The 57,671-nt window shown below is 63.6% G+C and carries 48 protein-coding genes and 2 pseudogenes (1 of these 50 running past the window's edge); 23 read left to right on the top strand and 27 right to left on the bottom strand.

The window, feature by feature from the left end:
• Window positions 1-814 precede the first annotated feature (814 nt).
• The 4 genes and pseudogenes from AAHM40_RS27210 to AAHM40_RS07585 all read left to right on the top strand — a co-directional run.
• Window positions 815-925, top strand: a pseudogene (locus AAHM40_RS27210) (hypothetical protein); the annotation flags it as partial.
• Between the two features lie 228 nt (window positions 926-1,153).
• Entirely contained in the window at window positions 1,154-1,858 is a 705-nt protein-coding gene (locus AAHM40_RS27215) for a methyl-accepting chemotaxis protein (RefSeq protein WP_446731546.1), read from the top strand.
• 243 nt (window positions 1,859-2,101) lie between these two features.
• Window positions 2,102-3,253, top strand: a complete 1,152-nt coding sequence (locus AAHM40_RS07580; RefSeq protein ID WP_342244100.1) for an efflux RND transporter periplasmic adaptor subunit — start codon at window positions 2,102-2,104, stop codon at window positions 3,251-3,253.
• 26 nt (window positions 3,254-3,279) lie between these two features.
• Window positions 3,280-6,333 (top strand): multidrug efflux RND transporter permease subunit, encoded by a 3,054-nt coding sequence (locus tag AAHM40_RS07585; protein WP_342244101.1) that lies wholly within the window; start codon window positions 3,280-3,282, stop codon window positions 6,331-6,333.
• Window positions 6,334-6,389: 56 nt separating this feature from the next.
• On the opposite strand, the gene AAHM40_RS07590 is transcribed toward AAHM40_RS07585, so the two are convergent.
• Window positions 6,390-6,614: a hypothetical protein gene (locus AAHM40_RS07590; protein ID WP_028628722.1), complete on the bottom strand. Its 225-nt coding sequence runs from the start codon at window positions 6,612-6,614 to the stop codon at window positions 6,390-6,392.
• Between the two features lie 217 nt (window positions 6,615-6,831).
• Here AAHM40_RS07590 and AAHM40_RS07595 point away from each other — a divergent pair, with 217 nt between their 5' ends.
• Window positions 6,832-6,987 (top strand): hypothetical protein, encoded by a 156-nt coding sequence (locus AAHM40_RS07595; protein WP_342244102.1) that lies wholly within the window; start codon window positions 6,832-6,834, stop codon window positions 6,985-6,987.
• Here AAHM40_RS07595 and AAHM40_RS07600 read toward each other — a convergent pair.
• The 6 genes from AAHM40_RS07600 to AAHM40_RS07625 all read right to left on the bottom strand — a co-directional run bounded on the left by AAHM40_RS07600 (window position 6,959) and on the right by AAHM40_RS07625 (window position 12,543).
• Window positions 6,959-8,248: a sensor histidine kinase gene (locus tag AAHM40_RS07600; RefSeq protein WP_342244103.1), complete on the bottom strand. Its 1,290-nt coding sequence runs from the start codon at window positions 8,246-8,248 to the stop codon at window positions 6,959-6,961. The genes AAHM40_RS07595 and AAHM40_RS07600 overlap by 29 nt on opposite strands.
• Window positions 8,238-8,921, bottom strand: coding sequence for a response regulator transcription factor (locus tag AAHM40_RS07605; protein WP_342244104.1), 684 nt, complete (start codon window positions 8,919-8,921; stop codon window positions 8,238-8,240). Before AAHM40_RS07605 ends, AAHM40_RS07600 begins: the two co-directional genes overlap by 11 nt.
• Before the next feature lie 192 nt (window positions 8,922-9,113).
• Window positions 9,114-10,754, bottom strand: a complete 1,641-nt coding sequence (groL, locus tag AAHM40_RS07610; RefSeq protein ID WP_342244105.1) for a chaperonin GroEL — start codon at window positions 10,752-10,754, stop codon at window positions 9,114-9,116.
• Between the two features lie 49 nt (window positions 10,755-10,803).
• Window positions 10,804-11,097, bottom strand: a complete 294-nt coding sequence (locus AAHM40_RS07615; protein ID WP_028628402.1) for a co-chaperone GroES — start codon at window positions 11,095-11,097, stop codon at window positions 10,804-10,806.
• 195 nt (window positions 11,098-11,292) lie between these two features.
• The gene (locus tag AAHM40_RS07620) at window positions 11,293-11,745 is read right to left on the bottom strand and encodes an FxsA family protein (protein ID WP_342244106.1); all 453 of its coding nucleotides are present in this window, start codon (window positions 11,743-11,745) and stop codon (window positions 11,293-11,295) included.
• A gap of 66 nt (window positions 11,746-11,811) precedes the next feature.
• Window positions 11,812-12,543, bottom strand: a complete 732-nt coding sequence (locus AAHM40_RS07625) for a HugZ family pyridoxamine 5'-phosphate oxidase (RefSeq protein ID WP_342244107.1) — start codon at window positions 12,541-12,543, stop codon at window positions 11,812-11,814.
• Between the two features lie 104 nt (window positions 12,544-12,647).
• On the opposite strand from AAHM40_RS07625, the gene AAHM40_RS07630 reads away from it, so the two are divergent.
• Window positions 12,648-13,406: an SDR family oxidoreductase gene (locus AAHM40_RS07630; protein ID WP_342244108.1), complete on the top strand. Its 759-nt coding sequence runs from the start codon at window positions 12,648-12,650 to the stop codon at window positions 13,404-13,406.
• Window positions 13,407-13,465: 59 nt separating this feature from the next.
• On the opposite strand, the gene lptG is transcribed toward AAHM40_RS07630, so the two are convergent.
• Together lptG and lptF are read right to left on the bottom strand one after the other, a co-directional pair.
• Window positions 13,466-14,527: an LPS export ABC transporter permease LptG gene (gene lptG, locus AAHM40_RS07635; RefSeq protein WP_342244109.1), complete on the bottom strand. Its 1,062-nt coding sequence runs from the start codon at window positions 14,525-14,527 to the stop codon at window positions 13,466-13,468.
• Window positions 14,520-15,641 (bottom strand): LPS export ABC transporter permease LptF, encoded by a 1,122-nt coding sequence (gene lptF, locus AAHM40_RS07640; RefSeq protein WP_342244110.1) that lies wholly within the window; start codon window positions 15,639-15,641, stop codon window positions 14,520-14,522. Before lptF ends, lptG begins: the two co-directional genes overlap by 8 nt.
• Before the next feature lie 142 nt (window positions 15,642-15,783).
• Here lptF and AAHM40_RS07645 point away from each other — a divergent pair, with 142 nt between their 5' ends.
• The 7 genes from AAHM40_RS07645 (at window position 15,784) to rlmF (ending at window position 24,470) form a co-directional block, all read left to right on the top strand.
• Window positions 15,784-17,271 (top strand): leucyl aminopeptidase, encoded by a 1,488-nt coding sequence (locus tag AAHM40_RS07645; RefSeq protein ID WP_342244111.1) that lies wholly within the window; start codon window positions 15,784-15,786, stop codon window positions 17,269-17,271.
• Window positions 17,268-17,684, top strand: coding sequence for a DNA polymerase III subunit chi (locus AAHM40_RS07650; RefSeq protein ID WP_342244112.1), 417 nt, complete (start codon window positions 17,268-17,270; stop codon window positions 17,682-17,684). Before AAHM40_RS07645 ends, AAHM40_RS07650 begins: the two co-directional genes overlap by 4 nt.
• Window positions 17,685-17,694: 10 nt before the next feature.
• Window positions 17,695-18,168, top strand: a complete 474-nt coding sequence (locus AAHM40_RS07655) for a DNA polymerase III subunit chi (protein WP_342244113.1) — start codon at window positions 17,695-17,697, stop codon at window positions 18,166-18,168.
• 120 nt (window positions 18,169-18,288) lie between these two features.
• Complete coding sequence (locus AAHM40_RS07660; RefSeq protein ID WP_342244114.1) at window positions 18,289-21,138, top strand: valine--tRNA ligase; 2,850 nt, start codon at window positions 18,289-18,291, stop codon at window positions 21,136-21,138.
• 63 nt (window positions 21,139-21,201) lie between these two features.
• The gene (locus tag AAHM40_RS07665) at window positions 21,202-21,498 is read left to right on the top strand and encodes a winged helix-turn-helix domain-containing protein (RefSeq protein ID WP_342244115.1); all 297 of its coding nucleotides are present in this window, start codon (window positions 21,202-21,204) and stop codon (window positions 21,496-21,498) included.
• 41 nt (window positions 21,499-21,539) lie between these two features.
• On the top strand, window positions 21,540-23,369 hold the full coding sequence (locus AAHM40_RS07670) for an SLC13 family permease (protein ID WP_342244116.1): 1,830 nt from the start codon (window positions 21,540-21,542) through the stop codon (window positions 23,367-23,369).
• A gap of 114 nt (window positions 23,370-23,483) precedes the next feature.
• Window positions 23,484-24,470, top strand: coding sequence for a 23S rRNA (adenine(1618)-N(6))-methyltransferase RlmF (gene rlmF, locus AAHM40_RS07675; protein ID WP_342244117.1), 987 nt, complete (start codon window positions 23,484-23,486; stop codon window positions 24,468-24,470).
• Window positions 24,471-24,757: 287 nt separating this feature from the next.
• Here the strand turns inward: rlmF and AAHM40_RS07680 are convergent, their stop codons facing one another.
• Window positions 24,758-28,186: an AAA family ATPase gene (locus AAHM40_RS07680; protein WP_342244118.1), complete on the bottom strand. Its 3,429-nt coding sequence runs from the start codon at window positions 28,184-28,186 to the stop codon at window positions 24,758-24,760.
• Window positions 28,183-29,403, bottom strand: coding sequence for an exonuclease subunit SbcD (gene sbcD, locus AAHM40_RS07685; RefSeq protein ID WP_342244119.1), 1,221 nt, complete (start codon window positions 29,401-29,403; stop codon window positions 28,183-28,185). Before sbcD ends, AAHM40_RS07680 begins: the two co-directional genes overlap by 4 nt.
• A gap of 111 nt (window positions 29,404-29,514) precedes the next feature.
• Between sbcD and AAHM40_RS07690 the strand changes: the two genes are divergently transcribed.
• Window positions 29,515-30,849, top strand: a complete 1,335-nt coding sequence (locus AAHM40_RS07690; RefSeq protein WP_342244120.1) for a TAXI family TRAP transporter solute-binding subunit — start codon at window positions 29,515-29,517, stop codon at window positions 30,847-30,849.
• A 62-nt stretch (window positions 30,850-30,911) separates the two neighbouring features.
• Complete coding sequence (gene yejK / locus AAHM40_RS07695) at window positions 30,912-31,919, top strand: nucleoid-associated protein YejK (protein ID WP_342244121.1); 1,008 nt, start codon at window positions 30,912-30,914, stop codon at window positions 31,917-31,919.
• Window positions 31,920-31,989: 70 nt separating this feature from the next.
• On the opposite strand, the gene AAHM40_RS07700 is transcribed toward yejK, so the two are convergent.
• From AAHM40_RS07700 to AAHM40_RS07710, 3 genes are all read right to left on the bottom strand, one after another.
• Window positions 31,990-32,925, bottom strand: coding sequence for a glutathione S-transferase family protein (locus tag AAHM40_RS07700; protein ID WP_342244122.1), 936 nt, complete (start codon window positions 32,923-32,925; stop codon window positions 31,990-31,992).
• An 85-nt stretch (window positions 32,926-33,010) separates the two neighbouring features.
• Window positions 33,011-33,298 carry a GIY-YIG nuclease family protein gene (locus AAHM40_RS07705; RefSeq protein ID WP_342244123.1) on the bottom strand — a complete coding sequence of 96 codons (288 nt, stop codon included), beginning with the start codon at window positions 33,296-33,298 and terminating at the stop codon, window positions 33,011-33,013.
• Between the two features lie 48 nt (window positions 33,299-33,346).
• Complete coding sequence (locus AAHM40_RS07710) at window positions 33,347-33,832, bottom strand: nuclear transport factor 2 family protein (RefSeq protein WP_342244124.1); 486 nt, start codon at window positions 33,830-33,832, stop codon at window positions 33,347-33,349.
• Between the two features lie 118 nt (window positions 33,833-33,950).
• Here AAHM40_RS07710 and AAHM40_RS07715 point away from each other — a divergent pair, with 118 nt between their 5' ends.
• On the top strand, window positions 33,951-34,910 hold the full coding sequence (locus AAHM40_RS07715) for a GlxA family transcriptional regulator (RefSeq protein WP_342244125.1): 960 nt from the start codon (window positions 33,951-33,953) through the stop codon (window positions 34,908-34,910).
• A 733-nt stretch (window positions 34,911-35,643) separates the two neighbouring features.
• On the opposite strand, the gene AAHM40_RS07720 is transcribed toward AAHM40_RS07715, so the two are convergent.
• From AAHM40_RS07720 to AAHM40_RS07740, 5 genes are all read right to left on the bottom strand, one after another.
• Window positions 35,644-36,276, bottom strand: a complete 633-nt coding sequence (locus tag AAHM40_RS07720; RefSeq protein WP_342244126.1) for a helix-turn-helix transcriptional regulator — start codon at window positions 36,274-36,276, stop codon at window positions 35,644-35,646.
• Between the two features lie 79 nt (window positions 36,277-36,355).
• Window positions 36,356-37,480 (bottom strand): NAD(P)/FAD-dependent oxidoreductase, encoded by a 1,125-nt coding sequence (locus tag AAHM40_RS07725; protein ID WP_342244127.1) that lies wholly within the window; start codon window positions 37,478-37,480, stop codon window positions 36,356-36,358.
• A gap of 10 nt (window positions 37,481-37,490) precedes the next feature.
• A complete protein-coding gene (locus AAHM40_RS07730; protein ID WP_342244128.1) occupies window positions 37,491-38,447 on the bottom strand; it encodes an ornithine cyclodeaminase family protein in 957 nt (318 codons plus the stop codon).
• 197 nt (window positions 38,448-38,644) lie between these two features.
• Window positions 38,645-39,649, bottom strand: a complete 1,005-nt coding sequence (locus tag AAHM40_RS07735) for a DUF481 domain-containing protein (RefSeq protein ID WP_342244129.1) — start codon at window positions 39,647-39,649, stop codon at window positions 38,645-38,647.
• 129 nt (window positions 39,650-39,778) lie between these two features.
• The gene (locus AAHM40_RS07740; protein WP_342244130.1) at window positions 39,779-40,777 is read right to left on the bottom strand and encodes a DUF481 domain-containing protein; all 999 of its coding nucleotides are present in this window, start codon (window positions 40,775-40,777) and stop codon (window positions 39,779-39,781) included.
• Between AAHM40_RS07740 and AAHM40_RS07745 the strand changes: the two genes are divergently transcribed.
• Window positions 40,776-41,162, top strand: coding sequence for an MGMT family protein (locus AAHM40_RS07745; protein WP_342244131.1), 387 nt, complete (start codon window positions 40,776-40,778; stop codon window positions 41,160-41,162). The genes AAHM40_RS07740 and AAHM40_RS07745 overlap by 2 nt on opposite strands.
• An 87-nt stretch (window positions 41,163-41,249) precedes the next feature.
• Window positions 41,250-42,989, top strand: a complete 1,740-nt coding sequence (locus AAHM40_RS07750; protein WP_342244132.1) for an AmpG family muropeptide MFS transporter — start codon at window positions 41,250-41,252, stop codon at window positions 42,987-42,989.
• 61 nt (window positions 42,990-43,050) lie between these two features.
• Here the strand turns inward: AAHM40_RS07750 and AAHM40_RS07755 are convergent, their stop codons facing one another.
• Both AAHM40_RS07755 and AAHM40_RS07760 read right to left on the bottom strand, forming a co-directional pair.
• Window positions 43,051-43,878 (bottom strand): mechanosensitive ion channel family protein, encoded by an 828-nt coding sequence (locus AAHM40_RS07755; RefSeq protein WP_028628431.1) that lies wholly within the window; start codon window positions 43,876-43,878, stop codon window positions 43,051-43,053.
• Between the two features lie 115 nt (window positions 43,879-43,993).
• On the bottom strand, window positions 43,994-44,473 hold the full coding sequence (locus AAHM40_RS07760) for a YajQ family cyclic di-GMP-binding protein (RefSeq protein WP_028628432.1): 480 nt from the start codon (window positions 44,471-44,473) through the stop codon (window positions 43,994-43,996).
• 222 nt (window positions 44,474-44,695) lie between these two features.
• Between AAHM40_RS07760 and AAHM40_RS07765 the strand changes: the two are divergent.
• From AAHM40_RS07765 to AAHM40_RS07780, 4 genes and pseudogenes are all read left to right on the top strand, one after another.
• A pseudogene (locus tag AAHM40_RS07765) lies at window positions 44,696-45,661 on the top strand (response regulator); the annotation flags it as partial.
• A complete protein-coding gene (locus AAHM40_RS07770) occupies window positions 45,658-46,569 on the top strand; it encodes a putative 2-dehydropantoate 2-reductase (protein ID WP_342244134.1) in 912 nt (303 codons plus the stop codon). The pseudogene AAHM40_RS07765 and the gene AAHM40_RS07770, both read left to right, overlap by 4 nt.
• 46 nt (window positions 46,570-46,615) lie before the next feature.
• Complete coding sequence (locus AAHM40_RS07775) at window positions 46,616-48,634, top strand: sensor histidine kinase (protein ID WP_342244135.1); 2,019 nt, start codon at window positions 46,616-46,618, stop codon at window positions 48,632-48,634.
• Between the two features lies 1 nt (window position 48,635).
• Window positions 48,636-49,211: a cob(I)yrinic acid a,c-diamide adenosyltransferase gene (locus tag AAHM40_RS07780; protein ID WP_342244136.1), complete on the top strand. Its 576-nt coding sequence runs from the start codon at window positions 48,636-48,638 to the stop codon at window positions 49,209-49,211.
• Between the two features lie 107 nt (window positions 49,212-49,318).
• On the opposite strand, the gene AAHM40_RS07785 is transcribed toward AAHM40_RS07780, so the two are convergent.
• The 4 genes from AAHM40_RS07785 to secA all read right to left on the bottom strand — a co-directional run bounded on the left by AAHM40_RS07785 (window position 49,319) and on the right by secA (window position 55,152).
• Window positions 49,319-50,263: a Nudix family hydrolase gene (locus AAHM40_RS07785; RefSeq protein WP_342244137.1), complete on the bottom strand. Its 945-nt coding sequence runs from the start codon at window positions 50,261-50,263 to the stop codon at window positions 49,319-49,321.
• Window positions 50,260-50,898, bottom strand: coding sequence for a glutathione S-transferase family protein (locus tag AAHM40_RS07790; RefSeq protein WP_342244138.1), 639 nt, complete (start codon window positions 50,896-50,898; stop codon window positions 50,260-50,262). Before AAHM40_RS07790 ends, AAHM40_RS07785 begins: the two co-directional genes overlap by 4 nt.
• 174 nt (window positions 50,899-51,072) lie before the next feature.
• The gene (gene argJ, locus AAHM40_RS07795; protein ID WP_342244139.1) at window positions 51,073-52,290 is read right to left on the bottom strand and encodes a bifunctional glutamate N-acetyltransferase/amino-acid acetyltransferase ArgJ; all 1,218 of its coding nucleotides are present in this window, start codon (window positions 52,288-52,290) and stop codon (window positions 51,073-51,075) included.
• Window positions 52,291-52,410: 120 nt separating this feature from the next.
• Window positions 52,411-55,152 (bottom strand): preprotein translocase subunit SecA, encoded by a 2,742-nt coding sequence (gene secA / locus AAHM40_RS07800; RefSeq protein ID WP_342244140.1) that lies wholly within the window; start codon window positions 55,150-55,152, stop codon window positions 52,411-52,413.
• Between the two features lie 283 nt (window positions 55,153-55,435).
• On the opposite strand from secA, the gene AAHM40_RS07805 reads away from it, so the two are divergent.
• On the top strand, window positions 55,436-55,897 hold the full coding sequence (locus AAHM40_RS07805) for a DUF721 domain-containing protein (RefSeq protein ID WP_137821327.1): 462 nt from the start codon (window positions 55,436-55,438) through the stop codon (window positions 55,895-55,897).
• A 73-nt stretch (window positions 55,898-55,970) separates the two neighbouring features.
• Here the strand turns inward: AAHM40_RS07805 and lpxC are convergent, their stop codons facing one another.
• Window positions 55,971-56,882 carry a UDP-3-O-acyl-N-acetylglucosamine deacetylase gene (gene lpxC, locus AAHM40_RS07810; protein ID WP_028628442.1) on the bottom strand — a complete coding sequence of 304 codons (912 nt, stop codon included), beginning with the start codon at window positions 56,880-56,882 and terminating at the stop codon, window positions 55,971-55,973.
• 112 nt (window positions 56,883-56,994) lie between these two features.
• A protein-coding gene (ftsZ, locus tag AAHM40_RS07815) for a cell division protein FtsZ (protein WP_028628443.1) crosses the window boundary here: on the bottom strand, window positions 56,995-57,671 show its 3' portion. 511 nt of this gene lie beyond the right edge of the window; 677 of the gene's 1,188 nt are visible here — the last part of the coding sequence; the start codon falls outside the window, past its right edge; the stop codon is at window positions 56,995-56,997.

Here is a 57,671-nt window from a genome sequence, read left to right on the forward strand (position 1 = left end):
TCTTCGCCCCTTGATCTCAGAGCGGAAACCCACGCCACGCCTGGTTTCCTGGCACTTTCGTACCCCACAAATTCCCTGATTGCGCCCTTCAGCGGCAACTCGCCGTGCCGACTAAGTGAATGCCTGCCCGACGTGCCCAAACGCGCCCTTCCGGCGATCGCACAACTGCAACATTCGTCTGGTAGAGAGCCCACATCTCCTTTCCTGTTCCAAGAGGCGCAATACCATGTCTCTGCAACGCTCCTTGCGTGGCCAGAACCTCACCCTGCTCGGCGGCAGCCTGCTGCTGCTCCTGCTGATCGCCCTGTCGTGTATCCACTTCCTCTCCGGCGGCATCCAGTCCTATCGCGGACTGGTGGACGGCACGCTGGAGGCTTCAAGCCTGGTGGATGAGGCCAACCTCGAGTTCAAGGTGCAGGTCCAGGAGTGGAAGAACGTGCTCCTGCGCGGCAAGGAGCAGGAGAGCCTGAACAAGTACTGGAGCCAGTTCGAAGGTCAGGAAGCCAAGGTCCAGGCTCTCCTGGGCAAGCTGCTGGACAAGGCCCAAGGCCTCGAGGACAGCGCCTTGAAGGCCAAGGTGGAGAGCCTGCGCAATGAACACCGCAACCTCGGTATCGCCTACCGCAAGGGCCGGGATGCCTTCATCGCCGCTGGCGCCGACCCGATAGCCGGGGACAACGCGGTCAAGGGGATCGACCGCGCCGCCAGCGAACAGATGAGCGCACTGGTGGCCGAATTGCATGCCCGCGGCACCCAGCAATCCGAAGCCATCAGCGCCAGCGCCGACAGCACCGTGAACCTGGGCATCGTGGTGATGCTGCTGTCGAGCCTGGGCATCGGACTGTTCAGCCTCTGGCTGATCAACCGCAACCTGATCGCCCCCATCAGCTCGCTGATCGAACACATCGCCCAACTCAGCCAGGGCAACTTCGGCCAGCGCGTGGATGCCAGCCGCCAGGATGAACTCGGCCGGCTGGCTGTCGCCGCCAACACCCTGCGCGACTTCCTCGCCGACACGTTCAATCGCCTCAAGCAGAGCACTACGCAACTGGACAACGCCAGCGGAGAGCTCAATGCCATCGCCAGCCTGATGGCCGAGGGCACCCGCGAGCAGTTCTCGCGCACCGACCAGGTCGCCACAGCCATGCACGAGATGTCCGCCACCGCCCAGGAAGTGGCACGCCATGCCGCCGAAGCGGCCGGCGCCGCGGACCAGGCCGACCATTCGGCGCAGCAGGGAGGCTCGGTAATGCAGGCGACCATCCACAGCATCACCGGCATGCGCAGCGAAATCGCCAACACCGCCGACGTCATCCGTCGCCTGGAAAGCGACAGTGGCCGCATCGGCAAGGTGCTGGAAGTGATTCGCGGCATCGCCGAACAGACCAACCTGCTGGCCCTCAATGCCGCCATCGAAGCCGCCCGCGCCGGCGACCAGGGCCGGGGATTCGCGGTGGTTGCGGATGAAGTACGCACCCTGGCCCAGCGCACTGCCGAATCCACTGCAGAGATCCACCAGATCATCGATACGGTTCAGACCGGCGCCCTCAACGCCGTGCGCGCCATCGAGAACGGCCAGAACCGCAGCGAGGAGAGCGTCGCCCAGGTCACCGAAGCCGGGGCGATGCTGCAACGCATCACCGATGCGGTGGAAGCCATCCGTGACATGAACCGGCAGATCGCTACCGCCGCGGAGGAGCAGACCTCGGTGGCCGAGGACATCTCGCGCAACCTCACCGAGATCACCGCCATCGCCACCACAAACCAGGAAAACGTGCAGCGCACCCAAGGTGCCAGCCAGCACCTGCATGGTCTTTCCGGCGACCTCAACCAGCTCACCGCGCGCTTGCGCGCCTGACCGACAGGCGGCACAGGGAGGTGCCGCCCCGGACTTGGCCCACAGATCAGAAACTGCTAGGTTTCCGCTAGAGGAAATGTCGTAAAACTTCGCGATCTCCGTCGATCATCTTTGCCAGAGATCGACTATTCCCCCGAAAGCAATGTTCTGCAATTTCTTGTCTTTGACTTGGTCTAAGTCTGGTACTAAGGTGCTTGCCTCGCCAATTCCCAGGCCACTTTTTCCCTGCCAAGGAACCGGAATATGTTGCTCCGCCGCATGCTCATCATGCTGGGCGTAGTTGCCCTCGTGGTCCTCGCCCTCGCCGCCTACAAAGGCTTCTCGATCTACCAGCAGGTCCAGCAGTTCTCTGCGCCTCAGCCCCCCATCAGCGTCTCGGCCGAGAACGCCGTCGAGCAGCCCTGGCAGAGCCGCCTGCCCGCCATCGGCTCTTTGAAGGCCTTCCAGGGCGTCGATCTCACAGTTGAGGCCAGCGGCACCGTCCAGGACGTACTCTTCCTCTCCGGCGAGAAGGTCAAGCTGGGCCAACCGCTGATCCAGATGGACAGCGACGTGGAGCGCGCCAGCCTGGCTACCGCCGAGGCCGAGTTGTCCCTGGCCCGCGTCGAGTTCGCACGCGGCCGCAGCCTGGTCAGCCGGCAGAACATCTCCAAGAGCGAGTTCGACCGCCTTTCCTCGGAACTCCAGGCCGCCACCGGAAAGGTCGCCCAGCTCAGGGCGCTGCTGGACAAGAAACGCATCATCGCGCCCTTCTCCGGCACCATCGGCATCCGCCAGGTTGATGTGGGCGACTTCCTCTCCTCCGGCACCACCATCGCCACCCTGCAGGACCTCAACACCCTCTTCGTCGACTTCTTCCTACCGGAACAGTCCGCACCATTGCTGAAGGTCGGCCAGAAGGTACGCATCAGCGTTGCCGCCTTCCCGGGCGAGTTCTTCGAAGGCGACATCGCCGCGCTCAACCCCAAGGTAGAGGAAACCACCCGCAACCTGCAGGTGCGCGCCATGTTGCAGAACCCCGACGGCAAGCTGCTGCCGGGCATGTTCGCCAACCTGGAAGTACTGCTGCCCGGCGACCAGGAGCGCGTGGTGGTGTCGGAAAGCGCCATCACCTACACCCTCTATGGCAACTCGGTGTACGTGATCGACGAGAAGAAGAATGCCGAGGGCCAGCCCGAGAAAGGTCAGGATGGCCAGCCTCAGTTGGTGGTGGAACGCCGCTTCGTCGAAACGGGCGAACACCGCGATGGCAAGGTCGTGGTCCTCAAGGGCCTCCAGGCTGGCGAGCAGGTGGTGACCTCCGGCCAGCTCAAGCTGGACAACGGTTCCCACGTCGCCATCGTCCCTGACCAGACTCTGGCCACCAAACCGGAAAATCAAGCCCGCGCCCAGTGACACGCACGCGCGCGAAGGAACGGAACATGGCTTTCACAGATCCTTTCATCCGTCGCCCGGTACTGGCGACCGTGGTCAGCCTGCTGATCGTGCTGCTGGGCTTCCAAGCCTTCAGCAAGCTGGTGATCCGCCAGTACCCGCAAATGGAGAACGCCCTGATCACGGTGACCACCGCCTACCCGGGCGCCAACGCCGAGACCATCCAGGGATACATCACCCAGCCGCTGCAGCAGAGCCTGGCCAGTGCCGAAGGCATCGACTACATGACGTCGTCGAGCCAGCAGAACATGTCGGTCATCCAGATCTACGCCCGCATCGGCGCCAACTCCGACCGCCTCTTCACCGAACTGCTGGCCAAGGCCAACGAGGTGAAGAACCAGCTGCCCCAGGACGCCGAAGACCCGGTGCTGTCCAAGGAAGCGGCTGACTCGACGGCGCTGATGTACATCAGTTTCTACAGCGACCAGCTGTCCAACCCGCAGATCACCGACTACCTCTCGCGGGTGATCCAGCCCAAGCTGGCCACCCTGCCCGGCATGGCCGAGGCGGAAATCCTGGGAAACCAGGTCTTCGCCATGCGCCTGTGGCTGGACCCGGTCCGGATGGCAGCCTACGGCATCACTGCCAACAACGTCAGCGACGCCGTGCGCAAGTACAACTTCCTCTCCGCCGCAGGCGAAGTGAAGGGCCAGTACGTGGTGACCAGCATCAACGCCACCACCGACCTCAAGTCACCGGAAGCCTTCGGCGCCATCCCAGTGAAAACGGTGGGTGACAGCCGCGTGCTGGTACGCGACATCGCACGGGTGGAGATGGGCGCGGAGAACTACGACTCCATCAGCTCGTTCGACGGCATTCCTTCGGTCTACATCGGCATCAAGGGCACTCCCAGCGCCAACCCGCTGGACGTGATCAAGCACGTGCGCGCCATCATGCCGGAGCTCGAGTCCCAGCTGCCGCCGAACCTCAAGGTGTCCATCGCCTACGACGCCACCCGTTTCATCCAGGCCTCCATCGACGAAGTGGTGAAAACTCTGGGCGAAGCGGTACTGATCGTGATCGTGGTCGTCTTCCTGTTCCTCGGTGCGTTCCGCTCGGTGCTGATCCCGGTGATCACCATCCCGCTGTCGATGATCGGCGTGCTCTTCTTCATGCAGTTGATGGGGTACTCCATTAACCTGCTGACCCTACTGGCCATGGTGCTTGCCATCGGCCTGGTGGTGGACGACGCCATCGTGGTGGTGGAGAACATCCACCGGCACATCGAGGAGGGCAAGACGCCGTTCGACGCTGCCATCGAGGGTGCCCGAGAGATCGCTGTGCCGGTGGTGTCCATGACCATCACCCTGGCGGCGGTGTATGCGCCCATTGGTTTCCTAGAAGGCCTGACCGGCGCATTGTTCCGAGAGTTCGCCCTGACCCTGGCGGGCGCAGTGATCATCTCCGGCATCGTCGCCCTGACCCTGTCGCCGATGATGTGCTCCAAGCTCTTGCGCCACGATGAGAATCCGTCAGGCCTGGCGCACAAGCTGGACATGATCTTCGACCGCCTCAAGCGGCGTTATCAGAGCGCCCTGCACGTCACCCTGAACACCCGCCCGGTGGTGGTGGTGTTCGCGGTGATCGTGCTGTGCCTGATCCCGGTCCTGCTGAAGTTCACTAAGAGCGAACTGGCTCCCGACGAAGACCAGGGCATCGTCTTCATCATGGCCAAGGCGCCACAACCGACCAACCTGGACTATCTGAATGCCTACACCGGCAAGTTCGTCGAGATTTTCAAGGCGTTCCCCGAGTACTACTCGTCGTTCCAGATCAACGGCTTCGATGGTGTGCAGTCGGGCATTGGCGGGTTCCTGCTGAAACCCTGGGATGACCGCGAGCGCACCCAGATGGAGCTGCTCCACGAGGTGCAGGCCAAGCTCAACCAGATCCCCGGCCTGCAGATCTTCGGTTTCAACTTGCCGTCGCTGCCAGGCACCGGAGAAGGCCTGCCGTTCCAGTTCGTGATCAACACCCCCAACGACTACGAGTCGCTGCTGCAGGTGACCGAACGCATCAAGGCGCGCGCAATGGAGTCGGGCAAGTTCGCCTTCCTCAACGTCGACCTGGCGTTCGACAAACCGGAAGTGGTGGTGGACATCGACCGCGCCAAGGCCGCGCAAATGGGTGTGTCCATGGAAGACCTGGGCTCGACCCTGGCCATCCTGCTGGGAGAAGGCGAGATCAATCGCTTCACCATCGACGGCCGAAGCTACAAGGTGATCGCCCAGGTGGAACGTGCCTACCGCGACAACCCGGGCTGGCTGAGCAACTACTACGTGAAGAGCGAAAGCGGCGCGATGGTGCCCCTGTCGACCTTGATCAGTGTGCATGACAGCGCCCGGCCGACCCGTCTGAAGCAGTTCCAGCAGCTCAACTCGGCAGTCATCGAAGGTTTCCCGCTGGTGAGCATGGGCGAAGCCATCGACACCGTGACGCAGATCGCCCGCGAAGAAGGGCCGCGCGGTTACGGCTTCGACTATGCCGGGGCCTCGCGCCAATACGTGCAGGAAGGCAGTGCGCTCTACGTCACCTTCGCACTGGCCCTGGCGATCATTTTCCTGGTGCTGGCCGCGCAGTTCGAGAGCTTCCGCGACCCGCTGGTCATCCTGGTGACGGTGCCGCTGTCCATCTGCGGTGCGTTGATCCCGCTGTTCCTCGGCGTATCCAGCATGAACATCTACACCCAGGTGGGCCTGGTGACCCTGATCGGTCTGATCAGCAAGCACGGCATCCTGATCGTGGAGTTCGCCAACCAGTTGCGCCGCGAGAAAGGCCTGACGGCCCGTGAAGCGGTGGAGGAAGCCGCCGCCATCCGCCTGCGCCCGGTACTGATGACGACAGCCGCCATGGTGTTCGGCATGGTGCCGCTGATCCTCGCCACCGGCGCCGGTGCGGTCAGCCGCTTCGACATCGGCCTGGTCATCGCCACCGGTATGTCCATCGGTACGCTGTTCACGCTGTTCGTCCTGCCTTGCGTCTACACACTACTGGCGAAAAAAGAACTGCAGCCGGAAGGCCAGCCGTCGACCAGTCACTGAGCCATGAGGCCATGAACAAAAAACCCCGCTTCGCGGGGTTTTTTATGAATCCTGCCTCACTCCTGACTACGCAGTCCCTGCGACAGACCGACCATGAACAGCAGTAGATTCTCGTCGGGTTGCACCTGCGCTTTCAGGCGCGCGTTAGGCGGCAATGGGCAGTAACCCAACCCGTTGACGCTAACCACTGAGGGTGTAGGTTCATGCCAGGCAGCCACCGCCAGGGAGGCCACCCCCAAGGCGCCGACGAGGAACAAAGCTCGCGTGACTTCTAACTTCATGATCGCAACCCCTTGATAGCGCTGCCAAACGCTGCTTCATTACCCTAGATCAGTATCTGCTCTTCCGCCTCATCCAGTGACGAACGGCGCCTAAACTGCCACATCTGGCGGGAAATCGCTTGTTTGATCGACAGTCGGCACCGGGTCCGGCGGGGCCATTTTTGGCCTGTCACCCTCCCCCGCCTCCCGGATGCAGGCAGCGGAGGTTAGCTGGCAAATGTTGCAGAACGAGGTCGCCGGCGCGCATCCGGAAGCAATGGAAAAACGCACGGCTGGTCGTAATGACGATACCCAGCTTGCCCCCGCCTTGGTCAGAAAATGGTCAAATCCCGGTGAAAAAAGCGTCAAGGTGCAACGTCGGGATGCCGCTTGAGCTCCACCTGGAAGCGGCAACCGGTAGGCTCCACCGCGCTCAGGCTGACCGTCCAGCCCTGGTTGTCGCAGATGCGTTGCACCAGGGACAGCCCCAACCCCAGGCCGTCGCCACGCCGCGCCGCGCCGCGCACGAAGGGACGGAACATGGCCTCGCGGTCCTCTTCCGGAATGCCGACGCCGCTGTCTTCCACCACGAATCCGCCCTCCCCCAGCACCAGGCGAATGCTGCCGCTGTCGGTGTAGTGCAGGGCGTTGCGCAGCAGGTTGCCCAGTACCGAACGCAGGAAGGACGCGTTGTAGCGTTGTTCCTGGGGATCGCCAGGCTGGTACTCGAAACACAGTCCCTTGCTCTCAATGGGGTCGCGCCACTGGTTGGCCAGGTCATCGGCCACGCTGCGCAGGCTCGCCCGGGGCGCCAGGCGAGCTTCGTCGTGCTGGGAACGCGCGAGCATCAGGAAGGTCTGCACCAGGTCGCGCATCTCCTCGGTGGCGCGAGCGATCCGCTGCACCTGGGCGCGGCCGCGCGGGTCGAGATTGGGGTTGTCCGCCAGCAGCTCGCATGAGCTGGCCAGCACCATGAGCGGGGTACGCAGTTCATGGCTGACGTCGCTGGTGAACAGCCGCTCGCGATTGAGCACCTCGTGCAAGCGGCCCAGGGTGTCGTCGAAAGCCTGGGCCAACTGGCCCACCTCGTCGGCGGCGTAGTCCGGCGCCAGGGGCGGCGCCATGCCCAGCAACTGGTCGCGATGGCGCACCTGCCGGGCCAGACGCACCACGGGCTCGATCACCTTGCGCGCCAACACCCAGCCGAGCAGCAGGGCCAGCACCACGCTGAGGCCGAAGCCGACCATCACCACCCGATAGAGCACCTGTTCGCGCGCTTCGAATTCGCTCTGGTCCTGCAACATCACGTAGCGGCGCCCGCCGAGCTCGCGAACCAGCGCGTGGTAGGAGTTCTCGTCTTCGAACACTTCATGGAAGCCCGGCTGCAGTTGGCCCAGGTCCTCGGGAATGAAGTAGGGCGCGGGGCCATCGCTGCTGTAGAAGCGGGTATCGCTGTCCAGGCTTGGCGCCCTGCCCTTGGCGATGTTCTGGGTGAGGACCCGGTTGAGTTCGTTGTTCAGATCGCGGGAGATCAGTTGCTCCTCGATCAGGTGCACGACCTCAATGATGCCCACCGCGAAGGTGCCGCCCACCAGGGTGGTCATCAGCACGAAGGCGATGAGAATCCGCCGTGCCAGGCTCTGCTTAAACTCCATCTGCGGACTCCGCCAGGCGATAGCCCAGCCCGTGCAGGGTGTGCAACAGCGGCTTGCCGAACGGCTTGTCGATTACCTGGCGCAGCTGGTGGATATGGCTGCGCAGGGCGTCGCTGTCGGGACAGTCGTCGCCCCAGAGGGCTTCTTCCAGCGCCTCGCGGCGCACCAGGTGGGGACTCTTCTGCATCAGCACGGCGAGCAGCTTGAGACCGATGGGGTTGAGTTTGAGCGGTTTGCCCGCGCGGCTGACTTCCAGGGTGTCGAGGTCGTAGCACAGGTCGGCCACCTGCAGGCTGCGCTTGCCGCCGCCCTGGGAGCGGCGCAGCACCGCCTCGATGCGGGCGGCCAGTTCGGACAGGGCGAAGGGTTTCAGCAGGTAGTCGTCGGCCCCGGACTTGAAGCCCTGCAGGCGGTCGTCCAGGGCGTCGCGGGCCGTGAGCATGATCACCGGCGTGTCACGTCGCGCCTCCTCGCGCAGGCGGCGGCAAAGGTTGTAGCCGTCCAGCCCCGGCAACATGATGTCCAGCACGATCAGGTCGTAGTGTTCGCTGCTGGCCAGGTGCAGGCCGGACAGGCCGTCACGCGCGCAATCGACGCTGTAGCCCCTGAGCTCGAGGAAATCGGCCATGTTGGCCAGGATGTCGTGGTTGTCTTCGACTAGCAGGATCCGCATCGGCTCAACTCCATTCATCAACCCACTGACGGCCAGTTGCCAGGCAACGCACCTTTGACCGGCAATCCGGCTGGAGTTCCGATCGTTCAGGTGTCGCTGGATCATACCCATCCCGACCTGTCGGTACATTTCTCCGAGCAAGAAAAAGCCCCGCACGGGGCGGGGCTTCTTCGGACCGGATGGCCGGGTGGCTTACATCATGCCGCCCATGCCGCCCATGCCGCCCATGTCAGGCATGGCCGGGCCGGCCTTGTCGTCAGCCACTTCGGCAACCATGGCCTCGGTGGTGACCATCAGGCCGCCGATGGAGGCAGCGGCTTGCAGAGCCGAACGGGTGACCTTGGCCGGATCGAGGATGCCCATCTCGATCATGTCGCCGTACACGCCGGTAGCGGCGTTGAAGCCGTAGTTGCCGGAACCTTGCTTGACCTTGTCGACCACCACGCTCGGCTCGTCGCCGGAGTTGGCGACGATCTGGCGCAGCGGCGCTTCGACAGCGCGACGCAGCAGGGCGATACCGACGTTCTGGTCTTCGTTGTCGCCTTTCAGGCCTTCGATGGCCTGCAGGGCACGTACCAGGGCAACGCCACCGCCAGGAACCACGCCTTCTTCGACGGCAGCACGGGTCGCGTGCAGGGCGTCTTCAACGCGGGCTTTCTTCTCTTTCATCTCGACTTCGGTAGCCGCGCCGACCTTGATCACGGCAACACCGCCGGCCAGCTTGGCCAGACGCTCTTGCAGTTTTTCCTTGTCGTAGTCAGAAGTGGTTTCTTCGACTTGCTTGCGGATCTGGGCAACGCGGGCTTCGATGTCAACCTGAGCGCCAGCGCCGTCGATGATGGTGGTGTTTTCCTTGCTCAGGACAACGCGCTTGGCGTTACCCAGGTGCTCGAGGGCAGCGCTTTCCAGGGACAGGCCGACTTCTTCGGAAATCACGGTGCCGCCGGTCAGGATGGCGATGTCCTGCAGCATGGCCTTGCGGCGGTCGCCGAAGCCCGGAGCCTTGACGGCCGCGACTTTGACGATGCCACGCATGTTGTTCACAACCAGGGTAGCCAGGGCTTCGCCTTCAACGTCTTCAGCGACGATCAGCAGCGGGCGGCCGGCTTTGGCGACTGCTTCCAGGACCGGCAGCATTTCGCGGATGTTGGAGATCTTCTTGTCCACCAGCAGGATCAGCGGGCCGTCGAGTTCGGCGACCATGGTGTCCGGCTTGTTGATGAAGTAGGGGGACAGGTAGCCGCGGTCGAACTGCATGCCTTCTACGACGGACAGTTCGTTTTCCAGGCCCGAGCCTTCTTCAACGGTGATCACGCCTTCCTTGCCCACTTTCTCCATGGCTTCGGCAATGATGTTGCCGATGGACTCATCGGAGTTGGCGGAGATGGTGCCTACCTGGGCGATGGCCTTGGTGTCGGCGCAGGGCTTGGCCAGCTCTTTCAGCTGGGCAACGATGGCGATGGTGGCCTTGTCGATGCCGCGCTTCAGGTCCATCGGGTTCATGCCGGCAGCGACGGCCTTCAGGCCTTCGTTGACGATGGCCTGAGCCAGAACGGTAGCGGTGGTGGTGCCGTCACCGGCAGCGTCGTTGGCCTTGGAGGCCACGTCTTTCACCAGTTGGGCGCCCATGTTTTCGAACTTGTCTTTCAGCTCGATTTCCTTGGCAACGGAAACGCCATCCTTGGTGATGGTCGGAGCGCCGAAGGATTTGTCCAGAACAACGTTACGGCCTTTCGGGCCGAGGGTCGCTTTAACGGCATCGGCCAGTACGTTTACGCCGACCAGCATTTTCTTGCGGGCGGAATCGCCGAATTTGACTTCTTTAGCAGCCATGTTGATTGATCCTCAATTCTTTGATGTTTTATGCGGAGATTTGCGGAACTCAGGCTTCGACGACGGCGAGGATTTCGCTCTCGCCCATCACCAGCAGTTCTTCGCCATCAACCTTGATGGTGTTGCTGCCCGAGTACGGGCCAAACACCACTTGGTCACCGACCTTGACGGCCAGCGGACGCACTTCGCCGTTGTCCAGCAGGCGACCGGTGCCTACAGCGACGACTTCGCCACGGTTCGGCTTCTCGGCAGCCGAGCCCGGCAGCACGATGCCGCCAGCGGTTTTGGTCTCTTCTTCGCTGCGACGAATGACGACGCGGTCATGCAGAGGACGAAGCTTCATTGTCGATCTCTCCCAATAGTGTTGTGACATCGACCGGTGCGAACACCGGTGGGTTGGTAATGTCCGGCGGGGCCGGGTGCAGCGCGACAGGCGCGCCGCTGAATTCAGACCTGCCGATCAGCAGGAACCTTGCGGTGACGGATACATAGGGGCGCCTGGAGGCATTTCAAGGGCGACGCGCAAAAAAAATGCACTTTATTGGTCGCGACGCTCGTACTCGCCTTCGATAACGTTGGGACGCACCTGGCCGCTACGGGCGGCCATGTCATCGGCGAAGGCGCGCTGGTGCATGGCCTGGGCGGCGGCGCGCTGGCGCAGGTTGCGGATGAACAGGCGACGAGTGAAGGGAATCAGGCAGAGCAGGCCGAAGATGTCGCTGATGAAACCCGGCAACAGCAGCAGGCCACCGCCGACGGCAATCAGCAGGCCCTCAAGCATTTCCTGCTCAGGCACTTCGCCGCGGGCCAGACGTTCACGGGCACGCCAGGCAGTGGCAACGCCGGCCACCCGCAGCAGCACGCTACCGAGCACGGCGGTGCCGACCACCAGTAGCAGGGTGGGCAGGACGCCAATCACGCTGCCGACCTGGATCAGTACAGCCAGTTCGATCAGCGGAAAGAGCAGGAACAGAAAGAGAAAAGCGCGCATCACGAGTTTCCTTGGCGGAAGAACAGCTTCCGATAATCCGCTAGATGAAGCCACCGCCCGCCCAATTCAAGCCACCGCCTCTCCGCTGGTCGGCCAGACTTCGGCGCGAGCCAGCTGCACCAAGGCCTGCCGGACCGCACCTGGGTTGTTACAGGATGTTGGGAAGGGCAGCCAGTGAAGCGTCTGACCGATGCGTAGGTGGAATCCTTCAGAGTCGATCCCGACCATCTCCGCAACGGGTTCCGACGGCAAGCAGGCCAGCTCCACGTAGTGAGCGATGGCATTGGCGTGGTCGCTGTTCATGTGCTCCAGCATGCTGATCTCGGCTGCCCCGGCGAAGGCATTGGCCAGCACCAGTTGATCCACCCAGTGGATAGCGCCGAATCCGCCGATGAAGCGGGCGCGCACCGGCTCGAGGCGCCAGAAATCGAAATCGTGGGTGCGGTGATAGTCCGCGGCCTGCGGGAAGTAGCGGTAGTAGCGAGTCGCCGCGGCTTCCACCTCGGCCTGCTCGCTGATCTGCCGTGCTTCGGCCAGCAGGGTCAGGCGCCCGGCGGCCTGGACGTCGGCGGCGCCGCGTTCGCCCACCAGCAGCGAGCACTTGGCGTCCTTCTGCAGGTTATGGGTGTGCTGGGCGATACGGCTGATGAGGATCAGCGGTCGGCCTGCGGCGTCCAGGCAGTAAGGCACCACTGATCCGAAAGGGAAGCCAGGCATGGCCTTGGAATGGGTGGACAGCACCCCTTGGTATTCCTTGAGCAGCATTTCTCGTGCATGCTTTGCAGCTTTCACGCTCACCTTATGACTCCTCGCAGAGAATCCGTCGAAAACGGACGAGCGCCCAGAATAGCGGTTTACCGGCGCCAGCGGGGGCAAAGCGACTGTTATTCGAGGGGATTTTCATGCAACTCAAAGACAAGGTCATCATCATTACCGGTGGTTGCCAGGGCCTCGGCCGCGCCATGGGTGAGTACCTGGCGGCGAAGGGCGCAAAACTGGCCCTGGTGGACCTGAACCAGGAAAAACTGGATGACGCCGTTGCGGCCTGCAAGGCCGCCGGCGGTGATGCCCGTGCCTACCTCTGCAACGTGGCCAACGAAGAGCAAGTGACCCACATGGTCGCCCAGGTCGCCGAGGACTTCGGCGCCATCAACGGCCTGGTGAACAACGCCGGCATCCTGCGCGACGGCCTGACCATCAAGGTCAAGGACGGCGAAATGACCAAGATGAGCCTGGCCCAGTGGCAGTCAGTCATCGACGTAAACCTGACCGGTGTCTTCCTCTGCACCCGCGAAGTCGCCGCCAAGATGATTGAGTTGAAGAACGAAGGCGCAATCATCAACATCTCGTCCATTTCCCGCGCCGGCAACATGGGCCAGGCCAACTACTCCGCGGCCAAGGCCGGTGTCGCCGCCGACACCGTGGTCTGGGCGAAGGAGCTGGCCCGCTACGGCATCCGCGTAGCTGGCGTGGCACCGGGCTTCATCGAGACCGACATGGTCGCCAGCATGAAGCCGGAAGCCCTGGAGAAGATGACCTCCGGCATTCCGCTCCGCCGCCTGGGCAAGCCGATGGAAATCGCCCATTCGGTAGCCTATATCCTGGAAAACGACTACTACACCGGTCGCGTCCTGGAACTGGACGGCGGTCTGCGCCTGTAAGACCCCGCTCAAACAGAAAGCCCCGCGATGCGGGGCTTTTTGTTTGCTTCGGCGGTTTGTCAGCCCGCGCGCCGCAGAAGCCAGAAGCCTGCCAGCGCGCAGATACCCGCCGGCACCAGCACAGCGACCAGCGGCGAGAAGCCAAACACCAGGCTCGACGGCCCGAGCAGGTCCTGGCTGATTCGAACCACGAAGCCAATCACCACGCCGGTAAACACTCGCTGGCCGAGAGTGACGGAGCGCAACGGGCCGAAAATGAAGGAAATCGCCATCAATACCAGTGCAGCGGTGACCAGGGGTTGCAGCACCTTGGTCCAGAACGCCAACCAGTAGCGTCCGTTGTTAAGCCCCTGCTCCGCCAGATAGTGGGTATAGCGCCACAGGCCGGAGATCGACAGTGCTTCAGGCTCCATCACCACGGTGCCGAGCAGCTCCGGCTTGAGCTCCACATCCCAGCGTTCAGTGACGTTGTTGACCACCTCCGTGCGATCGCCACGAAAATGGGTAGTGGACACATCTTCCAACTGCCAGTGGTCGCCCTGGAACAGTGCGCGCTTGGCAAAGCTGGCGGACTGCATGTGGCGCTCACCATCAAAGCGGTAGCGGGTCACGCCATAGAGCACTCCATTGGGCTGCACGGCGTTGATGTGGACGAATTCTTCGCCCTGACGGTGCCAGAGGCCGCGCTTGGAGCTCTGCGCGTCACCACCGCCCTGCGCCAGGGACCGATTGGCCTGGGCCAGGTTTTCGCTCCAGGGGGCTGCGTACTCGCCAATCAATACGCCCACCACCATCAGCACCAGCATGGGCTTCATCACCGCCCAGACAATTCGGCCGATTGAGACACCCGCGGCACGCATCACCGTCAGCTCGCTGCTGCTGGCCAGGGAACCCAGTCCTATCAGGCTGCCGATCAGCGCTGCCATCGGCAACATCTCGTAGATCCGGCGCGGCAGGGTGAGGAAGACGTACCAGGCGGCAGCGAACACATCGTAGTCCCCGCCAATGTCACCCAGCTCATCGATGAAGGCGAACAAGGCCGCAAGGCTGACGATGACCCCCAGCACCGCGAGGATGCCGAAGAACACACTGGTGCCGATGTAACGATCCAACCTAACCATGGGCCACCTCTCGGGCATCACGACGAGCCGCCCACTTCAGTCGCAGTGGCTCCCAGTACAACAACAGCAGGCCGACCGCGATGAACAATCCATGCACCCACCAAAGACCGATGGCCATGGGAATGCGCCCCTTGTCCAACTGGCCGCGCGCAGCAATCAGCAGGGACAGGTACGCCATATACAGCAGGATCGCCGGAAGCAACTTGAGGAAGCGCCCCTGGCGCGGATTGACCTTGGACAAGGGAACCGCCAACAGCGTGACCACGAATACCAGCAGCGGAATCGATAGACGCCACTGCAGCTCCGCCTGGAAGCGAGGATCATTGCTACCGATCAGCTCGGACGTAGGCACCGCTTCACGCTCGCCAATCTCGGAGCTGATTTCCGGTTTGGGCAGCAACACACCGTAGGTTTCGTACTGGATGATCCGGTAATCCGCCTTGCCCGGGTTGCCGTCATAGCGGTAGCCGTTCTTGAGGATCAGGTAACGACTGCCATCAGGTTGGATCTCCTGGTGGCCCTTCTCCGCCACCAGCACGCCGATACCGCGGTCCTTGCCGTCTTGGCGCGATATCCGCTTCTCGGAGATGAACACACCACCCAACTCGCCGCGATCGGAGGACAGGGTTTCGGTATAGGTCACCCGTCCCCCACCCTTGAGCGCCTGGAAACGCCCGGGGACCAGGGTATCGAGTTCGGTCAGGGCATCCTGCTCATTGAGAATTCGCGCCACCTGGCCGACGCCCTGAGGCGCCAGACCCAGGCTCAGCCAAGCCACGATCAGGGCCACCAGCAGTGCCGGCGCCAGGCTGTAGACCATCAACCGCTGTTGGCTCATGCCGGTGGCGCTGAGCACAGTCATTTCACTTTCGAGGTAGAGCCGGCCATAGGCCAGCAGGAAGCCAAGGAACAATCCCAGGGGCAGGATCAGTTGAAGAAAGCCGGGAATCCGGAAACCCATGATCAGGAACAGTACGCCGGGGTCCAGGGCCCCTTGCGCGGCCTGTGCCAGGTACTTGATGAAGCGGCCGCTCATGATGATCACCAGCAGCACGGCACTGACCGCACTCAGGGTGACCAGCACCTCGCGGGAGAGATAACGGAAGACAATCAAACCAGACACTCCAGGGTTGTCAGGCTCAGGCGGCTACGCTCAAACTAGCCGCTTTATGGCCAGCCCGCCGCAAAGACGGGCCACTGAAAAAATAGCCGGCATTATCCGTTAATACCGGCTCTTTGTCTTGGGGACACATGTCATGGAATTCCTCGTCAAAAGCGCCCGTCTGGAAACTCTGAAAACCGCCACGCTGGTCGTCGCAGTCGGCGAAGGGCGCAAGCTGGGCGACGCAGCCAAAGCCATCGACGCAGCTGCCGACGGCGCCATCACCGCCCTCCTCAAACGTGGCGACCTGGCCGGCAAGGTCGGCCAGACCCTGCTCCTGCACAGCCTCCCCAACCTCAAGGCCGAGCGCGTGCTGCTGGTCGGCTGCGGCAAGGAGCGCGAGCTCTCTGACCGCCAGTTCCGCAAAATGATCGCTGCAGCGAACGGCGTGCTGAAGAGCCTGGGCGGCAGCGAGGCCACCCTGGCCCTGGGTGAGCTGGCCGTGAAAGGTCGCGACGCCTATGGCAAGGCCCGCCTGATGGTGGAAACCCTCGCCGATGGCGGCTACGTCTTCGACCGTTTCAAGAGCCAGAAAGCAGACCCCAAGGCCCTGAAAAAAATCATCCTGCTGGTGGAAAAGGCCGAACAGGCTGAGGTCGAGCGCGGCAGCCTGCACGCCCAGGCAATCGCCAACGGCATGGCCTTCACCCGTGATCTTGGCAACCTGCCGCCGAACCTGTGCCATCCCAGCTTCATCGCCGAGGAAGCCAAAGCCCTGGTCAAGGCCCACAAGAACCTCAAGGTCGAAGTGCTCGACGAGAAAAAGCTCAAGGCGCTCGGCGCCGGTGCCTTCCTCGCCGTGGCCCAGGGCAGCGAGCAACCGCCGCGAATGATCGTGCTCAACTACCAGGGCGGCAAGAAGGAAGACAAACCCTTCGCCCTGGTGGGCAAGGGCATCACTTTCGACACCGGCGGCATCAGCATCAAGCCGGCTGCCGGCATGGACGAGATGAAGTACGACATGTGCGGCGCGGCCAGTGTGCTCGGCACCTTCCGCGCCGTGCTGGAACTGCAACTGCCGATCAACCTGGTGGGCCTTCTGGCCTGCGCCGAGAACATGCCCAGCGGCGGCGCCACTCGTCCGGGCGACATCGTCACCACCATGAGCGGCCAGACCGTCGAGATCCTCAACACTGATGCCGAAGGCCGCCTGGTGCTGTGTGACACGCTGACCTACGCCGAGCGTTTCAATCCGCAAGCGGTGATCGATATCGCCACCCTCACCGGCGCCTGCATCGTCGCCCTGGGCAGCAACACCTCGGGCCTGATGGGTAACAACGACGGGCTGATCAAGCAGATCCTCAAGGCCGGCGAATACGCCGACGACCGTGCCTGGCAATTGCCGCTTTTCGACGAGTACCAGGAGCAGTTGGACAGCCCCTTCGCCGACATCGCCAACATCGGCGGCCCGAAGGCCGGCACCATCACCGCAGGCTGCTTCCTGTCGCGCTTTGCCAAGAAGTACCACTGGGCGCACCTGGATATCGCGGGCACCGCCTGGGTCAGCGGCGGTAAGGATAAGGGTGCCACTGGCCGTCCGGTGCCCCTGCTCACCCAGTACCTGCTGGATCGCATCAAGTGAGAGTAGAGTTCTACGTGCTCTCTTCAGCCAATCCGGCAGACCGCCTGCGTGCGGCCTGCCAGTTGGCCGCCAAGGGCTGGCGCCACGGGTTGCCGGTCCTGCTACGCTGCACCGACGCCGCCCAGCGTGATGAACTGGACGCGCTGCTCTGGCGCTTTCGCGCCGAAAGCTTCATTCCCCATAGCCTCATCGACGACGATGCCAACGCTCCGGTAGTCCTGGCCCTGGACGAGGAACCTTCCGTCCAGCAAGGCCTGCTGATCAACCTCTCCGCGACCATTTCCCCCCACGTCGAACGTTTCAGTCGGGTCATCGAGATCGTCAATCAGGAGCCCGACCTGCTTGCCGCCTGCCGGGAGAATTTCCGCACCTACCGGCAGCGGGGCTATGATCCGAAACGAGTCGAACTCTAGCCGTATTCCCATGGACACCCCCAAGCTCCCCCCCAAGCCGGCACACCTGCTGGACGACCTCGAATCCATCCGTGCCCTGCTCGGCGACGAGCCCAACGGCGCTGAACCGCCCTTGCTCACGGACACACTGGACGCTGACGGCATTCCGCTGCTCTCAGAAATAGTCGAGCCCGCCCCGGCCCCCGTGGCGCCATTGGCTCCACTGCAGCCCCTGGTCCAGGAGCCCACCGTCGCACCGCTTCCCGCAGCCACGGCGGTCCCAGCAGCGGAGCCCGCACCTACGCTGCCCATGGCCGAAGCCATCCGCCAGCGCATGACGCCGGCGGGCAACCCGGAACTGGCACGCCTGGACAGCGAACTGCGCGCCGCCGCACAACTGATCCTGCAGGACGTGATCGACGATTTCGTGCCGCAGATCGAGGCCGAGCTCAAACGCCGCCTCGAAGCCCGCCTGACTCGCCTGCTGCCCCCGCGCCGGCAGTGATCCACCGCGCCCGGTAACGACCGGGCGCCGCCTGCGACGCGCGCCAATTCTTTCGACGGCCCGTTGCCGCTATACTCTCCGGTTTTCCCGTTCAGTTGCCTCTAGGGTCCCTGCCGAACCATGGACAAGACCTACCAGCCCCACGCCATCGAAACTTCCTGGTACCAGACCTGGGAGAAGAACAACTACTTCGCCCCGCAAGGTTCCGGCGACCCGTACACCATCATGATCCCGCCGCCGAACGTGACCGGCAGCCTGCACATGGGTCATGGCTTCAACAACGCCATCATGGACGCCCTGATCCGCTTCCGCCGCATGCAGGGTCGCAACACCCTGTGGCAGCCCGGCACCGACCATGCCGGCATCGCCACCCAGATGGTGGTTGAGCGCCAGCTCGCTGCCCAGGGCGTCAGCCGCCATGACCTCGGTCGCGAGAAGTTCCTCGACAAGGTCTGGGAATGGAAGGAACAGTCCGGCGGCACCATCACCCGCCAGATCCGTCGTCTCGGCTCATCCGTGGACTGGACGCGCGAGCGTTTCACCATGGACGACGGCCTGTCCGAGGCGGTCAAGGAAGCCTTCGTGCGCCTGCATGAAGATGGCCTGATCTACCGCGGCAAGCGCCTGGTCAACTGGGACACCAAGTTCCACACCGCCATCTCCGACCTCGAAGTGGAAAACCATGACGAGAAGGGCAGCCTCTGGAACCTGCGCTACCCGCTGGCCGACGGTCACAAGACTGCCGACGGCAAGGGTTACCTGATCGTCGCCACCACCCGTCCGGAAACCATGTTGGGCGACAGCGCCGTTGCCGTGCACCCGGAAGACGAGCGCTACAAGAACCTGATCGGTACCTTCGTCGAGCTGCCCCTGGTGGGCCGCCGCATCCCGATCATCGCCGACGAGTACTGCGATCCCGAGTTCGGCACCGGTTGCGTGAAGATCACCCCGGCCCACGACTTCAACGACTATGAAGTCGGCAAGCGCCACAACCTGCCGCTGATCAACATCTTCGACAAGGACGCCGCGGTACTCGCCACCGCCCAGGTGTTCAACCTTGACGGCAGCGTCAACGACCATCTCGACGGCAGCCTGCCCGCGCAATACGCCGGCCTGGACCGCTTCGACGCACGCAAGCGCATCGTCGAGGCCTTCGAGCAACTCGGCTTGCTGGAAAAGATCGAAGACCACGCGCTGAAAGTGCCCAAGGGCGACCGCTCCGGCACCGTCATCGAACCCTGGCTGACCGACCAGTGGTACGTCTCCACCAAACCGCTGGCGGAACCTGCCATCGCTGCCGTGGAAGATGGCCGCATCCAATTCGTGCCCAAACAGTACGAAAACATGTACTTCTCCTGGATGCGTGACATCCAGGACTGGTGCATCAGCCGCCAGCTCTGGTGGGGCCACCGCATCCCCGCCTGGTACGACGAAGCCGGCAACGTCTACGTCGGCCGCGACGAGACCGAGGTTCGCGCCAAGCACAACCTGGGCGACATCGCCCTGCGTCAGGACGAAGACGTCCTGGACACCTGGTTCAGCTCCGGCCTGTGGACCTTCTCCACCTTGGGCTGGCCGGAACAGACCGAGTTCCTCAAGACCTTCCACCCCACCAATGTGCTGGTCACCGGCTTCGACATCATCTTCTTCTGGGTCGCCCGGATGATCATGCTGACCATGCACCTGGTGAAGAACGAGGACGGCACCCCGCAGGTTCCGTTCAAGACCGTGTACGTGCATGGCCTGGTACGCGACTCCCAGGGCCACAAGATGTCCAAGTCAAAGGGCAATGTCCTGGACCCGCTGGACATCGTCGACGGCATCGATCTCGACACCCTGTTGGAAAAACGTACCAGCGGCATGATGCAGCCCAAGCTGGCCGAGAAGATCGCCAAGCAGACCAAGGCCGAGTTCCCCGAAGGGATCAACAGCTACGGCACCGATGCCCTGCGCTTCACCTTCCTCTCGCTGGCCTCCACCGGCCGTGACGTCAAGTTCGACATGGGCCGCGTCGAGGGCTACCGCAACTTCTGCAACAAGTTGTGGAACGCCGCCAACTTCGTCATCGAGAACACCGATGGCCAGGACACCGGCGTGAATGGCGAGCCCGTCGAGCTGTCCTCGGTCGACCGCTGGATCATCTCCGCCCTGCAACGTACCGAAGCCGAAGTGACCCGACACCTCGATGCCTTCCGCTTCGACCTGGCCGCCCAGACCCTCTACGAGTTCATCTGGGACCAGTACTGCGCCTGGTACCTGGAGCTGGTCAAGCCGGTGCTGTGGGACGAGAACGCCCCCATCGAGCGCCAGCGCGGCACCCGCCGCACCCTGATCCGCGTGCTGGAAGTGGCCCTGCGCCTGGCGCATCCGTTCATGCCCTTCATCACCGAAGAAATCTGGCAGCGCATCAAGGGCCAAGCAGGAAAGAGCGGCGACACCCTGATGCTGCAACCCTGGCCGGTGGCCGCGGAAGAGCGCATCGACGCTGCCGCCGAAGGCGACATCGAGTGGGTCAAGGCGCTGATGCTCGGTGTTCGACAGATCCGCGGCGAAATGAACATCTCCATGGCCAAGCGCATCGACCTGCTGCTGGCCAACGCCAACGATGAAGACCGTCGTCGCCTGACCGAAAACGAGCCACTGCTGAAGAAGCTGGCCAAGCTGGAAACCATCCGCGTACTGGCCGCCGGCGAAGAAGCACCGATGTCCGCGACCGCCCTGGTGGGTGACATGCAGGTGCTGGTGCCCATGGCCGGCCTGATCGACAAGGACGCGGAACTCGCCCGCCTGGACAAGGAAATCCAGCGCCTGGACGGCGAAGTGAAGCGTGTCGGCGGCAAGCTGGGCAACGAAGGCTTCGTCGCCAAGGCCCCGCCCGAGGTGATCGAGAAGGAGCGCGCCAAGCTGGCCGAGGCCGAACAGGCCCTGGCCAACCTGACCGAACAACGCGGCCGAATCGCCAGCCTGTAATCCCAACGAGGCCCGCTATTGCGGGCCTCGTTCATTGCACCGTTCGCCACGCAGGGAATGCCCATGGAAATCAGCAAGACCCGAACCAGCTTCTACCGCCGCCTTTATGTTGCCTGGCTGATCGACAGCGGCACCGCCACCAGCATCCCGGCCCTCATGGACGCCACCGGCATGCCGCGCCGCACCGCCCAGGACACCCTGCTGGCCTTGGCGGAACTGGATATCGATTGCCATTTCGAACAGACCGAAGGCGAGCGCAACAACGCCGGACACTACGTGATCCGCAACTGGGGCCCAATCGACAAGCGCTGGATCGCCGCTAACCTGCAACAGATCAAGGCCGTCCTGGGTTACCCCTGACAAACTGCCGCTCCCCGCCAAGGAACCTCCGGGAGTACCGATTGAACGTCGATCTGCTGATGGTGCTGGGCCTGCTCATGGCCGCCATCACCCTGTTCGTTCTCAACAAGCCACGCATGGACGTGGTCGCATTGCTGGTCATAGTCGCACTTCCACTGACCGGCATCCTCGATATCCAGCACACCCTGGCCGGGTTCAGCGACCCCAGCGTGGTGCTCATCGCCGCCCTCTTCGTCATCGGTGACGGCCTGGTCCGCACCGGCATCGCCTACCGCCTGGGCGACTGGCTGGTGGCCCGGGCCGGCAGCAGCGAGACGCGTCTGCTGGTGCTGCTGATGCTGGCCGCTGCGGGCCTGGGCTCCGTCATGAGCTCCACAGGTGTGGTGGCCATCTTCATTCCGGTCGCCCTGGGCGTCGCCGCGCGGCTGAAGATCGCCCCGGCACGGCTGATGATGCCGCTGGCCTTCGCCGGACTGATCAGCGGCATGCTCACCCTGGTGGCCACCGCCCCCAACCTGGTGGTGCACAGCGAACTGCGTCGAACCGGCCTGGACGGATTCGGCTTCTTCAGCCTCACACCGGTAGGCCTTGCCGTACTGGCCGTGGGCATCGTCTACATGCTGTTGACTCGTCATTGGTTGACGCCCAGAGGCAACGACGATGCCGCCGCTGCGCCCCGTCTCACCCTCGCAGACCTGGCCACGGCTTACGAGCTCAACGAACGGGAACGTCGCCTGAAGGTTCGCGCCGACTCGCCACTGGCGCGCCAAGCCCTCAACGAACTGGAGCTGCGCAAGCAGTACGGCATCAATGTGATCGCCGTCGAACGCCAGCGCCGCTTCCGTACCCTGCTGCTGATGGCCACCGGCAATACCCTGCTGGAGCCCGGCGACGTGCTGCTGGTGGACCTCGCCAGTCCGGCCATCGGCCTGCTCGGTGCCTATCAGGAACTGGGCCTGGAACCCCTGCCGCTGCAAGCTTCCTACTACAGCCTGCATGCCCACCAGCTAGGACTGGCCGAAGTGGCCCTGCCGCCGGAGTCGAAACTGCCGGGCAAGACCATCCAGGAACTGGGCTTTCGATCGCGCCACCAGCTCAACGTGGTGGGCCTGCGCCGCCACGGCCAAGCGCTGGAAGGCGTGCTGGTGGACGAGAAGCTCAAGGCCTCCGACACCCTGCTGGTGGCCGGCGAGTGGAAGTGCATTCATCAGTTGCAGGGCCAGAGCCGCGACTTTCTGGTGCTGAGCCTGCCCGCCGAGGTGAACGAAGTAGCCCCCACCGCGCGCAAGGCCCCCTACGCCCTGCTCAGCCTGGCGGTGATGATCTTCCTGATGGTCAGTGGCCTGGTGCCCAACGTGATGGCCGCGCTGATCGGCTGCCTGTTGATGGGCGCCTTCCGCTGTATCGACCTGGACAGCGCCTACCGCGCCATCCACTGGCCGACCCTGATCCTCATCGTCGGCATGTTGCCCTTCGCCCAGGCCCTGCAGCAGACCGGCGGTATCGACCTGGCAGTGACAGGGCTGGTCGCGCTGCTGGGCAATGCCGGCCCCTACGCCATGCTCGCCAGCCTGTTCATCGTCACCGCACTGATTGGCCTGTTCATCTCCAACACCGCCACGGCCGTGCTCATGGCCCCGGTGGCCATCGCCACAGCCCAGCAACTGGGGATGTCACCCTACCCCTTCGCGATGATCGTCGCCCTGGCGGCATCGGCTGCCTTCATGACGCCCATCTCCTCGCCCGTGAATACCCTCGTACTGGGCCCCGGCCAATACCGATTCGGTGACTTCGTGAGGGTAGGTGTGCCCTTCACCGTGCTGGTGATGATTGTCAGCGTCTTCCTGGTGCCACTGGTGTTCCCGCTTTGAGCCTGGATGAGGGGCACAACCGCGGAGCCCACGCAGCTCCTGCTGCTCGACGCTCCTGACGCAAAGCCCGTGCCTGTGGGAAAATGCCGCGTTTCCCCTGCCGACACCGCCACCATGCCCCAGCCTCCAAAGCGCCCTCGCACCGCCCCAGCCAAGCCACCCGCCAGCAAGGGGCAGTTGCATCCTCGCAATCGCCACCAGGGCCGCTATGACTTTCCCCAACTGATCCAGACCAGCCCGGAACTGGCGCGTTTCGTCATCACCAACCCCTACGGCAAGGAAAGCATCGACTTTGCCGACCCGGAGGCGGTCAAGGTATTCAACCGTGCCCTGCTGCGGCAGTTCTACGGCATTCGTCACTGGGACATTCCCGCTGGCTACCTCTGCCCGCCCATCCCCGGCCGCGCCGACTACCTGCACGGCCTCGCCGACCTGCTGGCCGCTGGCAATGGCGGGCAGATCCCGCGCGGCAAAAGCGTCCAGGCGCTGGACATCGGTATCGGCGCCAACTGCATCTACCCGCTGATCGGCCACAGCGAGTATGGCTGGCACTTCACCGGCACCGACATCGACCGCACTGCGCTGGGCTCGGCCCAGGCCATCATCCAATCCAACCAGCTCGGCGACGCCATCGACCTGCGCCACCAGGCCGAACCGCGCAACATTTTCAAGGGTCTGATCGCGCCGGGCGAGCGCTTCGACCTGGCCCTGTGCAACCCGCCCTTCCACAGCTCCCTGGAAGAAGCCACCCGCGGCAGTCAACGCAAGTGGAAGAACCTCGGCAAGCTCGACCCCAAGCGCAAGCTGCCGGTGCTGAACTTCGGCGGTCAGGGCGCGGAACTCTGGTGCGACGGTGGCGAAGTTGGCTTCCTGCAGCGGATGGTGGACGAGAGCCTGCAGTTCAAGGAGCAGGTGCTCTGGTTCAGCAGCCTGGTTTCCAAGGGCGGCAACCTGCCCGGAATGGAAGCCCGCCTGCGCCGCAGCGACGCCGTGGAGGTGCAGGTGGTGGAAATGGCCCAGGGCCAGAAGCAGAGCCGCTTCGTCGCCTGGACCTTCCTCGACGCCACGCAGCGCGAGGCCTGGCGCAAGGCGCGCTGGTAACCCCGATGCAATCCGGGAGTTTTCTCGGATTTCATTCGGAACTCCGTAGGATGGGCGGAGCGTAGCGATACCCATGCGGACAGGGCTGATGGGTATCGCACGCTCGACCCAATTACGAACGGCCGGGCCTCCCCGACACCCAACGATGGGCTTCAGCCGTAGGGTGGACCACGCTTCACCGGTCCACCATTCGAGGGCCGGCATCGCGCCGCTGATGGATGGAAAAGCGCCATCCACACTTGAGAACTACGGCGTCGACATGGAATCTCACACGGCAGCCGCCCGTCCTAAGGCTGCGCCGCGAAACGCGCATCCAGCCGGCTGTAGCCCATGCCGACCCCCTTGTGCACCTTCAGCTGCACCGGGATGCGCTCCTTCAGCGCTTCCACGTGGCTGATCACGCCGATCATCTTGCCGCTGGCATTCAGTGCATCCAGGGCGTCGAGGGCAATCTCCAGGGTCTCACCGTCCAGAGTGCCGAAGCCTTCGTCGAGGAACAGCGAATCGATGCTGGTCTTGTGGCTGACAAGGTCAGACAGTGCCAACGCCAGCGCCAGGCTGACCAGGAAGCTCTCGCCACCGGACAGGGTCTTGCAGTCGCGGACGACGTCGGCCTGCCAGGTATCCACCACCTCAAGTTCCAGCTCGCCACCCTGACGACGCGCCAACTGGTAGCGGCCATGGAGACGCTGCAGCTGCAAGTTGGCCAGATGCACCAAGTGATCCAGAGTCAAGCCCTGGGCGAACTTGCGGTACTTGGCACCGTCGGCTGACCCCACCATGCTGTTGAAACGCTGCCAGAGATCGTACTCGGCTTCCTGATGGGCGATGTCGGCGAACAGCGCCTGCTGGTTCTGACGGCGCTGCTCGTCACCGCTGAGCTGGGCACGGATTTCGCCTTGGCGCTGGCTCGACTCGCGCATGCGTTCGCCCAGCGCCTGCCATTCCCCTTCCAGCCGCTCCCGGTCCAGTTCGCTCTGGGGTGCTGCCTGGAGGCGTTCGGCCTGGATGCGTGCATCTGCCAGCAAGACTTCGGCATCCCCCAACTCACGACTCAGGCGCTGCTGCAGCTCCTGCAGGGCGCTGCGCTCCGCCTCATCCAGCACGGCGGCGAGGAAGGCCGCCTCGTCCGAGAAGGGGCTGGCGCCCAGCCCTTGGCGCCAGGCATCCAGCTGCAGATGCAGCTGTTGACGGGCCTCGTGAACCCGCTGGTCCTGACTTCGCTCCGTGCCCTTGAGCTGATTGAGCCGTTGCTGGGCTGCGTCGAGTTCCGCCTGTACGTCCGCCAATGCGTTCTGGGGATCGTCCACCGGAGACAGAGGCGCTTGCCCGCTGTGCCCGGATGCCTGCCAGCGCCCCAGCCACAGGCGGGCCTGTTCGCGGGCAATCTCCAGTGCGTGTTGCTGATCGCGTAGTTGGCCCTCCAGTCGCTGGCTGGCGGCCTGATCCTCCTGCCACTGTTGCCATTCGGCTTCGCGCTCTGCCAGCCAGGCCTCCCCCGCCGCCGGCAGGCTGTAGCCCAACGGCGCCAGACCGGCGGCCAACTGCTCGCGGGCCTCCTGCTGCTGGCTATTCAGTTGATCCAGCCGAAGGGCGATGGCCTGCTCCTGCTGGCGCAAGCCGGCCTGGTCTTTCTCCAGCAAAGCGAGCTGGCTGGTGCAATCTTGCAGGGTCGTATCGCGTTGCTGGCGCAGGTCGCGGGCGCGAGCGAGGGCAGCCTTGAACTGATCCAGCTGCGCCAGGCGCTCCTGCAGCGCCTTTAGCCCCTCGGCATGGCGTTGCAGTTCCGCCTGCAAGGCTGTCAGATCGGGCAGTTGCAGCGACAGGGACTGGCACAGCTCACGCCAGCGCTCGACGAACTCGCGCTGGTCCGCTTCACCCCCCTGCAGGGATTCATTGAGCTGAGCGATCTGCGCCTCCAGGGCGGCCAGGCGATTGCTCAGGCTTTCCCCCTGCTGACGCACCTCATCCTGGGCCACCTTGCAGTCCTGCAACCCCTGTTGGGTGGCGGAAAGACTGAGTTCCTGGTATTCGGCTATGGCCGGATGGTCATGGGAACCGCACAAGGGGCAGGCTTCGCCCGGCTGCAGGGCTGCACGATAGGCCTCCAGTTGTTGAATACGCTGCTCCTGTTCGAGGAGCTTTTCCTTGTCGGTGATCTGCTGCTTGAGTTCGGCGAAGCGGCGGCGCAGGCCGTCGCGCTGCTCGCTGAGGGCTTTCTGCTCCTCCTGCAGTGGCTGCAGCTGCTCGCGGGCACGGGACTGCCGCTCAGACAGCTGCCTGCGCTGCAGGGACAACTGCTCCAGACGTTCCAGCTGGCGCCCACGCTCCAGCAATTGCTGCCACTGCGCACGCAGCGCCGCGTCGTCCTGCCCGCCTAGAAGCACATCGAGCTGCACCTGCGCCTCAACCTCTCCCTGCTGGGCCTGGCCTTGTTTGAATCGGGCACTCTCCAGGGCCGTGCGAGCCTGCTCGAAGCGAGCCTCCAGCGCTCCGGCCTGATGCTTCAGTTCGGTCTGGACGCGACGCAACTCGGTCCATTCTTCCTGGCGTCGGCTCAGCGCGCCGAGTTCAACCCGCCAGGCGCCCAGGTGCTCGCCCAGGCGCGCTCGCTGGGGCTGCTCGGACAGTCGTTTCTCCAGGGCCTCACGCTCAGCCTGGAGCCCCTCAAGCGCACCCTGGCGCTCCTGCACCCATTGCTCGCCGAATTGGGCGCCCTGCCAGAGCTGGTCGAGGATACGTTCGGCCAGCGTCTGCAGTTCATGGCGAGTCACTCGCAACTCGCTTTCGCCCTGATTGAATTGCTGCTGGGCCCGCTGCCAGTCGCGGTGCAGCGGCAACAGCCGGTTGGCCGGTTCACTGGCGGCCAGCCGTGCCAGTTGTGGCTGAGCCTGTTCCAATGCAGCCCGGGCGACACAGCCCTGTTGCTCGGCAAGCTGTTTGCGGGTCAGTGCTTTGTCCAGTTCATCGTGCCACTGTCGCTGACGCTGCAGATCCACCTGGCGGGCCTGCAAATGCTGCGCTTCGTTCGCAAGGGTTTCTGCCTCCTGCTGCAGTGCAGCGCGGCGCTCATCGCTCAGTAGCTCCACGCCCTCAGCACGGGCGCGCAACTGGTCCAGCCCTGCCTTCACTTCACGGGTCCGCTCGAAAACCCGCTGGGAAATACGCCCATAGATTTCAGTGCCGGTCAGCTCTTCCAGCAGCTCCGCACGCTGGTTGGCATTGGCTTCGAGAAAGGCGGCAAAACCGCCCTGGGCCAGCAGCATGGATTTGGTGAAGCGCTCGAAATCGAGACCGGTCAGGTTCTCGGTCAGCTTGAGCTTGTCGTTGATCTTGTCCGTGAGGATGTCCCCGTCCTGCACCCGCGCCAACTCGACTTTGGGCGGCTGCAGGCCACCATCGGCCTTGTCGCGAGCGCGGCGCTGGCTCCAGAAGGCGCGGTAGGCCACGCCCTTCACCTCGAACTCCACCTCGGCCAAGCAGTCGGCGGTGTGTCGGGTCATCAGCTCATTGATGCTGGCCGACACCGTGCCCATGCGCGGCGTGCGGTGGTAAAGGGCCAGGCAGATGGCGTCGAGCAGAGTGGTCTTGCCGGCGCCGGTGGGGCCGGTAATGGCGAACAGGCCGTTGCCGGCGAAGGGTTCACCGGTGAAGTCGATCTTCCACTCGCCCTTCAGCGAGTTGAGATTCTTCAAGCGCAGGCTGAGGATTTTCATGCCTGTCCCTCCCACAGATCGGCCAACACCTCCCGGTGCATTCCCAACAGATTGCTGCGCAGGGCGTCGTCCAGTTCTTCAGTCGCCAGGCGCTTGTGGAAGACCTCTTCCGGATTGAACTCATCGAGGGTTTCCCGCGCCTGGGACGCAAGGCTACTGGTTGCATTGCCGCGCTCGCGGCGGATGCGCAGCACCTCCACGGGCAAGCCCTCACAGAGCGCAAGCAAACGCGCCTGCAGGTCGTTGAGGTAGTCGTCCGTGCTCACCAGTACTTCCACCCAGACCGGCCGCTCCGGGGTGCCCTCGCGCGCCACCTCGGCCAGCTGCGCAGGCAATTCCGCCAGGGAGCCACGCAGGGAATGCAGGGCCTGGAAGCGTGGTACCGGCAGGGCCTCGACCTTGTGCAGCCCAATGCTGTCCATCTCCACCAACAGCACCTCCTTCTGCTGGGACGCCTCGTCGAAGGCCAGCGGGATGGGCGAGCCGCAATAGCGGATGTGCTCCAGGCCGCCGACCTTCTGCGGCCTGTGGATGTGTCCGAGGGCGATGTAGTCCACCGCCGGGAAGGCGCTGGTAGGGAAGGCTTCCAGGGAGCCGACATAGATTTCCCGCACCGACTCGCTGGCGCTGGCGCCCACGGTGGTCAGGTGGCCGGTGGCAATGATAGGCAGGCCGCCACCCAGCTCGGCACGACGCTGCTGGGCCAGGGAAAAGAGCTGCTGGTAGTGGTCCTGGATCGCCTGCTGCAGTGACAGTTGCTTCTCCACCGCGCTCTGCCCGGCCTGACTCTGCAGCACGTCGCGCGGACGGATGAAGGGAATGGCACAGAGAATCGCCCCCGGTTCGCCGGAGCGGCGTTTCAGCACCAGCAGTTGCTGATCAAGTTCAACGCCCACGGCCGGCACCACCCGGGTACCCAGCTGCGCCAACAGGGTGCGACTTTCGCCGAGCATGGCCACCGAGTCGTGGTTACCGCCGAGCACCACCAGGCTGGCGCCGGCGTCGCGCAACTCGACGATGAACTGGTTGTACTGCTCGCGGGCATAGCTTGGCGGCGCGCCGGTGTCGAACACATCCCCGGCAATCAGCACGGCATCCACCTGGCGCTCGCGCACCTGTTCGATCAGCCACTGGCAAAAAGCCTGGTGCTCGGCCTGCCGAGTCTTGCCCATGAAGTGCTGGCCCAGGTGCCAGTCAGACGTATGGAGGATGCGCATCGGGAATCACTGTGACGGAACGGAACTGCCGGCCACCCTGTCATTTCCTTCGCGGCCTGGCAACCGCAGAGCCGCTATCCTTCCCAGCACTCGCTGCAGACAAGGACTTCCATGCAACGCATCCTTCGCGACATCAAGATCATGCTCCTGGCCAACCTCTGGCTGATCCCGGTGATGGCGGCCCTGGTGGGCGCCCTCTTCTACTTCGTCGCGCCGCCGCCACCCATGCATGCGCGGCTGGCCACCGGCAGCCCCGCGGGTGGTTACAACGCTTTCGGCGAGAAACTCAAGGAAGAGCTGGCCAAGCAGGGCTTCGAGCTGGAGCTGGTGCGCAGCACCGGCTCGCTGGACAACCTGGCCAAACTGCGGAGCGGCGAGGTGGAAATCGCCCTGGTGCAGAGTGGCCAGGAGCTCACCCTGAGCGCGAAGGAACGCGAACACCTGCATGGCCTCGGCGTGATGTACCAGGAGCCGCTCTGGCTGTTCAAACGCAAGGAACGGGAGATCGACAGCATGGCCGACCTGCTGCAGCTGCGGGTGGCCATCGGCGCACCTAACAGCGGCACCCGTTCGGTCAGCGATGCGCTCCTCGCCGCCAATCAGATCACCCCGGAAGGCTACCCGCCGCAGTGGCAGTCCATCAGCGGCAGCCCGGCGGCCAGCGCCCTGCTGGGCGGCGAGCTGGACGCCGGTTTCTTCCTCGGTCCGGCGGAAAGCGCCGTGGTGCAGCGCTTGGCCGCCAGTCCCGAGCTGGACCTGGTGAGCCTGCGCCGCAGTGCAGCCTATCGCGCGCGCCTGCCCTACCTGACCAGGCTGGAAGTAGGCGAAGGCCTGCTCAACCTGGCCAGCAACAGCCCCTCGCGGGACATTCGCACCCTGGCGCCGGTGGCCACCCTGGTGGCAAATGATGAATTCCATCCCTCGCTCACCCCGCTGATCCTCGAAGCGGCGCGTGAAGTGATGCAGAACGGTACCCTGCTCGACCCGCCCGGCACCTACCCCAGCGCCAAGCCGCAAACGCTCTCCAACCTGAGCGAGGCCGATTACTACTACGAGAAAGGCCTGCCGATCCTGCAGCGCTACCTGCCCTTTCGCATCGCCTCCCTGGCCGACCGCTACATCATCCTGCTGATCCCGCTGCTGGTGATCATGATCCCGCTGACCAAGGCGGTAGGTCCGATCTACCGCTGGCGCATCCGCGCACGCATCTACCGCTGGTACAAGTACCTGCGCGAGATCGACCGCAAACTGGACACCAGCACTCCGCCGGAGCAGCTCACCGCCCAGATCGAGGCGCTGGGGACACTGGAACGGCAGTTGGCCAAGGTGGAGGTGCCACTGTCCTACTCCAATGAGCTGTACGACCTGCACGTACACCTGCGCTACGTGATCGAGCGGCTACAGGCGCTGCAGAGTCGGCAGGCAGACGTGGATCAGGTCGGGTAAACTGGCGCACTTTTAAGGCCGGCGCTTCCTCGCGCCGGATGTGCCCCTGAGAGCGAAGATCCATGCCCATCCGCCACTGCATCGTTCATTTCATCGACAAGAAGCCCGACGGCAGCGCCGCCGTGCTGCATGCCCGGGATAGCGAGCTGGGCGAATCCCAGGCCATGGAAAACCTCCTGGCCGATCTCAACGAGAGCTACAACGCCAAGCAAGGCAAGGCCTGGGGCTTCTTCCACGAGGAATCCGGCGCCTATCCCTTCAGCGGCTGGCTGAAGGAGTACCAGGAAGGCGCGCGCGACTTCACTGCCTTCAGCCGCCAGGCGGTCGAGCACCTGCAGAAACTGATGGAAGAGTCCAATCTCTCCACCGGCGGCCATGTGCTGTTCGCCCACTACCAGCAAGGTATGACCGACTACCTGGCCATCGCCCTGTTGCACCACAGTGAAGGCGTGGCCGTGACCGACTCGCTGGAAGTGGCACCGGCCAAGCACCTGGACCTGGGCCAGTTACACCTGGCTGCGCGCATCAACATCTCCGAGTGGAAGAACAACCAGCAGTCGAAGCAGTACATCTCCTTCATCAAAGGCAAGAACGGCAAGAAGGTCTCGGACTACTTCCGCGACTTCATCGGCTGCCAGGAAGGCGTCGACCCGCCCAGCGAAACCCGCACCCTGCTCAAGGCCTTCAGCGATTTCGTGGAAAGCGAGGACCTTGCAGAAGAGCAGGCCCGCGAGAAGACCAAAACCCTGGTCGACTACGCCACGACGCAGGCAAAGATGGGCGAGCCGATCACCCTGGACGAGCTTTCCGGCCTGATCGACGAAGACCGCCCGCGCGCCTTCTACGAACACATCCGCAACAAGGACTACGGTCTGTCCCCGGAAATCCCGCCGGACAAGCGCACCTTGAGCCAGTTCCAGCGCTTCACCGGCCGTGCAGAGGGCCTGTCGATCAGCTTCGAAGCTCACTTGCTGGGTTCGAAGATCGAGTACGACGAAGGCCGTGACATGCTGATCATCCGGCAACTGCCGACGCAGCTGAAAGATCAGCTGAAACGGCGCAAGGACTGAATCCCTGTGGGGGCGAATTCATTGGCATAGCCAATTCATTCGCCCCCACAGAAAAGCGGTTCGCCCCGGTTCAACGGGCTTCGATGCGGAACCCCAGGCGCGGGAAATGCACGTGCACGACACCCGCGCATTCGTCCTCGCGACGCAGGATGATTTCCTCGCGGCCCACGAACATCAGCTCGCCTTCCACCGGATCGACACCGTAATCGGTGGCAGCCACCAGTACCTTCTGGCCCGCTGCGAAACCGTTGGGGTCGACGAAGTCTTCAACCGGCAGGGCCGCCGGTTCGGCGTTACGGGCGATGTCCACAGCCTCGCTCGACCGCATTTCGCCCGCAGAGCCATGGCCGAAACCCAGCACGCGACCCAACCAGGCAGCCACCTCCGGGTAGTCGTCCACCAGCGGGGCAGTCACCGGAGTGCCCTTGAGGAACCACAGGCAGTGCGCCAGGGAGAAGTCGGCGATGGACGGTTCGCCAAACAGGTAGTCGCCCTCGCTGCGGGAAAGCTGCTGATCGGCACGGGCCATGATCGCCGGCCAGTTGTGCTTGGCCTGCTCCAACGGCAGGCGCGTCATGCTGCCACCACTGAACAGTCCGGCACGGTCAGCCATGAAGGCCTTCACCGCTTCCGGCGGCAGCTTGCCGAAGCGCAGTGCCGCCGACTCTGGCTGGAACGCCAGGGACACGGCGTGCTGGAACACCACCGAATCCACCCACTGGGCGAAGCTGGCGACGATGAGCTCCTGCCCTTCCGGGAAGAACGCCGGCGTCGCCTTTTCCGCGTCCAGACGGCGTGCGATCAGCGAGGTGTCGCAGTAAACATCGGCCCCCACCTGCAGGACGGGGGTCTTGCGGTAACCGCCAGTCAACGCGATGAGGTCAGGCTTGGGCATCACCGGCGGGATCATCACCGAACGCCAGGACAGCTGCTTGAATCCCAGCATCAGGCGGGCCTTCTCAGCGAAGAGTGAAGTCGGGTAGTGGTGCAGGATCAGCTCGTGCATGACGGTCTCCGCGTCAGGTCTGTGGATAACGCAGCTTACCCGGCGCGGCCGGGGTGGCCCATGCCCTGCGCCTGATGGCACGGCATCAGCCGGCTGGATGGAGTGCTACCAGGCGCTCCTTGGCCGCCTTGCGCAACTGCTTGATGGCGCGCTCGCGACGCAGGGCTTCGCCCTTGTCGGCGCAGGCCTCGACGAACACCAGGGCCTGAGCTGGGCTGGAATGGAAGAAACGCGCGCCCTTGCCGCTCTGGTGCTGGGCGAAGCGCCGCTGCGGATCGTCGCTGATGCCGCAATAGAGGGCACCGTTCTCGGCACGCACCAGGTAGACGAACCAGGGCTTGGCAGCAGGGACGGCTTCGACGTGTTCGGGCATTGCGGGGTCCTGTTGGAAGGCCGCCGCATTAGGCAATGCCATACCACCTCAAGACAAGTCCTTCAGCGCCCCCGTACGGTAGGCAGCCAGCCCCCGCGCGGCCTGCTTGCGGATGGCGTTCTGTACCGGCGGCAACCAGCCCAGCAGCAGCCCCTTGGCCCCCAGGGCCTGCCGGGCCCAGCGCCAGAGGTCGAAGCTGTCGTGGTGCTCGATGATCTTGCCGTCGGAGAAGAGGAAGCGGGCCTGGATACGGTTCTCCACCATGCGCCCAGTCTGGCTGAACAGGTAAGTGGCCACCCAACTGGCACGACCGCTGAGGTCGTCGGCCTCGACGTCGTCGAAGGTGAGGCTGAACTGCTGGGCGCGGCTGGCGAGCATGCGCCACATATCGGCGGCCTCCTGGCCGTTCAGGTCAGTGAACACGGGATCGCTGAAGTGCACATCGGGGCTGTAGCAGGCCGCCATGGTCTCGGCGTCGAGCTGCTGAAAGGCCTGATAGAAGCGGGTGATGAGTTCGGCATTGGGATGAGCCATGAGCAACTCCGGTAGGCGGATTTGCATTGAAGTATTGACCCGGATGGGCCAGACGGCGATTGGCGGCATCGCCAACTTTGTGTCAATAATCGCCAAACCTCCCTCGTGAGCCCGCCCCATGATTCGCGTCGCCCTCTTCGTTTGCCCGCAGACTGTCTGCTCCAGCCTGGCCACTGCCGATGATGCCTTTCGCCTGGCGAACCAGTTGACCGGGGAACCCCTATTCCAGGTGCAGCGTTTCAGTCGCGACGGCCAACCTGTGGATATCGGCATGGCCGAGGTGCGGGTTGACGGTGACCTGGCCCTTGCGGAGTCGGCTGACCTGGTGCTGCTCACCGCCACCGGCCCCGCGGTGGAGAAGACTCTGGCCGCCAACCATGAACTGCTGCCCTGGCTGGCCGCGCGGCCCGATACGCAGCAACTCGCCAGCCTCTGCAGCAGCGCCTTCCTGCTGGCCGCTTCGGGACGGCTCGACGGCCGCCGCGCTACGACTCACTGGGCCCTGGCGCCGGCGTTCCGCAAACGTTATCCACAGGTGCGCCTGGAACCGGACGCTCTGCTGACCGAAGACGGAAACCTGTTCTGTTCGGGCGGCGCCCAGGCCGGACTGGACCTCTGCCTGCACCTGATCGACTGGCATGGAGGCGACTGGCTCGCACAACGTGTAGCCGGCGCCATGGTGTTCGATAGGGAACGCGGACGCCAATCACGTTTCGCCCCGTTGATGCCGACCGCCGGCAGCGACGACCCGCAGATCGGCCCCTTGCTGCTCTGGTTGCAACGCAACCTGTCCGAACCTCTTGATCTGGACGCCCTGGCGCAGCGCGCCCATTGCTCGAGCCGCACGCTGCTGCGGCGCTTCAGGGCCGCCACAGGCCTCACCCCGAATGCCTACGTGCAGCGTCTGCGTATCAGCGCTGCACAGACGGCCATGCGCAACCCGGCGCACTCTCTGGAACAGGTAGCGGCCCAGGTGGGCTACGCCGACAGGGCGACCTTCGCCAAGTTGTTCAAGCAGCTATGCGGGGAAACGCCGGGGGCCTTCAGGCGGCGGCTGCGCACGCCGCTGGACGCCTGACTTTTAGGGGGGGCTTCAGCCCACCAGAACGGCTCGATTGGCGTACCTTCGGTCCGCTTGGCGAATGAATTGGCTATGTCTGCGTTAGCTGTTGCAACGTTGAGTGAAGCTTTCTAGCGCGGGCCCTCCAGGCTTCCGCGCCAGCCGGATACAACCCTCACCCCCGCCCCCGCCCTGCGCCCCGGCCTGATCGCTTCGCGCTCATGCGTTCATCGCCACCGGAAGCAATGCTTCCGAAAGCGTGCCTCTTCACCCCAGAGGGCGAGGGGTGACTCGCGCCGGCGAGGCATGAGTCAACCGGAAGCCCACACGGGCCTGAAACCGGGCAGACGAGGTGGGGCAGCGACTGCGCCCCTTCAGGAGGCCGAGCGGAATCGTTGCGCAGGGGGACGAGCGGCATGGATGCCGCGAGAGGCGTGTGGGGCCAAGAATGGCCCCTCGCGCCGTGCCCCCGGACGCTGCTTGCAGCGAACGCACTTCAGTGCGGCCCGAAGGGCGAGCGAAGCGAGTAACAACGATGGAGGGAGGGAACCCCGGCGAAGCCGGGGCCGGATGCAGGGGCAAGCCCTTTGGTTCCTTTCTGGCGTTTGAGAAAGGGACTCGTCCGGGGGGACGAAACCAGAAACATCCCCAGAATTCGGCAAGCAGCCTGGCTCAGGACGTTCTAGAAACACTTAACGCAGACATAGCCAATGAATTCGCCCCTACAGGAATTCGCCCAGCCAGGCATGCCCTAGACCGACTCTTCCTTCAATTCCTTGAGGTGCTTGTAGACCGTGGCACGCCCCATGTTGAGGACATTGGCTACGTAGTTGGCGGCGCTCTTGCCCTTGAAGGCACCTTCGGCATGCAGGGCCAGGACCAGCTCGCGCTTGTGCTCGCGGGTCAGCAGGTTGAGGCCGAGTTGACGCTGGCGCAGCCAATTGTGCAGGAAGGTGTTGATGCGCTCCTGCCAGTCGTCGCGAAACAGCGCATCGGGCTGGGGGATGAGCTTGCTGGAGGAAAGGAACAGGTCGAGGGCCGCCTTGGCCGCCTCGAACATGGAGATGTTCAGGTTGATGCAGAGCAAGGCGACCGGCGCGCCTTGGGCGTCGCGCAGCACGGTGCTCACGGAGCGGATCTTCTGGCCGTCCCAGTTGAGCTTCTCGTAGGGGCCGATGGTCCGCTCGTCCACGTCCTCGCTGAGCATGTCCTCCAGCGCCGCATCGTCACCCACGCAGCGTTTGGAGATGTTGTTGGCGATGTAGTCGATCTTCTGCGTACGCAGGTCGTGCAACACCACCTCGGCATGCGGGAAGAACAGCGTGGCAATGGCGTCGGCGACAGCTCGGTAGTTATCCAGGACGAGATCTGGGCGGGGGGTCATGGAGCGGCTCCTGGAGCGGAAAGATCGGCGCCGGGCGGGGGGCCCGGCGCAGCGAGTGTGGCGCAAAGCGCCCGCGTCGTCACCCCAGCCGCGCGGGCGACAGCATGGCTTCGGTCAGGCCGAATTGCGTCAGGTGCTCCGGCAGTGGCTGGCGCAGGATCATGCAGGCGCTGGCCTCGCCCATGGCGGCGGAGGTCTGGATGCCGTAACCGCCCTGCCCTGCTACCCAGTAGAAGCCCGGGGTGCGCGGGTCGTAGCCGGACACCAGATCGCCATCGGGGAAGAAGGAACGCAAGCCCGCCCAGACCCGCGCGGGGCGGCGGATGGTCATGCTGGTGTGTTCCTCGATCTGGTAGATGCCGAGGGCAATATCCAGCTCTTCCGGCTGCACGTCGTGGGGGTCCACCGGGTCGGCGTTGGCCGGCGAGCCCAGCAGCATCCCGGCGTCGGGCTTGAAGTAGAAGGACTCGTCCAGGCTCACCAGGGCTGGCCACTTGTGGGCATCCACGCCTTCCGGTGGAGAGAAAATGAACGCGGCGCGGCGCTTGGGCTGCAAGCCCAGCGGTGGAACGCCGGCAAGTTGCGCGAGCTGGTCGCACCAGGCACCGGCGGCGTTGACCAGGACGGGCGCCTGGACGCTGCCCAGGGAAGTCTCTACCCGCCACTGCTCGCCTTCACGACGAACGCCGGTCACTTCACAGTTATGCCGCACCTCACCACCGTTGCGACGAATGCCGCGCAGGTAGCCCTGATGCAGGGCGTCAGTGTCGATGTCGGCAGCGCTGGGGTCGAGCATCGCGCCTTGCACCTTGTCGCGGCGTAGCACGGGTACCAAGGCGCAGGCCTGGTCCACTGTCAGCATCTGCATGTCGGGGACATTTTCCAGTGCGCTGTCGAACTGGCGCTGCAGCTCCTCGGCATCCCCGCTGAAATCCACCACCATCTCGCCGCGCGGCGTCAGCAGTGGATGTTCGCTGAAACCCGCGGGCGGTGCATCGAAGAAGGCACGACTGGCGGCCGTCAAGGCTCGCACCTGGGGCGTGCCGTAAGCGACGGTATAGAGCGCGGCGGAACGGCCGGTGGAGTGATAGCCCGCATGCTCCTCGCGCTCCAGCACCAGCACGCGACCATAGCGCGACAGCCAGAAACCGGTGGAGGCGCCGGCGATACCGGCGCCGATGATGATGTAGTCAACCTGGGTCATCGGGTTCACCTCACTGGCCTTGGCGTTGCAGACGATAGAGGGCGTTGGCCAAAGCCATGTCTTCCAGGCCCAGACCAATGGAGCGGAAGAATACCGGGCGGCGGTAGTCCGGACGCGGTGCCTTGCCACTGACCAGCTCCGGCAGGTCGCCACGGATGGCCTCGCGGCTCCAGCCGTGACGCTCGGCCGCCAGCAGCATCTCCCCGGCAGAACCCGGAGTGGTAGCGCGGTAGTCGCAATAGACCTCCATCTCGCCCAGGGCTTCCGGTGGCACTTCATGGGCACGCGGGGCGTTGGTGCTGATGGAGGTGACCAGAACCGGCTTGGCCAGGCTGCGCGGATCCAGCACCGGACCGGCGGACGAGGTGCAGAGCATCACCACGTCGGCGTCGGCCACTGCGTCTTCCAGGTTGGCACTGATTTCCACGCGCGAGTCCTGGGCGCGCCATTGCGCCTGGGTATCCGCTTCTTCCGCCAGGGACGGCGAGTAGACCGCGATGCTCTGCCAGTCGCGCAGCCCCTTCACATAGTGCAGGTGGGCGCGGGCCACGGGGCCGCTGCCGATCACCGCCAGCCGGCGTGCCTGCTCAGGCGCGAGGGATTCGACCGCTACCGCTGTGGTAGCGGCGGTGCGCGCTGTGGTCAGCTCGCCCGCATCGCAGAGCAGCAAGGGCTGGCCGCTGTCCATGGACATCAGCAGGGTCCAGGCAGTGACCAGGGCACCATCGGGCTTCTTGATGTAAGGCGAGGTCTTGACCCCGTAGACCCCGTCCTTGGCCAGCACGCCCAGGTAATTGATGAAGTCGCCGGTCGCGTTGGGGAATTCCACCAGCTGCTGCGCAGGCTGCACGGCTTCGCCAGCGGCGAGGTCGAGGAACATGTGGCGCATCGCCTGATGCACATCCACCTGCTGGAGCAGATGGCGCGCTTCAGCTTGCTGGAGAACGAGGGGCGGGGTGCTGGACATGGGGACGCTCCCGAAGAGTGGATATAAACATTTTGTCCATATTGGACTTTTAAGTTTATACCAGCAAGGGGACGACGACCCGGATGTACGAGAATGACGCGTGCGTGTAAGCAATGCAGCGCCTGGAGAGAGGACACCGCGCGGGAGCGAGATTGCACGCGGGCCAATTCGCCCCGCAGGTGCTGGTGGAGCCGCCTTTACCAGCCGACACCGAATCCGACGGTGTAGCGGGTTTCGTCGATTTCACCGTCGGCGCCGCTGACCTGGTCCTTCTCCGCCTTCATGTTGAGTGAGGCCCAGTCGGTCAGTTTGTAGCGCAGGCCCACTTCGGCATCCAGGGAATAGTCAGCGGTATTGTCCAGGGGGCGACCGATTTCACCGGTGGTGAAAAGTTCCACCGTCTTGCCAACCAGGTAGCGGTTGTAGTCCCACTTGGTACTCAGGGAATAGAAGTTCTCCTTTTCGCCATTGGAGAACTGATAGTCGCTGCGGTTGACCAGGCCGGCCAGGGAGAATGCGCCCAGTTCGTCGTCCCAGAACTGGTAACCGGGGCCGGTACCCAGGGTACGTTGGCGTTCGAGTTCTTCAATCTTGTCGCGCTTGTATTCGCCACGGCCCTGCCAGAAGAATTTCTCGGTGATGAAGCGATCAAGGGCGTACTCGGCTTCCCAGTTGTCCGTGGTCTTCACGTCGTCGGTGAACTCGCGGTTGTACTCGCCGGAGGCGTTGTGCCGCCAGCGGCCGTGGCGGGCCTTGGTGTTGAAGTCGACGTCGTAGTCGTCGGTGTCCTTCTCCGCACGCTTGTAATCCAGGGACAGATCGACGTTGCCCGTCCAGGTCAGGTCCTCGACCAGGGGCTTGGGCTTCATGATCTGCTCGATGCTGGCCAGCTCAACTTCCTTGGGCGCTTCGCCGTTGGCCAGGATGACCTTGCCTTCGTCGGCGCGCTGCAGGGACTTAGCCCGTTCGCCGTCGATGTCGCCTTGCTTGATCAGCAGCTCACGGTCGCTTTCCAGCGTGGCAATCTTCTTCCAGTCCAACGGGATAGTGCCGCCGTAGTCGGTTTCGAGGACCAACTTGCCGCCATCGAAGACGCGAATGGTGCCGGTAAGACGGTCACCGTTCTTCAACCAGACGGTGTCAGCGGAAACGGCGGAGGATGCGGCGGCAAGCGCCACGCAAAGCAGGGTTCTGGACAACATAAAGCGGCTTCTTTGCTCAGGGTCTCAAAAAAAGCCGGGCATTATCCTTATGACCGACGGCAGAGCAAGGACTGACCGACCTGCGCCCACCGAGTTCCAGAAAATCGATGGACGTGACCTGTTTTAGCCCTACCAGCCGACGCCGACACCAATGAGGTAGTGCCGGTCAGACGACGTGTCGCCCAGGCCCCTCACCTGATCCAGTTCGTAGAGCAACGACAATCTCGCCCAGTCATTGAGCCGATAGCGCAGGCCGAATTCGCTGTCGAGCACGTAATCGATCTCCTCAATATGCGGCACCTGGAGCTGGGCCTTGGAATAGAGCTCGAAGCGAGTCCCCCAGATCAGCCGCTTGAAGTCCCACTCGAAGGAATAGGCATTGAAGTCCAGATCGCCGGCGTCGCTTTCGAGCTGGAAGCGCGTGAGCTGGGCAATCAGGTCGAAGCGGCCCAGTTCGTTGTCCCAGAAGCGGTAGCCGGGGCCAACGCCATAGGCGCGCTGGCGATTGAAGAACTGGAAGTCGTCGTTGTCCTGGTCATAGCTGCCACGTACGAACCAGTGCTGGGTCAGGAAACGGTCGAGGTCGTACTCGATTTCCCAGTTGTCCTCGGTACGCTCACCGTTTTTGGTTTCCTTCTCGAACTGGCCACTCAGTACATGGCGCCAGCGGCCGTGCTCGACGCGGGTGTCGCCCTTGAGCTTCCACTCGTCCTTGCTGTCCTCGTTGCGTTCCATGTCCAGCTTGGCGTCGAGATTGCCTTCCCAGACGCGGTCCTTGAGAACGGGCCGCGGCGGCACCATCTGGCGGATGCTGGCCAAAGGCACCGTCTCGCTCGTGCCGTTATCCAACCGCACCATGCCCTTGCCCGCTGCATTCAGGCTGCGGCTATGCTGGCTGTCGAGCCCCTCACGCTTGATCAGCAGCGGTTTCTCCGAACGGAGAGTGTCGATATCCTTCCAGTCGATCAGCACCTGGCCGGCGTATTGGGTCTTCAATGCCAGTTTGCCGCCATCCAGCACGATAATTTCGCCTGTCAGGCGATCACCGTTGTTCAGCCAGACGGTGTCCGCCCAAAGGGGCGAGCCGGCCAGACACAGAATTAGAACACTCAGGCTACGGAGCAGCATGGTCGGTAAGCAGAAGAAGGAAGAGGCGCCAGAGCATGCATGGGCGGACTTGCCAACGGCAAGCGTGGACATCCGCCGCGAGGCGCTTTACCTCACCCTGGCGCAAGTGCCGGAGGGCAAGGTGGTGACCTACGGCCAGTTGGCCGAGTTGGCGGGGCTTGGCCGCGCCGCGCGCTGGGTCGGGCGAACCCTGAGCCAGCTGCCCACCGGCACCCAGTTGCCCTGGCACCGTGTCCTGGGGGCCGGCGGACGCTTCAGCCTGGCGCTTGGAACGCCATCCGGCAACGAGCAACGGGCACGTTTGCGGGCTGAAGGGGTCAGTATCCAGAACGATCGGGTGGACATGCGTCGGCACGGCTGGCATCCCATGCCACCCAAGGGTTAGAGTGCGCCCTGCCCTATTGCCCGCCTCTTTCCTGCACGCCATGAGCAACCCAATGCCCAGCCCCACGCTTTTCGGACCGCACCGCTAATGCCCCATCGTTCCTGGCGCGACGCCATCGCCGCCTATGCCTCGCCAGCCACCCTTTCGCTGTTGCTGCTGGGCTTCGCCGCCGGCCTGCCTTACATGCTGGTGTTCTCCACCCTCTCTGTCTGGCTTCGCGAGGCTGGCGTATCCCGAGAAACCATCGGCTTCGCCAGCCTGATCGGCCTGGCCTACGCCTTCAAGTGGATCTGGTCGCCGCTGCTCGACCAATGGCGCCTGCCACTGTTGGGCCGCCTCGGTCGCCGCCGTTCCTGGCTGGTGCTGTCCCAGGCGCTGGTGGGCCTGGGGCTGGTGGGCATGGCGCTGTGCGATCCGCAGACCAACCTCACCTGGCTGATCGCTTTGGCGGTGCTGGTGGCTTTCGCCTCGGCGACCCAGGACATCGCCATCGATGCCTACCGCCTGGAAATCGCCGAGGACAGCCGCCAGGCCGCGCTGGCCGCCAGCTACATGACGGGCTACCGCGTCTCCGCGCTGCTCGCCACCGCGGGTGCGCTGTACTTCGCCGAATGGTTCGGGTCCACCGCCCAGGTCTATGAATACGGCGCCTGGGCTGGCACCTACCTGCTGTTCGCCCTGCTGATGCTGCCAGGGCTGATCACCAGTCTGTGGATGCGCGAGCCGCCAGTGGACCTCCCGGCGACCAGCACCACCTCGCGCTTCAAGCTCAAGCACCAGCTCTCTTCCGTGCTGATCCTGCTGGTGATGCTGATCTCCCTGCCGGCAATGATCACCGGCTTGCTCGACCGCGCCTGGCCACGCGCAGCGCTCTATGCAATCTTCCTGATCACCTGCCTGTCACCCTGGGGCATGCGCCAGATCCTGCCGGTGCGCGAACTGCTCAGCCAGCAGCGCCGACAGCTGCTGGTGGCGGCACGGGGCAAGGTGATGCCCAATTTCGACTTCGTGCACCAGGCGGTGTCGATCATCGTGCTGATCGTGATCCTGGTGACCATCGCCGCCGCAGTGAAGGCCTTCTCCTCCGGCGCCTGGCCGCGCGGCACGCTGTTCCTGCTGATCACCCTGGCCTGCTTCTCCGCCGCCGGCCGTCTGCTGATGGCGCCGGTGCTCACGCCGATCAGTGAGTTCGTCCAGCGCTACCGCTGGCAAGCACTGCTCCTACTCGGCTTGATCGCCACTTACAGGATGTCGGATACCGTCATGGGCGTGATGGCCAACGTCTTCTACATCGACCAGGGCTTCACCAAAGAGCAGATCGCCAGCGTCAGCAAGCTGTTCGGCCTTGTGATGACCCTGCTGGGCGCAGGCGCCGGCGGCCTGCTCATCGTGCGTTTCGGCATCCTGCCGATCCTCTTCATCGGCGGCATAAGCTCGGCGGCCACCAATCTGATGTTCGTAGCCCTGAGCGATATGGGCGCGCACCTGAACATGCTGATCCTGACCATCTCCTGCGACAACTTCAGCGCAGGGCTGGCCACCTCGGCTTTCGTCGCCTACCTCTCAAGCCTGACCAACCTGAAGTTCTCGGCCACCCAGTACGCACTGCTCAGCTCCATCATGCTGCTGTTGCCGCGCCTGATCGGCGGCTACTCGGGGGTGATGGTGGAGAGCGTCGGCTACCACAACTTCTTCCTGCTCACGGCCCTGCTGGGTATACCCACCCTGGTACTGATCGCGATCCAATGGGGCCGCAACCGCCAGCAGCCGAAGGAAAACGGCTCGTCCAATGCCTCCGCGACGCCCGGTTCCCCCGAGCAGCCCTGATTTGCGCGAGCCATGAAAAAGGCCGGCAAGTTTGCCGGCCTTTTTCATGGGCGAGTCCGGCTCATGCGCTTTGCACGAGCTTCACGACCCGCTGGGGGAACGGAATGCTGATACCCGCTTCGTCCATCTTCTCCTTGGCACGCTCGATGAAATCAAAATTCACGGCCCAGTAGTCCTCCGTCGCAACCCAGACCCGCAAAGAGACGTTGATGGCGCTTTCGCCCAGCCCGGTAACGAACACCACCGGCTCTGGGTGCCTGAGGACGCGAGAATCACGAGCGATATCCAGCAGCACCTGGCGCGCACGCTTGATGTCGCAGTCGTAGTCAATGCCGATGTTGATATCCACCCGGCGGGTCTTTTCTCGCGAAAAGTTGGTGATGTTGCCGTTGGACAGGCTGCCGTTGGGCACGATCACCACTTTGTTGTCGCCGGTTTTCAACGTGGTGTGGAAGATCTGGATGCTGTCCACGGTCCCGGCCACGCCTTGCCCTTCGATCCAGTCACCGACTTTGAACGGGCGGAACAGCAGGATCAGCACGCCGCCCGCGAAGTTCGCCAGACTGCCCTGCAGGGCCAGGCCAATGGCAAGGCCCGCGGCACCGATGGCGGCGACGAAGGATGTGGTCGAAATACCGATCATCGAGGCCACGCTGACCAGCAGTAGCACCTTCAGGATGATGTTGGCCAGGCTGCCGATGAATCCTTGCAAGGTGCGATCGACCCGGCGGTTCTGCATCATGTTGCCAACCTTGCCAGTCAGCAGGTTGACCAGCCACCAGCCCAGCAACAAGGTGATGAGGGCCAGGGTCAGCTTGCCGCTGTACTCCAGCACTATGGGTAACCAGGCTTCGGATACTTTGACCAACTGGTCCACGTTCATCTCCACGGGCATTCTCCTGCGCTGTTTCAGTAATGCAAAACCAGGCCGCCATGGACAAGCCATGGCAGCGAAGGTTCAAACGACTCTGGTTTGCGACGCAGATCGGTCGCGAAGATTCCGATCAGTCGCGGAAGTTGTTGAATTGCAGGGGCATGCCGAATTCCTTGGCGCGCAGGGCTGCGATGGCTTCCTGGAGGTCATCGCGCTTCTTGCCGGTTACGCGCACCTGTTCGCCCTGGATGGCGGCCTGGACCTTGAGTTTGCTTTCCTTGATGTGCGCAACGATCTTTTTCGCCAACTCCTTGTCGATACCTTCGCGCAGCACGGCTTCCTGCTTCACGACCTTGCCGGAGGCGTAGGAGTCCTTCACCTCCAGGCACTGGACGTCGATCTTGCGCTTGACCAGGGCCAGCTTGAGGATTTCCAGCATCTGCTCCAGTTGGAAATCGGCATCGGCCGTCAGGGTGACGGTCAGTTCCTTGAACTCGAAACTACCCTTGCCGCGCAGGTCGTAGCGGCGATCGAGTTCCTTGATGGCGTTGTCGACGGCGTTGGTGACTTCGTGTTTGTCCAGTTCGGACACCACGTCGAACGAGGGCATGGGATTCCTCCAGATAGACGGCGCGATCTGCATCACGGATATGAAAGCGCCTGGCTTGACGGTAAAAAATGCGGATCCATTATAACCGAGCGACACGCCGCCTTCTGGAGGCCATCCCTCAGCATTCCGAAACCGGCAGAACGGTGGGGCGACAAGGCAATCCGAACAAGGCTTGATATCATAACGCCACATCCTGCTGTCCCACTCTCCTTGCGAGCCTGCCACATGCCCAACCCTCATCTCAGTATCCTGGTGGTGGACGATGCCAAGTTCTCCAGCGCCATGATCGGCCGCACCCTGAGCCAGGCCGGTTACCAGGATCTGCGATTCGCCAGCAGCGCCAGCGAAGCGCTGAAACTGCTGGAAGACAAGCCTGCCAACGTTATCCTCGCCGACTGGCTGATGCCCGAGATCGACGGTCTGGAACTGACCGCACGCGTGCGCCAGCTGGATGAGATGACCGACCACTACAGCTACATCATCCTGCTTACCGGCAAGGAAGGTGAGAACGTCCTGGGCGAAGCCTTCGACCGCGGGGTGGACGACTTCATCAGCAAGGCGGCCATGAGCGAGCAACTGGTTCCGCGCATCTACGCGGCCGACCGCCTATGCAACACCCTGCAGCGCCTGCTGCAGGAAAACCACCTGCTCACCCAGAACATCGCCAGCCTGGAACAGCGCAACCTGGTGGACTCCCTCACCGGACTCGGCAACCCGCGCTACCTGCGGCAGAAACTGACCGATAGCCTGCGCCAGGTGGAGTCCCGTGGCGGCGCCCTGTGCTACCTGCTGATCGGCCTGCTGGACGCGCCGAAGCTGCGTCTGCAGTACGGTGACACCTTCTACAACGAGCTGCTACACGGCGTCGCCCGCCGCCTGCAGCAATTGGTACGCCCGCTGGATGTGCTGACCCGGCTGGACGACAACCACTTCGGTCTGATCACCCTGCTCGACGACCTCCATGAGTGCTCGCCGAGCAGCTTCCGTCGTCTGCATGAAGGTCTGAACCTGAAAGCCTTCAAGACCAGCGAAGGCTTCATCACCCTCAAGGCAGGCATCGCCCTGGTCGGTCTGGACACCAAGGCATTACCGCTGGATGTCGAGGAGTTGCTGGACAAGGCCAGCGCCATGCTGCCCGAGGCCCACGCCAGCGGTCGCGTCACCGCCCTACGCCTGCCACAGCCATGACCTGGCATATCCTCGGCGCCGGCAGCCTGGGCAGCCTTTGGGCCGCCCGCCTGGCGCGAGCCGGATTGCCGGTGCGCCTGATCCTGCGTGATCGCGCCCGCCTCAGGGCATACGAAGCAGCCGGCGGCCTGACCCTGGTGGAGCAGGACCAGGCAGGCCAATACGCCATTCCCGCGGAACTGCCCAGCACCGCCAGCCCCATCAGCCGCCTGCTCGTGGCCTGCAAGGCCTACGACGCCGAGGCTGCGGTCCAGCCCCTACTGCCACACCTCTCTCCTGGCGCCGAGCTGATCCTGCTGCAGAATGGCCTGGGCAGCCAGGACGCCGTGGCCCTGCGCCTCCCCCATACGCGCTGCGTGCTTGCCTCCAGCACAGAAGGCGCCTTTCGCGACGGGGACTGGCGCGTAGTCTTCGCCGGCCATGGATTCACCTGGCTCGGCGACCCGCTACAACCCGCCGCGCCCATCTGGCTGAACGAACTTGAACAAGCCGGTATCCCCTATGGCTGGACGCCGGACATCCTCTCGCGCCTATGGCGCAAGCTGGCGCTGAACTGCGCCATCAACCCCCTGACCGTGTTGTACGACTGCCGCAATGGCGGCCTGCTCGAGCACCCCGCAGAGGTCAGCGTGCTCTGCGTCGAGTTGGCCGAGTTGCTGCAACGCTGCGGCCAGCCGGATGCCGCCGATGGACTGCACGAAGAAGTGCTGCGGGTGATCCAGGCCACCGCGGCCAACTACTCCTCCATGTACCAGGATGTCGCCCACGGCCGCCGCACCGAAATCAGCTACCTGCTCGGCCACGCCTGCGCCACCGCCACTCGCCACCGGCTGAGCCTGCCGCACTTGGAGAGGCTGCACACACGCCTCAAGACCCATCTGCAGCAGAGCGGATTGCCCGTCACCTGAGCCCGCGCTAACCTGCCCCTCAGCCCAGCCGCGGATACTTGCCCCCTTGAACAGCCTGCGTCAGCGCCTCGATAACTTGTCGGTCGGCCGCAAACTGCTCGCCGCTCTGTTGGTTCTGCTTGCCACTGTCCTGCTCATTGCCAATCTGGCCTTCATCAGCGCCGCCTATTGGATTTCCCAGGAAAGCGTCGCGCCCCAGGGCCTGGAAACCCTTGGCCGCCTCTTCGCCACGTCGGCCGTCGGTCCTGAGGCGCTGTCCTCGGAAGAGAACGCCAAGCAGATGCTGCAGCGCCTGGACGGTTACACACCACTGCGTGCTGCGGCCCTGTACGACAGTGACGGCCGTCTGCTGGCCCAACTGCAGCGCGGTGCCCAACTCGACCTGCCGCTGACGGCCAGTGACATTCCCGCGTGGCGCCTGCACGAGTTCCGCACGAGCCACCTTGCAGAGCTGCCGATGCCTGGCAAACCCGCCGGCCACCTGTTGCTGGTGGCCTCCAGCGAATTGCCTGGCGTGTTCTACACCGGCACCCTGACCGCAAGCCTGGCGATCCTCGCCTGCAGCGTACTGCTCTGGCTGCTGGTCGCACGGCAGATCCGGCGGATGGTCACCCGGCCCATTCGCCGCCTGGAGGAACTGTCGCGTCAAGTGACCCGCGAGGAGAACTATGCCCTGCGCGCGCCCCGTGGCAATCGTGACGAGATCGGCAGCCTGGCTGACGCCTTCAACACCATGCTTAGCCGAATAGAAGCCCGCGAACAGCAACTCAAACGTGCCCGCGACGACGCCCAAGCCGCCTTCGATCAGGCCCATGAACTGGCCGAGGAAACCCGCCACTCCAACCGCAAGCTGGAGCTGGAAGTGCAGGTGCGCAGCAAAATCGAGAAGAAGCTGACCGGTTTCCAGAACTACCTCAACAGCATCATCGACTCCATGCCTTCGGCGCTTATCGCCCTGGACGAGCAGCTCTACGTCACCCAGTGGAACCAAGAGGCCAGCGCCCTCTCCGGCACGCCCATGGACGACGCGCTGAACCAGCCCGTATTCCTCGCCTTCCCTTCACTCAAACCGTTCCTACCGCAGATCCGCCTGACCGCCGAGAAGCACAAGGTGGAAAAAGTGGAACGCGTAAGCTGGCTGGTAGACGAGAACGTCCACCACTACGCCCTGACGTTCTACCCGCTGATGGGCGGCACTGGGCGCGGCGTGGTGATCCGCATCGACGACATTACCCAGCGCCTGTCGATGGAAGAGCTGATGGTGCAGTCGGAAAAAATGCTTTCGGTGGGTGGCCTGGCCGCTGGCATGGCCCACGAGATAAACAACCCCCTGGGTGCGATCCTGCACAACGTGCAGAACATCCGCCGGCGCATTTCCCCGGAACTCGACCGCAACCAGGAACAGGCCGCCATCAACGGCATCAGCCTGGAATCCGTCAGCCAGTATCTGGAAGCCCGCGAGGTCCCCAGGCTGCTGGACGACATCCATCAGGCCGGCGCCCGAGCAGCGAAGATCGTGACCCACATGCTTGCCTTCAGCCGGCGCAGCAATCGCCAGCTCGCGCCCTGCCAGTTGCCAGTGCTGATCGACCAGGCGCTGGAAATCGCCAGCAACGACTTCGATCTGACGGAAGGCTTCGACTTCAAAGGCCTCAGGATCGTCCGTGAATTCGACCCGAAGCTAGGGCCGGTGCCCGGCACTGCCAACGAATTGGAGCAGGTGTTGCTCAACCTGTTGAAAAACGCCGCCCAGGCGATTCACCTGCGCGAGGACGACGAGGAAGGACGCATCACCTTGCGCACCCGCCTGAGTCCGCCGTGGGCAGAAATCCAGGTGGAGGACACCGGCATGGGTATCCCCGAGAATGTGCGCAAGCGCATCTTCGAGCCCTTCTTCACCACTAAGGAAGTCGGCCAGGGCACGGGACTGGGGCTGTCGGTTTCCTACTTCATCATTACCAACAATCACAAGGGCCAGATGGAAGTGCAGTCCAAACCCGGTCAAGGCACCTGTTTCACCCTGCGCCTGCCGCTCACTTCCAGCGCCACAGACGCAGGAGCCTGAGATGGGCAACCGCCTTTCCAAGATTTACACCCGCACCGGCGACAAGGGCGAAACCGGCCTGTCCGGCGGTCGTCGCGTCCCCAAGGACCACCCACGGATCGAGGCCATTGGCGAAGTGGACACCCTGAACAGCCAGCTCGGCCTGTTGCTGGCTGAGCTGGCCGAGTGTCTGGAGCGCTGGCCTGGGCTGGGCGAGGTAATTGACGTACTGGCGCCCTGTCAGCACCGCCTGTTCGACCTTGGCGGCGAACTGGCGATGCCAGAGTACCAAGTGGTGCAGAAGCAAGAGATCGAACGGCTGGAAGCCACGATCGACCACTGGAACGATGAGTTGGGGCCGCTGAAGAACTTCATTCTCCCCGGCGGCTCGCGCCTGGTGGCCCAGGCCCATGTCTGCCGCAGCTTCGCCCGCAGCGCCGAACGCCGCACGCAAACCCTGAACGACGAAGAACCGCTGCGCGAGGAGCTGCTGGCCTACCTCAACCGACTTTCCGACCTGCTCTTCGTCGCTGCACGCCAGATCGCCCGGCGGCAAGGCGTGGACGAAGTGCTGTGGCAAGCGGCCAGCAAGCAGTGACGTCAAGCGCCAAGCAGGTTGAAGACCGGCCTTAGGTTGGCGTTGAGCCAAGCGAAAGCCGACGCTTCAGCCATCCCCTGGTTGGGCTTCACGAAGCCCGGCCCAACCTACGATGCCGGCCAGAACGCCCGAATTCCCGCCACGCCCTGTGCACCGATCTGCCAGGCACGCTCCAAGTCCCGAGCGCCAACGCCCCCCAGCAGGAAGGCCGGCTGGTTGAAGCTTCGCAGCAGTTCTTCCGCGCGCTCCCAGCCCAGCGGCAGGGCGTCGGGGTGGGTCTGGGTCGCCTGAACTGGCGAAAGGGTGACGAAATCCACGTCCATGGCCGCGGCCAACTGCAACTCTTCGACGCTGTGGCAGGACGCCGCCAGCCAACGCTCGCGGGGAAACGGCCGGCCATTGGGCGCGTACTTGCGCAGCTGCTCGGCAGTCAGGTGCCAACCGGCTGCGGGAAAGTCGCCCAGCCACTCCAGCGGGCCCTTGAGCATCAGCTGTGCCTTGCCGGCGCAAAGACCCTGCACATCGACGGCCAGGTCGCGGTACTGGGCATCGAACATCTTCGGGGCTCGCAGCTGGACCAGGCGCACACCGTCGGCCAGGGCAGTCCGGAGTCCAGCCAACAGCACCTGGGGCTCGATGTCGTCCGGGGTTATGAGATAGCGGTCCGGTAGACGCGCAGCAGCCACGATGGGTTTGTTGGCGGCCGGGAACTCGAAATCCCCCAGCTCACGGGGCGAGACCCACGCCAAGGGCTGGCCTTCAGCGCCATGGGGTTCGCCGGAGAAGGCGCTGACTTCCCAGACATTCAACAGCACCTGTTTGTCCGGGTAGTCGTGGTGAACCTGGATCAGTGGCCGGGACGCACTGACGCGAATGCCCAGTTCCTCCTCCAGCTCGCGGGAGAGCGCTGCCTGCACTGCCTCGCCCTCCTCAACCTTGCCTCCGGGGAACTCCCAGAGACCGCCCTGGTGCTTGTCGTCCGGGCGCCTGGCGATCAGCACCCGGCCATCGGCGCCGCGAATCACAGCGGCCGCCACATGCACTCGTTTCATTCGATGATCTCCGTTTCCTGCAAGGCGGCCTGATACCAGCGCTGGAAGGCAGGCCACCGGTAGATGGTGTCGACATAGGCCGCGGCTTCGGTCGGCAGCTCCACGGCATAGCTGCGCAGGCGGCTGGCCACCGGCGCGTAAAAGGCGTCGGCAATGCTGGCATGACCGAACAGGTAGGGGCCGTCCTGACCGAAGCGCGAGCGGCATTCAGCCCAGATGGCGCAGATACGACGGATATCTTCCGCCACGTCGTCCGGTACCTCGGCGAGCGACTGGTTGCGCTTCATGTCCATGGGCATGTGGCTGCGCAGAGGGACGAAACCACTGTGCATCTCGGCACAGACCGCGCGGGCTATGGCACGGGCCACCTGGCCGAAGGGCCAGAGATGCGCCTCGGGGAAGCGCTCGGCGAGGTATTCGGCGATGGCCAGGGAATCCCAAATGGCTCCATCTTCGGACTGCAGCACCGGCACCTTGGCGGTGGGCGAGTAGGTCAGCAGGCGCTTGCGACTATCTGCCTGGTAGAGCGGGACGCGCACTTCATCGTAGGGCGAGCCAGTCAATTCCATGGCCAACCACGCGCGCAACGACCAGGACGAGTAGTTCTTGTTGCCTATTACCAGTGTCAGGGACATGCCTAGCTCCTTTCTTCCAGTTCCTCAGGGTTTCGCTGGATCATGGAAGCTACCTGTGCCCATGGCAAATTCCCGATTTTCATCGGGGGATAAAAATCGGGAATGCCAGGTCAAGCCCGAGGGGGCCGGTTCATGAGCTTCTGCGCATAAACGCAGCCGATCGTGAACGGGCGCTTAGGTACGGTACTCGGCGTTGATCTTCACGTACTCGTGGGACAGGTCGGTCGTCCAGATGGTCTCGCTGCAATCACCACGACCGAGCTCGATACGGATGGTGATTTCCTCGCGGGCCATCACCGCCGCGCCTTGTGCTTCGGTATAGGTGGCGGCACGACCGCCCTGGCTGGCGATGCACACCTCGCCAAGGAACACGTCGATCTTGCTCACATCCAGGTTCGGCACGCCGGCATACCCCACGGCAGCCAGGATGCGGCCCCAGTTGGGATCGGAGGCAAACAGCGCAGTCTTGATCAACGGCGAATGGGCCACTGCATAAGCCACATCCAAGCACTCCTGGTGATTACCGCCGCCGTTGACCTGCACGGTGACGAACTTGGTAGCGCCTTCGCCGTCACGCACGATGGCCTGGGCAATCTCCATGAATACGTCGAACACAGCTTGCTTGAGCTTGGCGAACAACTCGCCGCTGGCCGCCGTGATCTCCGGCAGGGCGGCCTGGCCGGTGGCGATCAGCATGCAGCAGTCGTTGGTAGAGGTATCGCCGTCGATGGTGATGCGATTGAAAGACTTGTTCGCCGCATCGCGCACCAAGGCGTGCAGCACGTCACGGGCGACCTTGGCGTCGGTCGCAATGTAGCCGAGCATGGTGGCCATGTTCGGACGGATCATGCCGGCACCCTTGCTGATACCAGTGATGGTAATGGTCACCCCGTCGTGCTGGAACTGACGGCTGGCACCCTTGGGTTGGGTGTCGGTGGTCATGATGCCTTCGGCAGCCTGGGCCCAGTTGTCCGCCTTCAGGTCAGCCAGGGCAGCCGACAGCGCAGCTTCGATCTTCTCGACCGGCAGCGGCTCGCCGATCACGCCTGTGGAGAATGGCAGCACGGCGTCCTCAGCCACACCGGCCAGGTCAGCTAGCTTGGCGCAGGCGCGGCGGGCGCGAGCCAGGCCATCAGGGCCAGTGCCGGCGTTGGCGTTGCCCGTGTTGGTCAGCAAGTAGCGCACGTCTCCTTCCAGGCGCTCACGCGTGATCAGCACGGGGGCGGCGCAGAAGGCGTTGGTCGTGGTAACGCCGGCGATGGTAGAGCCTTCCGCGCAGCGCATCACGACCACATCCTTGCGCCCAGGGCGCTTGATGCCAGCAGAGGCAATGCCGAGTTCGAAACCGGGTACCGGGTGCAGGGTAGGCAGAGGGCCAAGACCAACAGCCATGGGAAGCGCTCCTTTTTCAGCAGGCGACCGGCTGCGGTTGGCGCAGGCGGCCAGGGATATCAGGAAAAACGCCGCGAGCGGCAGAGCCGGTCGCGGCGTGGGAACTACTACGGCAAGGCCTTAGCTGATCTGACCGTGGCAGTGCTTGTACTTCTTGCCGGAGCCGCAAGGGCAAGGCTCATTACGGCCTACCTTTTGCTCAGCCCGCACCGGAGCGACCGCAGCAGCGACGGCAACGTCACCTTGCTCCTCGGCCATCTCGGGCTCCTCCAGGCTAGGTGCGGCGGCATGCTGAAACTGCATGCGACGAGCCATTTCCTCGGCCTCGCGGCGCAGGCGCGCCTCTTCTTCAGCCGGGTCCTCGCGACGGACCTGGACATGGGAGAGGACACGGATGGTGTCGCGCTTGATGGAGTCAAGCAAGTCCCGGAACAGCGTGAACGACTCGCGCTTGTACTCCTGCTTCGGGTTCTTCTGGGCATAGCCACGCAGGTGGATACCGTGGCGCAGGTGATCCATGGTGGACAGGTGGTCCTTCCACAGGTCGTCCAGCACACGCAGCAGCATCTGTTTCTCGAAAGCACGCAGGGCTTCGGCGCCTGCGAGGTCTTCCTTCTCCTTGTAGGCAGCCAGGAGCTCCGCCATGAGCTTCTCGCGAAGGGTCTCTTCGTACAGTTTGTCGTCTTCATCCAGCCACTGCTGGATCGGCAACTTCAGGCCAAAATCACTGTACAGCGCAGCTTCCAGGCCAGAGATGTCCCACTGCTCCGGCATGGACTGCGGCGGGATATGGGCATCGACGGTGCTGCTCAGTACTTCTTCGCGGAACTCGGCGATGGTGTCGCCGATGTCATCGGAGGCCAGCAGCGTGTTGCGCATGTGGTAAATCACCTTGCGCTGCTCGTTGGCCACGTCGTCGTATTCGAGAAGCTGTTTACGAATGTCGAAGTTGCGGCCTTCTACCTTGCGCTGGGCCTTCTCGATGGCGTTGGTCACCATTCGGTGCTCGATGGCCTCGCCGGATTGCATGCCCAGCGCCTTCATGAAGTTCTTCACCCGGTCAGAGGCGAAGATGCGCATCAGGTTGTCTTCCAGCGACAGATAGAAGCGGCTGGAACCCGGGTCACCCTGGCGACCGGCACGACCACGCAACTGGTTATCGATCCGGCGGGATTCGTGACGCTCGGAAGCGACAACATGCAGGCCACCGGACTCGATCACTTGCTGGTGGCGCTTCTGCCATTCGGCCTTGATCTGTGCAACCTGCTCGTCCGTCGGAGCCTCCAGAACGGCCACTTCGGCTTCCCAGTTGCCGCCGAGGAGGATGTCGGTACCACGGCCGGCCATGTTGGTGGCAATGGTCACGGCGCCTGGGCGTCCGGCCTGAGCAATGATCTCGGCTTCTTTCTCGTGGTACTTGGCGTTGAGCACCTTGTGCTCGATACCAGCCTTGGTCAACAGCTGGGAAACGTACTCCGAGCTCTCGATCGATGCGGTACCCACCAACACCGGACGACCATTGGCCTGGCATTCCTTGATGTCGGTGATGATGGCGGAGAACTTCTCTTCCTGGGTCAGATAGACCAGGTCGTTGAAGTCCTTACGAGCAACAGGACGGTGGGTGGGAATGACCACCACGTCCAGGCCGTAGATCTGGCGGAACTCGAAGGCTTCGGTGTCAGCGGTACCGGTCATGCCGGACAGCTTCTTGTAGAGGCGGAAATAGTTCTGGAAGGTGGTGGAGGCCAGGGTCTGGCTCTCCGCCTGGATCGGCAGGTTCTCCTTGGCCTCGATGGCCTGGTGCAGGCCTTCGGAGAGGCGACGGCCCGGCATGGTACGGCCGGTGTGCTCGTCGATCAGCAGCACCTGTTCGTTCTGCACGATGTATTCGACATTGCGGTGGAACAGCGTGTGGGCACGCAACGCAGCATAAACATGGGTCAGCAAGCTGAGGTTGTGCGCCGAGTAGAGGCTCTCGCCCTCGGCCAGCAGGCCGGCCTGGGTGAGCATTTCCTCGATGAACTGGTGGCCCATCTCATTGAGCTCGACCTGGCGGGTTTTCTCATCGACCGAGTAGTGGCCTTCCTGAGTGACCTGGCCTTCCACCTCTTCGATGTGCTGCTTGAGTCGGGGGATCAGCTTGTTGATCTGGATGTAGAGCTTGGAGCTGTCTTCGGCCTGGCCGGAGATGATCAGCGGAGTCCGCGCTTCGTCGATGAGAATGGAGTCCACTTCGTCGATCACGGAAAAGTTCAGTTCGCGCTGGAACTTGTCGTCCAGGCTGAACGCCATGTTGTCGCGCAGGTAGTCGAAACCGAACTCGTTGTTGGTGCCATAGGTAATGTCGGCAGCGTAGGCGGCACGCTTTTCCTCCGGCGGCTGGAAGGGCGTGACGATGCCAACAGACAGGCCTAGGAATTCATAGAGGGGACGCATCCAATTGGCGTCGCGGCGGGCCAGGTAGTCGTTCACGGTAACCACATGCACGCCCTTGCCGGACAGCGCGTTGAGGTAGACCGCCAAGGTACCCACCAGGGTCTTGCCCTCACCGGTACGCATCTCGGCGATCTTGCCCTCGTGCAGGGTCATGCCGCCGATCAACTGGACGTCGAAGTGGCGCATGCCCATGACGCGCTTGCCGGCCTCACGCGCCACGGCGAAGGCTTCGGGCAGCAACTGGTCGAGGTTTTCGCCTTTACCCAGGCGCGCCTTGAACTCTTCGGTCTTGGCACGCAGCTGCTCATCGGACAGTGCCACCATCTGCTCTTCGAACGCGTTGATAGCCTGCACTGCCCTGGCCATGCGCTTCACTTCGCGTTCGTTCTTGCTTCCAAAGAGTTTCTTCAACAAGGGCGCAAACATATAGAGAGGTTCTTCCACACATTAGGATGGAGGGCGGCCTGGAGTCGCCCGCGCAGCCGCCATGGCTGCTTGCGAAGGGGGCATTCTACCCGGATTCCTTGTCGAGGAAAGCGGGAGCACTTCCCGGTCTCCGTAGGACGGCGTCCACAGCCCCCGGCCATGGCGCCTTGCCACGAACACGCCAGCAAATCGACCGTCCGAGCAATCGAACGACGCGCGCGCACCGTGGTGACGGGTACCCTCTGTTAATATGGGCTGCCCTGCCCTCATTCAAGCACTCACCATGGCGTTTCGTCCTTTGCCCGCCCGCTCCCCCGCCGCGCTTCTGCGCGAGGAGAAGCCATTGAAGGCGCTGTTCAATGAGGCGCAGCGTATCGACCAGCTGCAACAGCTTCTCGCCAGCCAACTGCAACCTGCCGCCCGCGAACACTGCCATGTCGCCTCCTGGCGCGAGGGTCGGCTGCTGCTGGTCGTCACCGATGGCCATTGGGCCACAAGGTTGCGCTATCAGCAGGCCCGTCTGCTGCGGCAGCTCAAGGGCTTCGACGCGTTCGCCGGACTGGAGAGGATCGTCTTCAAGGTCCAGCCGAGTTACACCCCGCACAGTCCGCCAGTGACAGAGGGCCGTCTGTCTTCCACAGCGGCGGAAAGCCTGCAAGCCACGGCGGACACTGTCAGTGATCCCCGGCTGCGGGAAGCACTGGAGCGCCTGGCGCGCCACGGCAAACCACAAACGCAAGACTGAGCAATGAGCGAAGCGCGAACATAAAAAAAGGCCACCCGAGGGTGGCCTTTGAAGTCAGGAAAGAGGGTATTGCTTAAACGGCTGCTACCGGTCGCATGTAGGAGATAGGTGCAGTCCTGGCATCCTCGAAGGTCACCACTTCCCAGGCATCCTTCTGCTCGATGAGCTGGCGCAGCAAACGATTGTTCAGCGCGTGGCCCGACTTGAAGCCACGGAACTCGCCGATCAGGCTGTTGCCAAGCAGATAGAGGTCACCGATCGCATCGAGAATTTTGTGCTTGACGAACTCGTCCTCGTAACGCAGGCCGTCTTCGTTGAGCACCTGGTTCTCATCAACCACGATGGCGTTCTCCACGCTGCCGCCGAGTGCCAGGTTCTGTGAACGCAGGAACTCGATGTCGCGCATGAAGCCGAAGGTCCGCGCACGGCTGACCTCCTTGACGAACGAGGTGCTGGAAAAGTCCACGCTCGCACTCTGGGTACGGTTGCGGAATACCGGGTGATCGAAATCGATCTCGAAGCTCACCTTGAAACCGTCGAAGGGCACGAAGGTGGCGCGCTTGTCGCCCTCCTCCACAGTCACTTCGCGCAGGATGCGGATGAACTTCTTCGGCGCGTCCTGCTCCTGCAGGCCGGCGGATTGAATCAGGAAGACGAAGGGACCAGCGCTGCCGTCCATGATCGGCACTTCCGACGCGGAGAGTTCGACGTAGGCGTTGTCGATGCCCAGGCCTGCCATGGCCGAAAGCAGGTGCTCCACGGTGTCCACCTTGACCTCACCGTTGATCAGTGTGGTCGACATGGTGGTCTCACCGACATTCTCGGCGCGTGCAGGGATATCCACTACGGGGTCGAGGTCGGTACGGCGAAACACTATACCGGTGTCGACTGGCGCAGGCTTGAGGGTCAGGTAGACCTTTTCCCCGGAATGCAGCCCCACGCCAGTGGCACGGATAATGTTCTTGAGAGTGCGTTGTCTGATCATGGCATTGGCCGCTTGTGCGCAAGTTGCGAACTGTTTTCAACAATGGGCGGCGATAATAGCAGAACCGCCCTTTGCTGAACACCAATCACCCTAATGCTCCTGATACAAATCATCAATCAGCCTGGCGACGCAGGAATGCCGGGATGTCCAGGTAATCCAGGTCATCCTGAGTATTGAGCTTGGCCGCAGTGGCCGCGCCGGCGTGTGCCTGGTTGCGCATCACGGTCGGGCGATCCAGGTCGCGGTAATTGACAGACGGCTGCTCCGGACGAGTGGCTACGGTGGCGGTGGCCACAGTGGCTGCCTGCACGGTGTTGTCGACTACCTTGACCGGCTTCTCGATGCGCGCACCCAGTCCAGTGGCCACTACAGTTACGTGCAGTTCGTCGCGCATGTCCGGATCGATCACGGTACCCACCTTGACGGTGGCGTGCTCGGAAGCGAACTGCTCGATGATGTTACCCACGTCGGAGTACTCGCCCAGGGACAGGTCCGGACCTGCGGTGATGTTCACCAGGATGCCGCGGGCGCCCTGCAGGTTCACGTCGTCGAGCAGCGGATTGCGGATGGCGGCTTCAGTGGCTTCGCGAGCGCGATTCGGACCGCTGGCGCAGCCGGTGCCCATCATCGCCATACCCATTTCGCCCATCACGGTTTTAACGTCGGCGAAGTCGACGTTGATCATGCCGGGACGCTTGATGATGTCGGAGATGCCGCGCACCGCGCCGGCGAGCACGTCGTCTGCCTTGGCGAAGGCGGACAGCAGGCTGGCGTCCTTGCCGAGAATGG

Origin of the sequence: Pseudomonas sp. OTU5201 (genome assembly GCF_038440135.1) — a bacterium.
In the GTDB taxonomy this organism is placed as follows: Bacteria; Pseudomonadota; Gammaproteobacteria; order Pseudomonadales; family Pseudomonadaceae; genus Metapseudomonas; species Metapseudomonas resinovorans.

Coding starts and splice junctions, on each gene's coding strand:
- AAHM40_RS07760 (WP_028628432.1), bottom strand. CDS start 44,473: ATGCCCTCGTTCGACGTGGTGTCCGAACTGGACAAACACGAAGTCACC.
- AAHM40_RS07615 (WP_028628402.1), bottom strand. CDS start 11,097: ATGAAGCTTCGTCCTCTGCATGACCGCGTCGTCATTCGTCGCAGCGAA.
- AAHM40_RS27215 (WP_446731546.1), top strand. CDS start 1,154: ATGTCCGCCACCGCCCAGGAAGTGGCACGCCATGCCGCCGAAGCGGCC.
- AAHM40_RS07645 (WP_342244111.1), top strand. CDS start 15,784: ATGGAATTCCTCGTCAAAAGCGCCCGTCTGGAAACTCTGAAAACCGCC.
- yejK (WP_342244121.1), top strand. CDS start 30,912: ATGCCCATCCGCCACTGCATCGTTCATTTCATCGACAAGAAGCCCGAC.
- argJ (WP_342244139.1), bottom strand. CDS start 52,290: ATGGCTGTTGGTCTTGGCCCTCTGCCTACCCTGCACCCGGTACCCGGT.
- AAHM40_RS07620 (WP_342244106.1), bottom strand. CDS start 11,745: ATGCGCGCTTTTCTCTTTCTGTTCCTGCTCTTTCCGCTGATCGAACTG.
- AAHM40_RS07705 (WP_342244123.1), bottom strand. CDS start 33,298: ATGCCCGAACACGTCGAAGCCGTCCCTGCTGCCAAGCCCTGGTTCGTC.
- AAHM40_RS07770 (WP_342244134.1), top strand. CDS start 45,658: ATGACCTGGCATATCCTCGGCGCCGGCAGCCTGGGCAGCCTTTGGGCC.
- AAHM40_RS07700 (WP_342244122.1), bottom strand. CDS start 32,925: ATGCACGAGCTGATCCTGCACCACTACCCGACTTCACTCTTCGCTGAG.
- AAHM40_RS07730 (WP_342244128.1), bottom strand. CDS start 38,447: ATGTCCAGCACCCCGCCCCTCGTTCTCCAGCAAGCTGAAGCGCGCCAT.
- AAHM40_RS07740 (WP_342244130.1), bottom strand. CDS start 40,777: ATGCTGCTCCGTAGCCTGAGTGTTCTAATTCTGTGTCTGGCCGGCTCG.
- AAHM40_RS07790 (WP_342244138.1), bottom strand. CDS start 50,898: ATGTCCCTGACACTGGTAATAGGCAACAAGAACTACTCGTCCTGGTCG.
- AAHM40_RS07580 (WP_342244100.1), top strand. CDS start 2,102: ATGTTGCTCCGCCGCATGCTCATCATGCTGGGCGTAGTTGCCCTCGTG.
- AAHM40_RS07660 (WP_342244114.1), top strand. CDS start 18,289: ATGGACAAGACCTACCAGCCCCACGCCATCGAAACTTCCTGGTACCAG.
- AAHM40_RS07600 (WP_342244103.1), bottom strand. CDS start 8,248: ATGGAGTTTAAGCAGAGCCTGGCACGGCGGATTCTCATCGCCTTCGTG.
- AAHM40_RS07750 (WP_342244132.1), top strand. CDS start 41,250: ATGCCCCATCGTTCCTGGCGCGACGCCATCGCCGCCTATGCCTCGCCA.
- sbcD (WP_342244119.1), bottom strand. CDS start 29,403: ATGCGCATCCTCCATACGTCTGACTGGCACCTGGGCCAGCACTTCATG.
- AAHM40_RS07605 (WP_342244104.1), bottom strand. CDS start 8,921: ATGCGGATCCTGCTAGTCGAAGACAACCACGACATCCTGGCCAACATG.
- AAHM40_RS07630 (WP_342244108.1), top strand. CDS start 12,648: ATGCAACTCAAAGACAAGGTCATCATCATTACCGGTGGTTGCCAGGGC.
- rlmF (WP_342244117.1), top strand. CDS start 23,484: ATGCCCCAGCCTCCAAAGCGCCCTCGCACCGCCCCAGCCAAGCCACCC.
- AAHM40_RS07710 (WP_342244124.1), bottom strand. CDS start 33,832: ATGGCTCATCCCAATGCCGAACTCATCACCCGCTTCTATCAGGCCTTT.
- AAHM40_RS07725 (WP_342244127.1), bottom strand. CDS start 37,480: ATGACCCAGGTTGACTACATCATCATCGGCGCCGGTATCGCCGGCGCC.
- AAHM40_RS07655 (WP_342244113.1), top strand. CDS start 17,695: ATGGACACCCCCAAGCTCCCCCCCAAGCCGGCACACCTGCTGGACGAC.
- AAHM40_RS07590 (WP_028628722.1), bottom strand. CDS start 6,614: ATGAAGTTAGAAGTCACGCGAGCTTTGTTCCTCGTCGGCGCCTTGGGG.
- AAHM40_RS07665 (WP_342244115.1), top strand. CDS start 21,202: ATGGAAATCAGCAAGACCCGAACCAGCTTCTACCGCCGCCTTTATGTT.
- secA (WP_342244140.1), bottom strand. CDS start 55,152: ATGTTTGCGCCCTTGTTGAAGAAACTCTTTGGAAGCAAGAACGAACGC.
- AAHM40_RS07595 (WP_342244102.1), top strand. CDS start 6,832: ATGTTGCAGAACGAGGTCGCCGGCGCGCATCCGGAAGCAATGGAAAAA.
- lptG (WP_342244109.1), bottom strand. CDS start 14,527: ATGGTTAGGTTGGATCGTTACATCGGCACCAGTGTGTTCTTCGGCATC.
- AAHM40_RS07720 (WP_342244126.1), bottom strand. CDS start 36,276: ATGACCCCCCGCCCAGATCTCGTCCTGGATAACTACCGAGCTGTCGCC.
- AAHM40_RS07805 (WP_137821327.1), top strand. CDS start 55,436: ATGGCGTTTCGTCCTTTGCCCGCCCGCTCCCCCGCCGCGCTTCTGCGC.
- AAHM40_RS07735 (WP_342244129.1), bottom strand. CDS start 39,649: ATGTTGTCCAGAACCCTGCTTTGCGTGGCGCTTGCCGCCGCATCCTCC.
- AAHM40_RS07585 (WP_342244101.1), top strand. CDS start 3,280: ATGGCTTTCACAGATCCTTTCATCCGTCGCCCGGTACTGGCGACCGTG.
- lpxC (WP_028628442.1), bottom strand. CDS start 56,882: ATGATCAGACAACGCACTCTCAAGAACATTATCCGTGCCACTGGCGTG.
- AAHM40_RS07690 (WP_342244120.1), top strand. CDS start 29,515: ATGCAACGCATCCTTCGCGACATCAAGATCATGCTCCTGGCCAACCTC.
- groL (WP_342244105.1), bottom strand. CDS start 10,754: ATGGCTGCTAAAGAAGTCAAATTCGGCGATTCCGCCCGCAAGAAAATG.
- AAHM40_RS07780 (WP_342244136.1), top strand. CDS start 48,636: ATGGGCAACCGCCTTTCCAAGATTTACACCCGCACCGGCGACAAGGGC.
- AAHM40_RS07715 (WP_342244125.1), top strand. CDS start 33,951: ATGATTCGCGTCGCCCTCTTCGTTTGCCCGCAGACTGTCTGCTCCAGC.
- AAHM40_RS07745 (WP_342244131.1), top strand. CDS start 40,776: ATGGTCGGTAAGCAGAAGAAGGAAGAGGCGCCAGAGCATGCATGGGCG.
- AAHM40_RS07785 (WP_342244137.1), bottom strand. CDS start 50,263: ATGAAACGAGTGCATGTGGCGGCCGCTGTGATTCGCGGCGCCGATGGC.
- AAHM40_RS07680 (WP_342244118.1), bottom strand. CDS start 28,186: ATGAAAATCCTCAGCCTGCGCTTGAAGAATCTCAACTCGCTGAAGGGC.